Origin of the sequence: Pseudomonas frigoris (assembly GCF_047758635.1) — a bacterium.
Lineage (GTDB): Bacteria > Pseudomonadota > Gammaproteobacteria > Pseudomonadales > Pseudomonadaceae > Aquipseudomonas > Aquipseudomonas frigoris.
Genome location: NZ_CP180479.1, coordinates 1,550,337 through 1,608,007, shown reverse-complemented (window position 1 = coordinate 1,608,007; position 57,671 = coordinate 1,550,337). Strand labels below are relative to the sequence as shown.

47 protein-coding genes and 3 pseudogenes (2 of these 50 cut by a window edge) are annotated in these 57,671 nt (G+C 59.5%); 29 read left to right on the top strand and 21 right to left on the bottom strand.

Annotated features, from left to right (window positions below; genetic code table 11):
* Positions 1-912 carry the 3' portion of an OprD family porin gene (locus ACMXYH_RS07175; protein WP_415766705.1) on the top strand. The gene continues 417 nt to the left of window position 1, outside the view, so only the last 912 of its 1,329 coding nucleotides appear in the window; its start codon lies off the left edge, out of view; it ends in the stop codon at positions 910-912.
* A gap of 142 nt (positions 913-1,054) precedes the next feature.
* Here ACMXYH_RS07175 and ACMXYH_RS07170 read toward each other — a convergent pair whose 3' ends face one another.
* Complete coding sequence (locus tag ACMXYH_RS07170; protein ID WP_415766704.1) at positions 1,055-1,897, bottom strand: mechanosensitive ion channel family protein; 843 nt, start codon at positions 1,895-1,897, stop codon at positions 1,055-1,057.
* 150 nt (positions 1,898-2,047) lie between these two features.
* Positions 2,048-2,533, bottom strand: coding sequence for a YajQ family cyclic di-GMP-binding protein (locus ACMXYH_RS07165; RefSeq protein ID WP_007906601.1), 486 nt, complete (start codon positions 2,531-2,533; stop codon positions 2,048-2,050).
* A 141-nt stretch (positions 2,534-2,674) separates the two neighbouring features.
* Between ACMXYH_RS07165 and ACMXYH_RS07160 the strand changes: the two genes are divergently transcribed.
* From ACMXYH_RS07160 to ACMXYH_RS07150, 3 genes are read left to right on the top strand one after another with little or no spacing between them, the layout of a single operon-like run.
* On the top strand, positions 2,675-3,592 hold the full coding sequence (locus tag ACMXYH_RS07160; protein ID WP_415766703.1) for a putative 2-dehydropantoate 2-reductase: 918 nt from the start codon (positions 2,675-2,677) through the stop codon (positions 3,590-3,592).
* 45 nt (positions 3,593-3,637) lie between these two features.
* On the top strand, positions 3,638-5,674 hold the full coding sequence (locus tag ACMXYH_RS07155; protein WP_415766702.1) for a sensor histidine kinase: 2,037 nt from the start codon (positions 3,638-3,640) through the stop codon (positions 5,672-5,674).
* 2 nt (positions 5,675-5,676) lie between these two features.
* Entirely contained in the window at positions 5,677-6,255 is a 579-nt protein-coding gene (locus tag ACMXYH_RS07150) for a cob(I)yrinic acid a,c-diamide adenosyltransferase (RefSeq protein WP_149628441.1), read from the top strand.
* Positions 6,256-6,377: 122 nt separating this feature from the next.
* Here ACMXYH_RS07150 and ACMXYH_RS07145 read toward each other — a convergent pair whose 3' ends face one another.
* The 4 genes from ACMXYH_RS07145 to secA form a co-directional block, all read right to left on the bottom strand.
* Positions 6,378-7,328: a Nudix family hydrolase gene (locus ACMXYH_RS07145; RefSeq protein ID WP_415766701.1), complete on the bottom strand. Its 951-nt coding sequence runs from the start codon at positions 7,326-7,328 to the stop codon at positions 6,378-6,380.
* Positions 7,325-7,957, bottom strand: coding sequence for a glutathione S-transferase family protein (locus ACMXYH_RS07140; RefSeq protein WP_415766700.1), 633 nt, complete (start codon positions 7,955-7,957; stop codon positions 7,325-7,327). Before ACMXYH_RS07140 ends, ACMXYH_RS07145 begins: the two co-directional genes overlap by 4 nt.
* Positions 7,958-8,114: 157 nt before the next feature.
* Positions 8,115-9,332 carry a bifunctional glutamate N-acetyltransferase/amino-acid acetyltransferase ArgJ gene (gene argJ, locus ACMXYH_RS07135; protein ID WP_129437867.1) on the bottom strand — a complete coding sequence of 406 codons (1,218 nt, stop codon included), beginning with the start codon at positions 9,330-9,332 and terminating at the stop codon, positions 8,115-8,117.
* Between the two features lie 122 nt (positions 9,333-9,454).
* Positions 9,455-12,190 (bottom strand): preprotein translocase subunit SecA, encoded by a 2,736-nt coding sequence (gene secA, locus ACMXYH_RS07130; RefSeq protein WP_134417532.1) that lies wholly within the window; start codon positions 12,188-12,190, stop codon positions 9,455-9,457.
* A gap of 307 nt (positions 12,191-12,497) precedes the next feature.
* Here secA and ACMXYH_RS07125 point away from each other — a divergent pair, with 307 nt between their 5' ends.
* Positions 12,498-12,953, top strand: coding sequence for a DUF721 domain-containing protein (locus ACMXYH_RS07125; RefSeq protein ID WP_090187471.1), 456 nt, complete (start codon positions 12,498-12,500; stop codon positions 12,951-12,953).
* Between the two features lie 92 nt (positions 12,954-13,045).
* On the opposite strand, the gene ACMXYH_RS07120 is transcribed toward ACMXYH_RS07125, so the two are convergent.
* Entirely contained in the window at positions 13,046-14,533 is a 1,488-nt protein-coding gene (locus tag ACMXYH_RS07120) for a helicase HerA-like domain-containing protein (RefSeq protein WP_415766699.1), read from the bottom strand.
* 189 nt (positions 14,534-14,722) lie between these two features.
* Here ACMXYH_RS07120 and ACMXYH_RS31475 point away from each other — a divergent pair.
* The 5 genes and pseudogenes from ACMXYH_RS31475 to ACMXYH_RS07100 form a co-directional block, all read left to right on the top strand.
* Positions 14,723-15,754 (top strand): annotated as a pseudogene (locus ACMXYH_RS31475) (HAMP domain-containing protein); the annotation flags it as partial.
* A gap of 93 nt (positions 15,755-15,847) precedes the next feature.
* Entirely contained in the window at positions 15,848-16,612 is a 765-nt protein-coding gene (locus ACMXYH_RS31470; protein ID WP_428608872.1) for a methyl-accepting chemotaxis protein, read from the top strand.
* A 182-nt stretch (positions 16,613-16,794) separates the two neighbouring features.
* Complete coding sequence (locus ACMXYH_RS07110; RefSeq protein WP_415766698.1) at positions 16,795-17,916, top strand: glycosyltransferase family 4 protein; 1,122 nt, start codon at positions 16,795-16,797, stop codon at positions 17,914-17,916.
* Complete coding sequence (locus ACMXYH_RS07105; RefSeq protein WP_415766697.1) at positions 17,909-18,685, top strand: DUF2334 domain-containing protein; 777 nt, start codon at positions 17,909-17,911, stop codon at positions 18,683-18,685. Before ACMXYH_RS07110 ends, ACMXYH_RS07105 begins: the two co-directional genes overlap by 8 nt.
* Positions 18,682-19,677 carry a lysylphosphatidylglycerol synthase transmembrane domain-containing protein gene (locus ACMXYH_RS07100; protein ID WP_134417522.1) on the top strand — a complete coding sequence of 332 codons (996 nt, stop codon included), beginning with the start codon at positions 18,682-18,684 and terminating at the stop codon, positions 19,675-19,677. Before ACMXYH_RS07105 ends, ACMXYH_RS07100 begins: the two co-directional genes overlap by 4 nt.
* A gap of 72 nt (positions 19,678-19,749) precedes the next feature.
* On the opposite strand, the gene ACMXYH_RS07095 is transcribed toward ACMXYH_RS07100, so the two are convergent.
* Together ACMXYH_RS07095 and purU are read right to left on the bottom strand one after the other, a co-directional pair.
* Positions 19,750-19,926 carry a hypothetical protein gene (locus ACMXYH_RS07095; RefSeq protein WP_165353233.1) on the bottom strand — a complete coding sequence of 59 codons (177 nt, stop codon included), beginning with the start codon at positions 19,924-19,926 and terminating at the stop codon, positions 19,750-19,752.
* An 85-nt stretch (positions 19,927-20,011) separates the two neighbouring features.
* Positions 20,012-20,860, bottom strand: coding sequence for a formyltetrahydrofolate deformylase (gene purU / locus ACMXYH_RS07090; RefSeq protein WP_008147434.1), 849 nt, complete (start codon positions 20,858-20,860; stop codon positions 20,012-20,014).
* A gap of 340 nt (positions 20,861-21,200) precedes the next feature.
* Here purU and mvaT point away from each other — a divergent pair, with 340 nt between their 5' ends.
* Positions 21,201-21,578, top strand: a complete 378-nt coding sequence (mvaT, locus tag ACMXYH_RS07085) for a histone-like nucleoid-structuring protein MvaT (protein ID WP_007933316.1) — start codon at positions 21,201-21,203, stop codon at positions 21,576-21,578.
* A 99-nt stretch (positions 21,579-21,677) separates the two neighbouring features.
* Here the strand turns inward: mvaT and sbcB are convergent, their stop codons facing one another.
* Entirely contained in the window at positions 21,678-23,108 is a 1,431-nt protein-coding gene (gene sbcB / locus ACMXYH_RS07080) for an exodeoxyribonuclease I (protein ID WP_415766696.1), read from the bottom strand.
* Between the two features lie 183 nt (positions 23,109-23,291).
* On the opposite strand from sbcB, the gene ACMXYH_RS07075 reads away from it, so the two are divergent.
* The 8 genes from ACMXYH_RS07075 to ACMXYH_RS07040 all read left to right on the top strand — a co-directional run bounded on the left by ACMXYH_RS07075 (position 23,292) and on the right by ACMXYH_RS07040 (position 31,172).
* The gene (locus ACMXYH_RS07075) at positions 23,292-24,017 is read left to right on the top strand and encodes an RDD family protein (protein WP_134417518.1); all 726 of its coding nucleotides are present in this window, start codon (positions 23,292-23,294) and stop codon (positions 24,015-24,017) included.
* Positions 24,014-24,991 carry a stage II sporulation protein M gene (locus ACMXYH_RS07070; RefSeq protein WP_415766695.1) on the top strand — a complete coding sequence of 326 codons (978 nt, stop codon included), beginning with the start codon at positions 24,014-24,016 and terminating at the stop codon, positions 24,989-24,991. Before ACMXYH_RS07075 ends, ACMXYH_RS07070 begins: the two co-directional genes overlap by 4 nt.
* A complete protein-coding gene (locus tag ACMXYH_RS07065; protein ID WP_415766694.1) occupies positions 24,978-26,522 on the top strand; it encodes a DUF4129 domain-containing protein in 1,545 nt (514 codons plus the stop codon). The genes ACMXYH_RS07070 and ACMXYH_RS07065 overlap by 14 nt, the downstream gene beginning before the upstream one ends.
* Positions 26,519-27,682: a DUF4350 domain-containing protein gene (locus ACMXYH_RS07060; RefSeq protein ID WP_415766693.1), complete on the top strand. Its 1,164-nt coding sequence runs from the start codon at positions 26,519-26,521 to the stop codon at positions 27,680-27,682. The genes ACMXYH_RS07065 and ACMXYH_RS07060 overlap by 4 nt, the downstream gene beginning before the upstream one ends.
* Positions 27,679-28,680, top strand: coding sequence for an AAA family ATPase (locus tag ACMXYH_RS07055; RefSeq protein ID WP_129437893.1), 1,002 nt, complete (start codon positions 27,679-27,681; stop codon positions 28,678-28,680). Before ACMXYH_RS07060 ends, ACMXYH_RS07055 begins: the two co-directional genes overlap by 4 nt.
* Positions 28,681-28,810: 130 nt before the next feature.
* On the top strand, positions 28,811-30,142 hold the full coding sequence (locus ACMXYH_RS07050) for a DUF58 domain-containing protein (protein ID WP_415766692.1): 1,332 nt from the start codon (positions 28,811-28,813) through the stop codon (positions 30,140-30,142).
* A gap of 155 nt (positions 30,143-30,297) precedes the next feature.
* Positions 30,298-30,549: a hypothetical protein gene (locus ACMXYH_RS07045; protein ID WP_134417509.1), complete on the top strand. Its 252-nt coding sequence runs from the start codon at positions 30,298-30,300 to the stop codon at positions 30,547-30,549.
* Positions 30,550-30,812: 263 nt separating this feature from the next.
* Positions 30,813-31,172: a DUF6124 family protein gene (locus ACMXYH_RS07040; RefSeq protein ID WP_415766691.1), complete on the top strand. Its 360-nt coding sequence runs from the start codon at positions 30,813-30,815 to the stop codon at positions 31,170-31,172.
* A 158-nt stretch (positions 31,173-31,330) separates the two neighbouring features.
* On the opposite strand, the gene ACMXYH_RS07035 is transcribed toward ACMXYH_RS07040, so the two are convergent.
* Together ACMXYH_RS07035 and ACMXYH_RS07030 are read right to left on the bottom strand one after the other, a co-directional pair.
* The gene (locus ACMXYH_RS07035; protein ID WP_415766690.1) at positions 31,331-31,690 is read right to left on the bottom strand and encodes a PilZ domain-containing protein; all 360 of its coding nucleotides are present in this window, start codon (positions 31,688-31,690) and stop codon (positions 31,331-31,333) included.
* 249 nt (positions 31,691-31,939) lie between these two features.
* Positions 31,940-32,326 (bottom strand): tetratricopeptide repeat protein, encoded by a 387-nt coding sequence (locus ACMXYH_RS07030; protein WP_046049689.1) that lies wholly within the window; start codon positions 32,324-32,326, stop codon positions 31,940-31,942.
* A gap of 157 nt (positions 32,327-32,483) precedes the next feature.
* Here ACMXYH_RS07030 and pyk point away from each other — a divergent pair, with 157 nt between their 5' ends.
* Positions 32,484-33,935, top strand: coding sequence for a pyruvate kinase (gene pyk, locus ACMXYH_RS07025; protein WP_056741367.1), 1,452 nt, complete (start codon positions 32,484-32,486; stop codon positions 33,933-33,935).
* Between the two features lie 207 nt (positions 33,936-34,142).
* Here pyk and ACMXYH_RS07020 read toward each other — a convergent pair whose 3' ends face one another.
* Genes ACMXYH_RS07020 through ACMXYH_RS07010 form a run of 3 tightly spaced genes read right to left on the bottom strand, consistent with a single transcriptional unit; the run spans position 34,143 to position 36,955 of the window.
* On the bottom strand, positions 34,143-34,892 hold the full coding sequence (locus ACMXYH_RS07020; RefSeq protein ID WP_415766689.1) for an enoyl-CoA hydratase-related protein: 750 nt from the start codon (positions 34,890-34,892) through the stop codon (positions 34,143-34,145).
* Positions 34,893-34,920: 28 nt separating this feature from the next.
* Positions 34,921-35,856 carry an iron-sulfur-binding ferredoxin reductase gene (locus ACMXYH_RS07015; RefSeq protein WP_415766688.1) on the bottom strand — a complete coding sequence of 312 codons (936 nt, stop codon included), beginning with the start codon at positions 35,854-35,856 and terminating at the stop codon, positions 34,921-34,923.
* Positions 35,849-36,955 (bottom strand): GGDEF domain-containing protein, encoded by a 1,107-nt coding sequence (locus tag ACMXYH_RS07010; RefSeq protein WP_415766687.1) that lies wholly within the window; start codon positions 36,953-36,955, stop codon positions 35,849-35,851. Before ACMXYH_RS07010 ends, ACMXYH_RS07015 begins: the two co-directional genes overlap by 8 nt.
* 473 nt (positions 36,956-37,428) lie before the next feature.
* Between ACMXYH_RS07010 and ACMXYH_RS07005 the strand changes: the two genes are divergently transcribed.
* The 8 genes and pseudogenes from ACMXYH_RS07005 (at position 37,429) to ACMXYH_RS06970 (ending at position 52,561) form a co-directional block, all read left to right on the top strand.
* A complete protein-coding gene (locus ACMXYH_RS07005) occupies positions 37,429-38,952 on the top strand; it encodes a fumarate hydratase (protein WP_129437918.1) in 1,524 nt (507 codons plus the stop codon).
* Positions 38,953-39,161: 209 nt separating this feature from the next.
* Positions 39,162-43,781, top strand: a pseudogene (locus ACMXYH_RS07000) (SpvB/TcaC N-terminal domain-containing protein).
* Entirely contained in the window at positions 43,778-46,591 is a 2,814-nt protein-coding gene (locus ACMXYH_RS06995; protein WP_415766686.1) for an RHS repeat domain-containing protein, read from the top strand. The pseudogene ACMXYH_RS07000 and the gene ACMXYH_RS06995 overlap by 4 nt, the downstream one beginning before the upstream one ends.
* Before the next feature lie 116 nt (positions 46,592-46,707).
* The gene (locus ACMXYH_RS06990; protein WP_415766685.1) at positions 46,708-48,474 is read left to right on the top strand and encodes a sensor histidine kinase; all 1,767 of its coding nucleotides are present in this window, start codon (positions 46,708-46,710) and stop codon (positions 48,472-48,474) included.
* A complete protein-coding gene (locus tag ACMXYH_RS06985) occupies positions 48,468-49,802 on the top strand; it encodes a sigma-54-dependent transcriptional regulator (RefSeq protein WP_129437926.1) in 1,335 nt (444 codons plus the stop codon). The genes ACMXYH_RS06990 and ACMXYH_RS06985 overlap by 7 nt, the downstream gene beginning before the upstream one ends.
* A gap of 320 nt (positions 49,803-50,122) precedes the next feature.
* Positions 50,123-51,442, top strand: a complete 1,320-nt coding sequence (locus ACMXYH_RS06980; protein ID WP_415766684.1) for an MFS transporter — start codon at positions 50,123-50,125, stop codon at positions 51,440-51,442.
* A gap of 208 nt (positions 51,443-51,650) precedes the next feature.
* Positions 51,651-51,845: pseudogene (locus ACMXYH_RS06975) on the top strand (hypothetical protein); the annotation flags it as partial.
* Between the two features lie 86 nt (positions 51,846-51,931).
* On the top strand, positions 51,932-52,561 hold the full coding sequence (locus tag ACMXYH_RS06970; RefSeq protein ID WP_415766683.1) for a flavin reductase family protein: 630 nt from the start codon (positions 51,932-51,934) through the stop codon (positions 52,559-52,561).
* On the opposite strand, the gene ACMXYH_RS06965 is transcribed toward ACMXYH_RS06970, so the two are convergent.
* Entirely contained in the window at positions 52,562-52,792 is a 231-nt protein-coding gene (locus tag ACMXYH_RS06965) for a hypothetical protein (RefSeq protein ID WP_056741355.1), read from the bottom strand.
* Positions 52,793-52,833: 41 nt separating this feature from the next.
* Complete coding sequence (locus ACMXYH_RS06960) at positions 52,834-53,187, bottom strand: putative quinol monooxygenase (protein WP_134417483.1); 354 nt, start codon at positions 53,185-53,187, stop codon at positions 52,834-52,836.
* Between the two features lie 335 nt (positions 53,188-53,522).
* On the opposite strand from ACMXYH_RS06960, the gene ACMXYH_RS06955 reads away from it, so the two are divergent.
* Positions 53,523-54,452 (top strand): AraC family transcriptional regulator, encoded by a 930-nt coding sequence (locus ACMXYH_RS06955; RefSeq protein WP_129437935.1) that lies wholly within the window; start codon positions 53,523-53,525, stop codon positions 54,450-54,452.
* Positions 54,453-54,583: 131 nt separating this feature from the next.
* Here ACMXYH_RS06955 and ACMXYH_RS06950 read toward each other — a convergent pair whose 3' ends face one another.
* The 4 genes from ACMXYH_RS06950 to ACMXYH_RS06935 all read right to left on the bottom strand — a co-directional run.
* Positions 54,584-55,639 (bottom strand): ABC transporter ATP-binding protein, encoded by a 1,056-nt coding sequence (locus ACMXYH_RS06950; RefSeq protein ID WP_415766682.1) that lies wholly within the window; start codon positions 55,637-55,639, stop codon positions 54,584-54,586.
* A 15-nt stretch (positions 55,640-55,654) separates the two neighbouring features.
* Positions 55,655-56,503: an ABC transporter permease gene (locus tag ACMXYH_RS06945; protein WP_129437940.1), complete on the bottom strand. Its 849-nt coding sequence runs from the start codon at positions 56,501-56,503 to the stop codon at positions 55,655-55,657.
* Positions 56,500-57,408, bottom strand: coding sequence for an ABC transporter permease (locus tag ACMXYH_RS06940; RefSeq protein ID WP_415766681.1), 909 nt, complete (start codon positions 57,406-57,408; stop codon positions 56,500-56,502). Before ACMXYH_RS06940 ends, ACMXYH_RS06945 begins: the two co-directional genes overlap by 4 nt.
* Positions 57,409-57,550: 142 nt before the next feature.
* Positions 57,551-57,671: the 3' end of an extracellular solute-binding protein gene (locus ACMXYH_RS06935; RefSeq protein ID WP_129437944.1), read on the bottom strand. Its footprint extends 983 nt past the window's final position; 121 of the gene's 1,104 nt are visible here — the last part of the coding sequence; the start codon falls outside the window, past its right edge — the gene reads right to left on this strand; its stop codon occupies positions 57,551-57,553.

Below are 57,671 nucleotides of genomic sequence, written 5' to 3'. Positions count from 1 at the left end.
GGCGACATGCAGCCAAGCACCTCTCCAGTGTTCGCTGTTGGCGGTTCCCGTATCCTTCACCAAACTGCCAGCGGTATCCAACTGCAGAGCAGCGAAGTCAAAGACCTTGACCTCGAAGCCGGTCACTTCTACTCGGCGACCAGCCAGGACAGAAACGCCCGTGACGGAGATCTGTGGGCTACTTACGCTGGCGTGAAAGCCAACTCCATCGACTACTTCGGCGGCAAATATGGCGTTACCGACAACCTGAGCTTCTCGCTCTACGGTGCCAAGCTCGAAGACGTCTGGAACCAGTACTACGCGAACGCGAACTACACCCTCCCACTGGGTGGCGATCAGTCGCTGAACTTCGACGGTAACTACTACAACACCAAGGACACCGGTAACGCTAAAGCAGGCGAAATCAGCAACAACGCCTACTCCCTGGCTGCTGCTTTCTCGTTCCTGAAAGCGCATACCCTGACCCTGGGCTTCCAGAAAGTGAACGGCGATACCCCGTTCGACTACATCGGTGTGGGTAAAAACAACCGCGGTGGCGACTCGATCTTCCTCGCCAACTCCATCCAGTACTCTGACTTCAACGCCCCTGGCGAGAAGTCGGTACAAGCCCGTTACGACCTGAAAATGGCCGAATACGGCGTACCTGGTCTGAGCTTCATGACCCGTTACGTGAAAGGTTGGGACATCGACGGCACCAACACTCCAGCAGGCAGCCCTTACGCTGGTCTGTACGGTGCAGACGGCAAACACCACGAAACCAACGTGGAAGTTAAATACGTAGTTCAATCCGGCCCAGCTAAAGATCTGTCGTTCCGCATCCGTCAAGCATGGCACTCCGCCAATGCTGACGAAGGCGAAGGCGATATCTCTGAGTTCCGCCTGATCACCGACTACCCGCTGAACATTCTGTAATTGCAGAAAGTTAGTTCGCGGTAATCAAAAAAAGGCCCATCTTCGGATGGGCCTTTTTTCGTTGGCTACAAACAATGCGTTAAAACGATCAAATCCGTGAGGATCATGCCTGACCAAAGAGTCAGGCATGATCAAAAAACAATCACTGCACCGCAGATTCCTGAACCACTCGAATCATCCGCTGTGGCAACGGAACATCAACACCGGCAGTTTTCAAACGATCACGGGACTGTTCGTTGAACATGAACATCACGTCCCAATAATCCGCAGTCTTTACCCAGACCCGAAGCGAAAGCGTGATTGAACTGTCACCCAGAGTAGAAACCACCGCTTGAGGTGCCGGATCTGCCAATACGCGTGGATCTTTGGCCAGTTCCAACAACACTTCACGGGCCTTCTGCAAGTCCGCCTCGTAATCCACACCCACATCAAACACAACTTTGCGCGTCGATTGACGGTTAGTGTTGGTGATGATGCCGTTCGACAGATTACCGTTAGGCACGATGATGGTTTTGTTATCGCCAGTACGCAGCACGGTGTGGAAGATCTGGATGCTGTCGACCGTGCCGGCAACACCTTGGGCTTCGATCCAGTCACCAATGCGGAACGGGCGGAACAACAGAATCAGCACGCCGCCGGCGAAGTTCGCCAGGCTGCCCTGCAAGGCCAGACCGATGGCCAGACCTGCCGCACCGATGGCCGCGACGAACGAAGTGGTTTCCACCCCGATCATCGATGCCACGCTGACGATCAACAGAACCTTGAGAATAATGTTCGCCAGGCTACTGATAAACCCTTGCAGCGCCAGGTCGGCGTTACGCAGCGCCAGCAACCCGCCAAGCTTTTGCGCCACCTTGTTGATCAGCCACCAGCCGATGGCCAGCGTGATGACCGCCAGCAGCACGCGGCTGCCGTATTCCATGATCATCGGAATCCAGGCTTGAGACGCCTTGACCAGGTTGTCCACTTCAGTATTCAAATCCATCTACATTCTCCTGGGTTAAGCACAATCCGGGTGGGAGCGACGGTGCGACGATTCGGCTTGCTCGCGAAAGCGGTGTGTCATTCAACAGTGATGTCGACTGATACGCCCTCATCGCGAGCAAGCTCGCTCCCACAGGTCCCGCCTGAAAGGTCAGTCGCGGAAGTTGTTGAACTGCAGCGGCATATCGAAAGTCTTGGCGCGCAGGGCCGCGATGGCTTCCTGCAAATCGTCACGCTTCTTGCCGGTAATGCGCACCTGCTCACCCTGAATGGCAGCCTGAACCTTGAGCTTGGCGTCTTTGACATGAGCGACGATTTTCTTCGCCAGCTCTTTGTCGATGCCTTCCTTGAGGACCGCTTCCTGCTTCATCAGTTTGCCCGACGCATAGGCATCCTTGACTTCAAGGCACTGCACGTCGATTTTGCGCTTGACCAGGGCCAGCTTGAGGATCTCAATCATCGCTTCGAGCTGGAAATCGGCTTCAGCGGTCAGGTTGACGGTCAGGTCCTTTTCCTTGAACTCGAAGGTGCCTTTGCCTTTCAGGTCATAACGACGATCGAGTTCCTTGACGGCGTTCTCGACCGCGTTGGTGACTTCGTGTTTGTCCAGTTCGGATACCACGTCGAACGACGGCATGTAATCTCTCCAATAAAAGGGCATGCTCGATCACGATGGAGCATGCCTGGCTTGCGGTTAAAATCCGCGCTGATTATAACGGGTCTTTCCCATCATTCACTGCGAGCCTCCCATGCGCGCGACAAACAGAGCAAAAAGCTGATGTCCACCACCTGGCATGTTCTGGGCGCCGGCAGCCTTGGCACCTTATGGGCCACTCGACTGGCGCGGGCCAGCGTGCCGGTCAAGCTGATCGTGCGGGACGCTGCACGCTTGCAGGCGTATGAGGCGGCGGGTGGGTTGACGCTGGTCGAACACGGTAAAGCGCAGTGCTATCCGGTGCCCGCCGAGACACCCGACAACGATGAACCGATCAATCGACTGCTGGTGGCCTGTAAAGCCTACGATGCCGAGAAAGCCGTGGCCCAACTGGCACCGCGCCTGGCCCGCGACGCCGAGCTGATCCTGTTGCAGAACGGTCTTGGCAGCCAGGACGCCGTCGCCACGCAGGTACCGCAGGCTCGCTGCATTTGTGCGTCGAGCACCGAAGGTGCCTTTCGCGATGGCGACTGGCGCGTGGTGTTCGCTGGCCACGGTTACACCTGGCTGGGGGATGCCGGGCATCCCGTGGCGCCGATCTGGCTGGATGACGTGAGCGCCGCCGGGATTCCCCACGAGTGGAGCACCGACATTCTGACCCGGCTGTGGCGAAAACTGGCGCTCAACTGCGCGATCAATCCGCTGACCGTGCTACACGACTGCCGTAATGGCGGTTTACAGGAACACCACTGCGAAGTCGCCACCCTTTGCGGCGAATTGACCGAGTTGCTTGAGCGCTGCGGTCAACCGGCAGCGGCCGAGGACCTTCAACAGGAAGTCGAACGGGTGATTCACGCGACCGCCGCCAACTACTCTTCGATGTACCAGGACGTCGCGAACCAGCGCCGGACCGAGATCAGCTATCTATTGGGTCATGCCTGCAAAGTCGCCGCGAGGCATCAACTCAACCTGCCGCACCTCAATCAACTTGAACAAAGGTTGATCACCCATCTGCACAGCCTTGGATTGCCCAGCGACTGAGCAGCGGCTACGCTGGCCACTTGTTCCTTTTCAGCGATGAACCTGATGCCATTGCGCCAGCGCCTTGAAAACCTTCCGGTCGGCCAGAAATTGCTGGCCGCCCTGCTGGTGCTGTTGACCACCGTCCTGCTGGTCGCCAACCTGACCTTTATCAGCGCCGCGTACTACATCTCCCAGGAAAGCATGGCCCCTCAGGCCTTGCAGACCATCGGCCGCCTGGTGTCCAACCCCAGCCTGGTGTCCGAAGCCTTGCAGTCACCGCAAAGCGCCGAACGCCTGCTCAATGAGCTCAACAGCTATTCACCGTTGCGCGCGGCGGCCCTTTATGACGGCAAGGGCGAGCGTCTGGCGCAGTTGCAGCATGGCGACAATCTGAGCCTGCCAACGCGTTACCGGCACATTGAATCCTGGCAAGCCACGGAGTTTCGCAGCAATCAAATCATCACCCTGCCCCGCCCCGGCACCGCGCCTGGCCACCTGTTACTGGTCGCTAGCAGCGAACTGCCGATGGCTTTCTACACCGGCACTCTCACCGCCAGTCTCGGGATTCTGATCTTCAGTGTGCTGTTGTGGCTGGTGATTGCCCGGCAGATCAAACGCCTGATTACCCGGCCGATCCATCAGCTCGAAGAACTGTCCCGGCAAGTGACCCGGGAAGAGAACTACGCCTTGCGCGCCTCCCGCGGTAACCATGACGAAATCGGCAGCCTCGCCGAGGCATTCAACACCATGCTGTCGCGGATCGAGGCCCGTGAGCAGCAACTCAAGCGGGCCCGGGACGATTCCCAGGCCGCTTATGACCAGGCCCAGGGCCTGGCCGAAGAGACCCGCCATACCAATCGCAAGCTGGAACTGGAAGTTCAGGTGCGCAGCAAGATCGAGAAGAAGCTCACCGGTTTCCAGAACTACCTCAACAGCATTATCGATTCCATGCCCTCGGCGCTGATCGCCCTTGATGAACAGCTCTACGTGACGCAGTGGAATCAGGAGGCCAGCGCCCTCTCCGGCACGCGCCTCGACGAAGCCTTGAACCAGCCGATCTTCCTTGCCTTCGAACCACTCAAGCCGTTTCTGCCGCAACTCAAGCAAACCGTCGAGCAGCACACGGTGGCCAAGATTGAACGGGTGACGTGGTTCAATGACGAAGAACCCAAGCACTACGCCCTGACCTTTTACCCGCTGATGGGCGGTGCCGGGCGTGGTGTGGTGATCCGGATCGACGACATCACTCAGCGTCTGTCGCTGGAAGAAATGATGGTGCAGTCGGAAAAAATGCTCTCGGTCGGTGGCCTTGCCGCGGGTATGGCCCACGAGATCAACAACCCGTTAGGCGCGATCCTGCACAACGTGCAAAACATCCGCCGACGCCTTTCGCCTGATCTGCCGAAGAATCTCGAACAAGCCGAGCAAACCGGGATCGCGCTGGAAACGGTCAACAAATACCTGCAAGCGCGCGAAGTGCCGCAGTTGCTCGATGGCATTCAACAGGCTGGCGCCCGGGCGGCGAAGATTGTCACGCACATGCTCAGCTTCAGTCGCCGCAGTACCCGGCAAATGGCCCCGTGCGACCTGCCGGCGCTGATCGATCAGGCGGTGGAAATCGCCGGCAACGACTTCGACCTGGCGATCGGTTTCGACTTCAAGGGCCAGGCGATCATTCGCCAGTTCGATCCAGCGTTGGGCCCGGTGCCCGGGACCGCGAACGAACTGGAGCAAGTGCTACTCAATCTGCTGAAAAACGCCGCTCAGGCGATTCACCAACGTGAAGACGACCGCGAGCCGGGACGGATCATTCTGCGCACCAAACTGAATCCGCCGTGGGCGGAAATCCAGGTTGAAGACAACGGCATCGGCATGAGCGAGAGCGTGCGCAAACGCACCTTCGAGCCGTTCTTCACCACCAAGGAAATTGGTCAGGGCACTGGCCTTGGCCTGTCGGTCTCGTATTTCATCATTACCAACAACCACAAGGGTCAGATGGAAGTGCAATCGACCCTGGGCCAAGGCACGTGTTTCACCTTGCGCCTGCCCTTGGCGGGCACCCCGCTCGTCTCTCAAGAACTCAATCAGCTATCGAGGTAACCATGGGCTTTCGCTTGTCGAAGATTTACACCCGCACCGGCGACAAAGGCGAAACCGGGCTGGGCGACGGCCGCCGCGTGCCCAAGGATCATCCACGGATCGAAGCCATTGGCGAAGTCGATACGCTGAACAGTCAGGTGGGTGTGCTATTGGCCGGGTTGGCGGCGGAAAGTGGCGAGTATCCGGGCTTGAACGAAGTGATCGATGTTTTGGCGCCTTGCCAGCACCGGTTGTTCGACTTGGGTGGTGAACTGGCGATGCCGGTGTATCAGGCACTGAACATGGCAGAAGTGGAACGTCTGGAAACTGCAATCGATGTGTGGAATGAAGAGCTGGGGCCGCTGCAGAATTTCATTCTGCCGGGTGGTTCGGCGTTGATTGCTCAGGCCCATGTGTGCAGAAGCCTGGCGCGCAGTGCCGAGCGGCGGTGTCAGCATTTGAATGCTGTCGAACCGTTGGCTGGGGTTGGGTTGGCGTATATCAATCGGTTGTCGGACTTGTTGTTTGTGGTGGCGCGGTTGATTGCCAAGCGGCAGGGGATTGCCGAAATATTGTGGCAACCGGCGGCAAAACCCGAATAAATTATCGTCTGCCAGGCCCTCATCGCGAGCAAGCTCGCTCCCACAGGGATCAATGTCGTACACAAATCTGTGTCCGCCACGAACCACTGTGGGAGCGGGCTTGCTCGCGAAGGGGCCGGTGGCTAAACCAAAGAATCAGGCCAAAATGCCCGAATCCCCGCCGCACCCTGCGCGCCCGCCTCCCAGGCTTTCTGAAGATCCGCCGGGCCAACACCACCGAGCAAGAACACCGGCTTGCTGAAACCTTCGATCAACGCGCAAGCCTGTTCCCAGCCCAGCGGCTGAGCCCCCGGATGAGTCAGGGTCGGTTGCACCGGTGACAGGGTCACAAAATCCACCCCCATCTGCTCGGCCAACGCCAGCTCTTCAGCGTTATGGCAGGACGCCGCCAGCCAGCGCGACGCCGGTAACGGGCGGCCAGCCGCTGCGTATTTGCGCAGTTGCGCGGAGGTGATGTGCCAACCGGCGGACGGGAAATCTCCCAGCCACTCGAACGGCCCCTTGATCATCAACTGCGCCTTGCCGGCACACAGCCCCGCCGCGTCCACCGCCAGATCGCGGTACTTCGGATCGTAGCCGTTGGGTGCCCGCAACTGGATCAGCTTGATGCCGCCGGCAATGGCTTTCTGAATACCGCGCAGCAAGGCCGGGGTTTCCAGATCTTCCGGGGTAATCAAATACTGCGCGGGTAACCGTGCAGCCGCGACAATCGGCTGGTTGGCCGCCGGGAACTCGTAGTTCAGCAGATCGCGGGGCGCGACCCATTCCAACGGCTGGCCTTCGGCGCCGTGCGGTTCGCCGGTAAAGGCCGACACTTCCCAAACGTCCAGCAACACTTGCTTGTCCGGGTAATCGTGCCGGACCTTGATCAGCGGGCGAGCCGCGTTGACCACAATGCCCAACTCTTCATGGAGTTCGCGAGCCAGGGCGGTTTCGACGGATTCGTCGGCCTCGACCTTGCCACCGGGGAATTCCCACAGGCCACCCTGATGCTGAGTGTCGGCACGGCGGGCAATGAGGATCTTGCCACTGCCATCGCGGATGACAGCGGCGGCTACGTGTACTCGCTTCACTGCCCGACCTCCTCCAGACCCGCCTTCTGCCACGCCTTGAAGGCGGGCCATTGGTAGATGGTTTCGACGTAGGCCGCGTCCGCTGCGGGCAGCCTCACCTGATAGGTGCGCAGGCGCACGGCGATCGGTGCGAAGAAGGCATCCGCCAGGGTCGCGCCGCCGAACAGGAACGGAGCGGTTTCGGTGGCGGCGGCGCGGCACTCGGCCCACAACGCCAACATACGCTCAATGTCGACCTGGACGTCAGCCGGTGTCGGCGACAGCGCAGCGTCGTGGCTCAGGTCGAATGGCATGTTGCCGCGCATAGCGAAGAAACCGCTGTGCATCTGCGCGCAGGCCGAACGGGCCTGGGCGCGGGCGGCGGTGTCATTGGGCCAGAGGCCGGCGTCGGGGAACTGCTCTGCCAGATACTCGGCAATCGCCAGGGAATCGGCGATGGTGCCGTGTTCGGTTTTCAGCAGCGGGACTTTCCCGGTCGGCGAGTGCTTGAGCAGACGCTCACGCGTATCCGGCTGGTTCAACTTGATCAGTTCTTCGGTGTAAGGGGCGCCAGCCAGGTCGAGGGCCAACGCGCCGCGCAGGGACCAGGAGGAAATCAGTTTGTCGCCGATGATCAGGTGAAGGCTCATGTTCGGGACCTTTTGATGGAGGAAACAGGCCAGTCTATTTAGTGACTGAGAGACCGCTTTCGCGAGCAAGCCCGCTCCCACATTAGATTTGTGTACACCTCAAACCAATGTGGGAGCGGGCTTGCTCGCGAAGGGAGCGACTCGGTCCTGACTTTGGTTACGTGCGGTATTCGGCGTTGATTTTCACGTATTCGTGGGACAGGTCGGTGGTCCAGATGGTTTCGCTGCAATCACCGCGACCCAGCTCGATACGGATCGTGATTTCTTCCTGCTGCATCACGGCCGCGCCCTGGGCTTCGGTGTAGGTCGATGCACGAGCGCCACGGCTGGCGATACAGACATCACCGAGGAACACGTCGATCTTGCTCACGTCCAGGTTCGGTACGCCGGCACGGCCGACGGCGGCCAGAATACGGCCCCAGTTCGGGTCGGAGGCGAACAGTGCGGTCTTGATCAGCGGCGAGTGAGCCACGGTGTAACCGACGTCCAGGCATTCCTGGTGATTGCCGCCGCCGTTCACTTCAACGGTCACAAACTTGGTCGCGCCTTCGCCGTCACGAACGATGGCCTGAGCCACGTCCATGCACACTTCGAACACGGCCTGTTTCAGCTTGGCGAACAACTCGCCTTCGGCGCGGGTGATTTCCGGCAGTGCAGCCTGACCGGTGGCGATCAGCATGCAGCAGTCGTTGGTCGAGGTGTCGCCGTCGATGGTGATGCGGTTGAACGATTTGTTGGCACCGTCCAGCAGCAGGTTTTGCAGCACGTCGCGGGAGACTTTGGCGTCGGTGGCGATGTAGCCGAGCATGGTCGCCATGTTCGGGCGGATCATGCCCGCGCCTTTGCTGATACCGGTGACTGTGATGGTCACGCCGTCATGCTGGAACTGGCGGCTGGCACCTTTTGGCAGGGTGTCGGTGGTCATGATGCCGGTGGCGGCAGCTTCCCAGTTGTTGACCGACAGGTCGTCGAGGGCGGCTTGCAGTGCCCCTTCGATTTTCTCGACCGGCAGCGGCTCGCCGATCACACCGGTGGAGTACGGCAGCACCAGGCTGGCGTCGACGCCGGTCAGCTCAGCCAGTTTGGCGCACGTGCGCTCGGCGGCGGCAAGGCCTGGTTCGCCAGTGCCGGCGTTGGCATTGCCGGTATTGGTCAACAGGTAACGCACCGGACCTTGCACACGCTGCTTGGCCAGGATCACGGGAGCCGCGCAAAAAGCGTTCAGGGTGAACACGCCAGCGACCGTAGAACCTTCGGCACAGCGCATGACCACAACATCCTTGCGCCCTGGGCGCTTGATGCCAGCCGAGGCGATACCGAGTTCAAAACCGGCAACCGGGTGCAACGTTGGCAAAGGACCAAGACCAACAGCCATGAATGCGCTCCTTAATAAATGATGTCAGCACCGCTTTCAGGAAGAACGGTGGTTTAAATGGCAAAACGCCGCGACGGCATAAGCCGGTCGCGGCGCGGGTATTTCAGCGTATGAAACGGGTTTTACTGGATCTGCCCGTGGCAATGCTTGAACTTCTTGCCCGAACCGCAGTAGCAAAGTTCGTTACGGCCCAGCTTCTGTTCATTGCGTACCGGAGCGATGGCAAGGGCGACATCGACCTCTTCACCCAGCAGTTCCGGTTGCTCAAGCCCCGGTGCTTCGTCGTGCTGGAACTGCATGCGCGCAGCCAGCGCTTCGGCTTCCTGACGCAGGCGTTGTTCTTCTTCGATCGGATCTTCGCGGCGAACCTGAACGTGGGACAGCACACGGATCGAGTCGCGCTTGATCGAATCCAGCAGCTCGGAGAACAGCGTGTAGGACTCGCGCTTGTACTCTTGCTTCGGGTTCTTCTGCGCATAACCACGCAAGTGGATGCCGTGACGCAGGTGATCCATGGTCGACAGGTGATCTTTCCACAGGTCGTCGAGCACACGCAGGACGATTTGCTTCTCGAAGGTGCGCAGCGCCTCGGCGCTCGCCTGCTCTTCTTTCTCGTTGTACGCGGCCAGCAGCTCGGTCATGAGCTTCTCGCGCAGGGTTTCTTCGTACAGGTGGTCGTCTTCGTCGAGCCATTTCTGGATCGGCAGCGCCACACCGAAGTCGCTCTGCAACGCCGCTTCCAGACCGGCCACGTCCCACTGCTCAGGCAGCGATTGCGGTGGAATGTGTGCGCTGACCGTTGCGTTGAGCACGTCCTGACGGAAGTCGGCGATGGTTTCACCGATGTTGTCGGCGGCCAACAAACTGTTACGCATGTGATAGATCACTTTACGTTGTTCGTTGTTGACGTCGTCGAACTCGAGCAGTTGCTTACGAATGTCGAAGTTGCGGCCTTCAACCTTGCGCTGAGCCTTCTCGATGGCGTTGGTCACCATGCGGTGCTCGATCGCCTCGCCAGGCTGCATGCCCAGGGCCTTCATGAAGTTCTTCACCCGATCAGAGGCGAAGATGCGCATCAGGCTGTCTTCCAGCGACAGGTAGAAACGGCTGGAACCAGCGTCACCCTGACGACCGGCACGACCACGCAGCTGGTTGTCGATACGGCGCGATTCGTGACGCTCGGAAGCAATCACCTGCAAACCGCCCGACTCGAGCACTTGCTGGTGACGTTTCTGCCAGTCGGCCTTGATCTGGGCAATCTGCTCAGGGGTCGGGTCTTCCAGGGTTGCCACTTCCACTTCCCAGTTACCGCCCAACAGGATGTCGGTACCACGACCGGCCATGTTGGTGGCGATGGTCAGTGCGCCTGGGCGACCGGCCTGGGCAATGATCTCGGCTTCTTTTTCGTGGAACTTGGCGTTCAGAACCTTGTGTTCGATGCCTTCCTTCTGCAGCAGCGCAGACATGTGCTCGGAAGTTTCGATGGTTGCAGTACCCACCAGCACCGGACGGCCCTGGGTCATGCATTCCTTGATGTCATTGATGATCGCCGCGTATTTCTCTTCGGCAGTCAGGAACACCAGGTCGTTGTAGTCTTTACGCGCCAGCGGTTTGTTCGGCGGGATAACCATCACCGACAGACCGTAGATCTGGTGGAATTCGAACGCTTCGGTGTCAGCGGTACCGGTCATGCCGGACAGCTTGTTGTACAGACGGAAGTAGTTCTGGAACGTGGTCGAGGCCAGGGTCTGGCTTTCGGCCTGAATGTTCAGGTTTTCCTTGGCTTCGATGGCCTGGTGCAGGCCTTCGGACAGACGGCGACCCGGCATGGTGCGACCGGTGTGTTCGTCGACCAGAACGACCTGGCCATCCTGCACGATGTATTCGATGTTGCGATTGAACAGTTTATGAGCGCGCAGACCGGCATAAACGTGGGTCAGCAGACCAAGGTTGTGCGCCGAGTACAGGCTTTCGCCTTCAGCCAGCAGACCAACGCGGGTCAGCATGTCTTCGATGAACTGGTGACCGGCTTCGTTGAGCTCAACCTGACGGGTCTTCTCGTCGACGGTGTAGTGGCCGGCCTTGGTGACTTCGCCTTCCACTTCTTCGATGTGCAACTCAAGCTGCGGGATCAATTTGTTGATCTCGATGTACAGCTTGGAGCTGTCCTCGGCCTGACCGGAAATGATCAGCGGGGTACGGGCTTCGTCGATGAGGATGGAGTCGACTTCGTCGATCACGGCAAAATTGAGTTCGCGCTGGAATTTTTCTTCCATGCTGAACGCCATGTTGTCGCGCAGGTAGTCGAAACCGAATTCGTTGTTGGTGCCGTAGGTAATGTCGGCAGCGTAAGCCAGACGTTTCTCTTCCGGCGGCTGGAACGGCGTGACAACACCGACCGACATTCCGAGGAATTCGTAGAGCGGACGCATCCAGTTGGCGTCACGACGGGCCAGGTAGTCGTTCACCGTCACAACGTGCACGCCCTTGCCGGACAGCGCGTTGAGGTAAACGCCCAGTGTTGCCACCAGGGTCTTGCCTTCACCGGTACGCATTTCCGCGATCTGGCCTTCATGCAAGGTCATGCCGCCGATCAGCTGGACGTCGAAGTGGCGCATACCCATGACGCGCTTGCCGGCTTCGCGGGCGACCGCAAAGGCTTCGGGCAGCAGCTTGTCGAGGGTTTCCCCTTTGGCGATGCGGGCCTTGAACTCATCTGTCTTGGCACGCAATTGATCGTCCGAAAGGGCCACCATTTGCTCTTCGAAGGCATTGACGAGTTGCACCGTCTTGAGCATGCGTTTGACTTCACGCTCGTTCTTGCTTCCAAAAAGTTTCTTTAACAAAGGCGCAAACATATCGGCAGGATCTTCCACACTAAAGGGATGGAGGGCGGCCCCGTGAGTCGCCCGAGCAGCCCTCATGGCCGCATGCGAACGAGCATTCTACCCGGAAACGATGGTGAGGAAAGTGGCGTTATTCCACGATACTGGCACAGCGCTTTGACGGGGCTCACTTAAAATAAGGGCTTTTTGCTCAACTTCAAGCCATTCAGGGCAGAAGTTACTTGTTGATTTAATGGGTAAAGCGCTCGCAAAGCAATGGCTCGGGTGCATCCGGTGCTTTCTGCTACCATGGCGGCTCTGTTACTTCAGGTGTCTGATCATGGCATTTCGCCCTCTTACGGCCAGAGCACCCGCCGTCCTGCTTCGCGAAGCCAAACCGCTGAAAGCCATCTTCGGCCACGCTCAACGCCTGGGTCATTTACAACGTCTGCTGGAAAGCCAATTGCAGCCCGCCGCCCGCGAGCATTGCCATGTGGCGTCGTGGCGCGAAGGCAGTTTGTTGCTGATAGTGACCGACGGTCATTGGGCAACCCGCCTGCGTTATCAGCAAAAGCGTCTGCAACGGCAACTACAGATGTTCGACGAATTCGCCAGCCTGACGCGGATTCTGTTCAAGGTCCAGCCGCCCACGGTTCAGCAAGGGGCGGCTGGCCATACCATCAGCTTGTCGACCGATGCAGGCGCGACCATTCAGGCCACAGCCGACGGGATCAGCGATCCGAATCTGCGGGCAGCGCTGGAACGCCTTGCGGCTCACGCCAAACCCAAGGATTAAAAGCAAGATCAAAAGATCGCAGCCTTCGGCAGCTCCTACATTGGGATGGTGTACACCCTGTAGGAGCTGCCGAAGGCTGCGATCTTTTGCTTTTAGCGGCGTTTGTTGCCGCCGAGTAGCGAGCCCATCAAGCCGCGTACCAACTGTCGGCCCAATTGATTAGCCGCTTGGCGCATCGCCGATTTCAGTGCCTGCCCCGCCGCGGTGCCGAGGAATTCCCCGGCCTTGTCGGTGAAGCTTGGCTCTTCGGCTGCCGGTTTGCCCGGAACAGCGTCAGGCTCTGGCGCCAACCCTTTGCGCCCCATCAACACTTCATAAGCCGATTCGCGATCAACGGGTTTGTCATACCGGCCCTTGAATGGCGACTCCGAGATCAGCACTGTGCGTTCACTCTCGCTCAACGGCCCGATCCGCGATTGCGGCGGTGCCACCAAAACCCGCTGGACCATCTCCGGCGTGCCCTTGTCCTGCAACGTACCGACCAGCGCCTCGCCAATCCCAAGCTCGGTCAGCACCGACAAGGCATCGAACGCCGGGTTCGGCCGGAAGCCTTCGGCCACCGCTCGCAGGGATTTCTGCTCCTTGGCGGTGAACGCGCGCAAGCCATGCTGAATGCGCAAACCGAGCTGAGCCAGCACGTCATCCGGCAAGTCGCCCGGCGATTGGGTGACGAAATACACGCCAACGCCTTTCGAGCGAATCAACCGCACCACTTGCTCAAGACGATCCTGCAAAGCCTTGGGCGTACCGGCGAACAATAAATGCGCTTCGTCGAAAAACAACGCCAGCAGCGGTTTGTCCGAATCGCCGCGCTCTGGCAATTGCTCGAACAGTTCGGCCAGCAGCCACAACAGGAACGTTGCATAGACCTTCGGCGCTTCGTGCACCAGACGGCTGGCATCAAGCAAGTGAATGCGCCCGCGGCCCTCGGCGGTCGGCCGCAGAATGTCTTCGAGTTGCAGCGCCGGCTCACCGAACAGCGCTTCGGCGCCCTGCTGTTCCAGGGTCGCCAGACGCCGCAACAGCGCCTGACTGGAACCGGTGGTCATCAGCGCGGCGTCGTCACCGAGCAATTCGGGGTTGTCACGCAGGTGATTGAGCAGTGCCTTCAGGTCCTTGAGGTCCAGCAGCAACAGCCCTTCACGGTCCGCCACCTTGAACGCGGCGTACAGCGCCGACTGTTGACTGTCGGTCAGCTCCAGCAGGCTGCCAATCAATAACGGCCCCATTTCGCTCAAGGTTGTGCGCAACGGATGACCGGACTGACCGTGAATGTCCCACAGGGTCACCGGATACGCTTGAGGCGTGTGGTTCAGCCAAGGCATCCCGGCAATCCGCTCGGCGATTTTGCCTTGAGGGTTGCCGGCGGCGCCCAGCCCACACAGGTCACCCTTGATATCCGCGGCAAACACCGCCACGCCGGCATCGCTGAATGCTTCGGCCATCCGTTGCAAGGTGACGGTTTTGCCCGTCCCGGTAGCGCCCGCGACCAAACCATGACGGTTCGCCAGGCGCATGGCCTGGGCAATGGGCTGCCCGGCGAGATCGGCACCGATAACGAGTTGTAATGAGTCAGGCATTTTGTCACCCATGGTTAATCTTTGATCCTTCACGGCCGATAGGAATAAGCGAGAGACCCAATTGAAAGCAAGGTCCGACATTCCCCTATGGAGAGCAGGAATTACCGACTCGCTCCGTTGCGCACTCATTTTGCGCGCATTAACAGCAACGCGCCCCGAACAATAAGACCTTAGCGGACCCTCCGAGCCATGAACAAAAACCTGAGCTTCAGCCATAAAATTTTGCTTGCCGCCGCCCTCATCGTTATTGCCGCTTTCGCCTCGTTCACGCTGTACAACGATTATTTGCAGCGAACTGCCATCCGCGACGACCTGAACAGCTATTTCAACGAGATGGGCGATGTCACCGCCAACGACATCCAGACCTGGCTGACCGGCCGTGTCCTGCTGATCGATAACCTCGCCCAGAACATCGCGATCAATCCGGAACCTGCCACCGTCGCCAGCCTGCTTGAGCAGAAAGCTCTGACGTCGACCTTCATGGCGTCCTACCTGGGCGATGCCACCGGCAGCTTTACTATTCGCCCGGATGCGAAAATGCCCGCCGGCTTCGATCCGCGCGTGCGCCCTTGGTACAAAGGCGCCGAAAGCAGCAGCACAGCGACCCTGACTGAACCTTACATCGATGCGGCTACTGGCCAGACCATCATCTCTATCGCCACCGCCTCGAAAAAGGCCGGGCAGAGCATTGGCGTAGTGGGCGGTGATCTTAGCCTGCAAACCCTGATCGACAACCTGAGTGGCCGCGACTTTGGCGGCATGGGTTATGCGTTTCTGGTGAGCGCCGACGGCAAGATCCTGGTTCACCCGGACAAAACGCTGGTGATGAAGTCCCTGAGTGAGGCGTACCCGCAAAACACGCCGCGCATCAGCAGGGACTTCAGCGAAGTGGAGGTCAACGGCAAGACCCGCATCTTCAATTTCACCCCGATCAAAGGCCTGCCCTCGGTCAATTGGTACATCGGTCTGTCGGTCGATAAAGAAAAAGCCTTCGCGATGCTCAGCGAATTCCGCACCTCGGCAGTGATTGCAACGGTGATTGCCGTGGCGGTCATCATTGCCTTGTTGGGCATGTTGATCCGCGTGCTGATCCAGCCGCTGCACGTCATGACCCGCGCCATGGCAGACATCGCCGACGGCGAAGGCGACCTGACCAAACGCCTGACCATCGTGAACAACGATGAATTCGGTGTCCTCGGTACCGCGTTCAACCGCTTCGTGGAACGCATTCACGGTTCGATCCGCGAAGTGTCGTCGGCCACCGGGCAAGTCAACGAAGTGGCTCTGCGTGTAGTGGCCGCCTCGAACTCCTCGATGTTCAACTCCGACCAACAGGCTTCGCGCACCAGCAGCGTGGCCGCGGCGATCAACCAGCTCGGCGCCGCCGCTCAGGAAATCGCCCGCAACGCAGCACAAGCATCGAGTCAGGCCAGCGATGCCCGCAGCCTGGCCGAAGATGGTCAGCAAGTGGTGGATCGCAGCATTGTCGCGATGAATCAACTGTCGAGCATGCTCAGCGCCTCGAGCACCAACATCGAATCGCTGAACAGCAAAACCGTGAACATCGGGCAGATTCTCGAAGTGATCACCAGCATCTCCCAGCAAACCAACCTGCTGGCGCTGAACGCGGCCATCGAAGCAGCACGTGCAGGTGAAGCCGGACGTGGTTTTGCCGTGGTGGCCGATGAAGTGCGCAACCTGGCGCACCGCACTCAGGAATCGGCGCAACAGGTGCAGACCATGATAGAGGAGCTGCAAGTCGGCGCCCGCGAATCCGTCAGCACCATGAGCGACAGCCAGCGCCACAGCCAGGACAGCGTCGAAATCGCCAACCTGGCCGGCGAGCGTTTGAACAGCGTGACGTTGCGTATTGGCGAGATTGACGGGATGAACCAGTCGGTGGCCACGGCGACCGAGGAACAGACGGCGGTGGTGGAGTCGATCAACGTCGACATTACCGAGATCAACACACTGAATCAGGAGGGTGTGGAAAACCTGCAGTCGACGTTGCGGGCGTGCTCGGATCTTGAGCAGCAGGCGGCGCGGCTTAAACAGTTGGTGGGCAGTTTCCGTATTTAGCGTCCGGACGGGCCCCTTCGCGAGCAAGCCCGCTCCCACAGGTTCAACGCCAGACCTTGTGGGAGCGGGCTTGCTCGCGAAGGCGACCCTCCAGACACCGCAAACCTCACTGCCCCGCAAAACCCCAACCGAACATCTATCCTTCATAAAGGTCAACCAAGGGAGCCCAACGGACCGGAGGGATGTTCATCGTGCATATCGCTGACATAACCATGTTCTACGCCCCTGCCAGCGGTGGCGTGCGCACTTATCTGGATGCAAAACACCGTCGCCTGAGCATCAAGCCGGGCATTCGCCACAGCCTGCTGATCCCTGGGGCTTACTTGAGTGAACAGGATGGCGTTTACACGGTTCCGGCCCCCGCCCTGCCCTTCGGCAAGGGTTATCGTTTCCCCCTCCGTCTCGCGCCCTGGCGCAATGTTCTGCACGATTTACAGCCCGACCTGATCGAGGTCGGCGACCCCTACCTCACCGCATGGGCGGCACTCGACGCTCGGCGGCAACTCGATGTCCCGGTGGTCGGCTTTTATCACTCGGACCTGCCGCTGCTGGTCAGCAATCGCATGGGCAACTGGGTCACCACCAACGTCGAAGCCTATGTCAGCAAGCTCTATGGCAACTTCGATCGGGTTCTGGCGCCAAGCCAGGTCATGGCCGACAAACTGATCGGGCTCGGGGTGAAGAACGTTTTCGTGCAACCGCTGGGCGTCGACTTGCACACCTTCCATCCCAATGCCCGGGACCCGGGCCTGCGGGCCGAATTGGGTATCGATGAAAACACTCATTTGCTGATCTTCGCCGGGCGCGGCGCCAAGGAAAAAAATCTGCCGGTGCTGCTCGATTGCATGAAACGCCTGGGCCGACGCTATCACCTGCTGCTGGTAGGTTCGTCGATGCCGGCCGTGGTGCCGGACAACGTGACCGTGATCGGTGAGTTCTGTACGGCGGCACACGTGGCGCGATTGATGGCCAGCGCCGATGCGCTGCTGCACGCAGGCGATCAGGAAACATTCGGCCTGGTGGTTCTTGAAGCCATGGCCAGTGGCATTCCGGTGGTGGCCGTGGCGGCCGGGGCCTTTCAGGAAATCATCACCGATCAATGCGGCCTGCTCTGCCCGCCGAATAATCCATTGGCGATGGCCGACGCCGTTCGCGAACTGTTCAGCTCGGGCAGCGTCGTGTTGGGCAAACAGGCCCGCAGCCATGTCGAGCGGCATTACTCTTGGGACATGGTGGTCAACAGCCTGCTGGGGCATTATCGCGCCGTACTTGGCAGCCACTTGCCGCTGACCGCCAATGGTTGAGCCCATGAATCCGCCCAGCCTGATACTCGTCCTGCACGACGTCGCACCGCAAACCTGGGCCGATTACCAACCCTTTGTCGAAGCTGTCGACGCTCTGGGCGAGGTGCCGATGACCTGGCTGGTGGTGCCCAATTTCCACAAGCACAACGATCTGGAAGAGCATCCGGGATTTCGACGCTTGCTCACCCGTCGTCTCGCCCGAGGTGACGAACTGGCATTGCACGGTTACTTTCATTGCGATGAAGCGTCCACTCCCACTACGCCACAAGACTGGTTCATGCGCAGGATCTACACCCACGAAGGCGAGTTTTACAGCCTGTCTCAAGAAGCCGCCCTCGCCCGCCTGCGCGCCGGCATCGAAATATTCCACCGTTATCACTGGCCGCTGGAGGGCTTCGTCGCCCCGGCCTGGTTGATGAGCGAAGGGACGCGCCAGGCCTTGCGCCAGCTACCTCTGAGTTACACCAGCGATCCTCAGCATCTGTATCGTCTGCCGGACTTCACAGCAATTGATGCGCCAGGCCTGGTCTGGAGTGCGCGCAGTGCCTGGCGCCGGGGGTTGTCGAAGCTCGTCAGCGATCAACGCGAACAACGCTGGCGGCAAGCACCGGTGATTCGTCTGGGCTTGCACCCGGTCGATATGCGCCACGAGTACTCGCGCAATTACTGGCTGCAAACCCTCAAGCGCTTGCTCGACGAGGGACGAGTGCCGATGACCAAGGCACGCTGGCTGGCGCTGCAAAGCGACCGTATGGGTCGCGCCGCATGAGTCGCGGGATTCTGCTGCTCGTCGCGCTGCTCGCTGCGGTGCTGATTCCGTCGCTGCTGGGCGGTAACGAAACCTGGTATCGACTGCGAAGCTTTCCGCTGACATGGTTACTGATCATGTTCGGCATGATCCTGCTGTGCTGGGTGCTGAACACGATGCGCTTGCGCCTGTTGCTAGGGGATCAGCGCGACAAGGTGGGCCCGCTAAAAAGTCTCGGTGTGGTGATGGCCGCCGAGTTCGCTTATTGCGCCACACCGGGTGGCAGCGGCGGTCCGCTGACGATCATGGCGCTGCTGGCGCGCAATGGCGTGCGTCCGGCCAGGGGCAGCGCCGTGTTTGCCATGGATCAGCTGAGCGATTTGCTGTTTTTTCTTTGTGCGCTGAGCGGAATCCTGATTTATGCGTTGTTCCAGCACCTCAGCCAACGCATGGAATGGCTGCTGACCGTCAGCGCCATTTCGATGTTCGGCGGGTTGTTGAGTTGCGTGGTGGTCGCCCGCTACCATCGAATGCTGATTCGTCTGAGCGGTCGGTTGCTCGCTCGCTTGAATGTCAAAACCACCACGCGCCTGCGCTGGGCGCGAAAACTCCTGCACTTTCTGGCGGCGTTCACGGACACATTGAAGCTGCCCTTTCAGACGCTCATTACAGTGTTTGCCCTGACTTGCCTGCATTGGATCTTGCGCTATAGCGTGCTGTATCTGGCATTGCGTGGGCTTGGGGCGGATTTGCAGTGGGCCTGGAGCTTTCTGATCCAGATGCTTTCGCTGAGCGCGGGGCAATTCAGCCTGTTGCCGGGCGGTGCCGGGGCGGCGGAGTTGACGTCGGCGGCGCTGCTGGCGCCGATGGTGGGGAAATCCACCGCGGCGGCGGCGATTCTGATCTGGCGGGCGGTGACTTATTACTTTTATCTGGTAGTCGGCGGGCCGGTATTTTTACTGATGCTTGGGCGGCCGCTGCTGAAGAAGTTGATGAAATTCAAACAGGCCTAAAAGATCGCAGCCTGCGGCAGCTCCTACATGGATCGCGTACCCCTGTAGGAGCTGCCGCAGGCTGCGATCTTTTTAGGCCTCCCCGATTTCTTCGTCGGACTCCGGATTCAACTGCTCCCACAACTCGGCCGCACCGGGAAACTCCGTCCCGTCTTCTGGGCTCATGTCATCCGGGTCGTAACGACTCAAACACCCTTCGCCCAACGTGGCGGGAGCCTTGGATGTAGCTTTGTCGAGTGGATCGGCCATGTCATGTCCTCAGTGCAGAAACGGCGAAGGGCCTGAAGCGATTGAACGCCCAGGCCCTTCGAATTTCAACTGTGTTGTATGGCTGTCAGAACACGACGGTTTTGTTGCCGTGCACCAGCACCCGATCTTCCAGATGATAACGCAGACCACGGGCCAGTACCATCTTCTCGACGTCCCGACCGAAACGCACCATGTCGTCAATGCTGTCACTGTGGCTGACGCGAACGACGTCCTGTTCGATGATCGGACCGGCATCCAGCTCTTCGGTCACATAGTGGCAAGTAGCGCCGATTAACTTCACGCCACGCATCGATGCCTGGTGATACGGCTTGGCACCGACGAACGACGGCAGGAAGCTGTGGTGAATGTTGATGACCTTGTGAGCATATTCGCGGCACAACTCGGGCGGCAGGATTTGCATGTAGCGGGCAAGTACGACCACTTCGGCATCGTGCTGTTTGACCAGGCGCGAGACTTCGGCGAATGCCGGCTCTTTATCCTGCGGATTGACCGGTACGTGGTAATACGGAATCCCGTGCCACTCGACCATGCTGCGCAAGTCGTCATGGTTGGAGATCACGCAGGAAATTTCGCAATCCAGCTCATCACTGTGCCAGCGGTGCAACAAGTCGGCGAGGCAATGAGACTCGCGACTGGCCATCAGAACCACGCGCTTTTTCTGCTCGGTATCAGTGATGCGCCAGTTCATCGAGAACTCTTCGGCAATCGGTGCAAACGCTTCGCGAAAGGCATCGATACCGAAGGGCAGCGAATCGGCACGAATTTCGTGACGCATGAAGAACCAGCCACTGAGATTGTCCGAGTGATGGCTCGCTTCAGTGATCCAGCCGTTATGTGACGCCAGAAAGTTACTGACTTTAGCAACGATGCCGACGCGGTCCGGGCAAGCAATCACCAGCCGAAAAGTGCGCATGAGGGTCAAACTCCAGAACTTCGCAAAGGCGGCCATTCTAGCGATTGCGCAGCAAAACTGCAGTATTGATGACGTTTTGCCCGACACAAAGGTAAGCGGCACAGGTTCTGGCAGCACCTGCAACCCGCGCGATGGTGTTCCTGTTGCCAATCTTCAAGTGCCCAATTGTGAATATTCGTGATGACTGCATCACACTATTTAACTACACCGGCAATTTATGCCCTATTCACCGTAACTAATTTAAATAAAACTCCGGTTATATGTTTACTTGGTGAAACACCCTGACTATTATTGCCGCACTGTCACCTGCCATCCAGCGCCCCAACATAAGGTAGTCCTCATGTCCTTGATCAACGAATACCGCGCCACCGAAGAAGCTATCAAAGAGCTGCAAGCCCGTTTGAAGAACCTGTCCCAAGACGACAAACTGCAAACCGAGCTGGAATTCGAAGGCAAACTGCGCACCCTGATGGGCGAGTACTCCAAGTCTCTGCGTGACATCATTGCGCTATTGGATCCAGAGTCCAAAACCAAAGCACCACGCGGCGGCGCAGTAAAAACTACTGGCACCAAGCGTGCTCGCAAAGTTAAACAATACAAAAACCCGCACAACGGCGAAGTCATCGAAACCAAAGGTGGCAACCACAAAACTCTGAAAGAGTGGAAAGCCAAGTGGGGCGGTGACGTGGTTGAAGGCTGGGCTACCCTGCTGGGCTAAGCCGTAGCGCTTGTCGCAGACTCATCCGCGACAAAAAAGAACGCCAGCATCTGCTGGCGTTTTTTATGCCCGGGATTCAGCACCCGAACATTTTCGATTTCAAAGATTCAAACGTTTGCGTAATCCTTCGACATAATTCTGCCATTCATTCAGCACCTCTCGCTGAAACGATGTAGCCGTAATACTCCATTGGGCGGCGGCCTCTACAAAAGTTTCCAGCGTATTTGGCGCCCCCCACTCGGGTGCTGACAAACGTTGCTGACAGAATATTCTCCAGCGTTCTTGCTCTTCGAAACTCAACGTATCGGGGAAGTTGCGTGCGCGATATCGAAACAATAATTCAGGCAATCGTTCATCATCGAAAGGCCATTGTTGTTGCGCTAATTGAGCAGGGTCGGCAGACCTGACTTGCTCACATAGACGCCGATCCCGATCACCGATAAAACCATCGTATAACTGTTGCTCAGGGTCTTGGCTCGAGGTGAAATCTTCGCTGGCGTAAATCGCCTGAACTTTATCTCGCCAAACTGTTTGTGCGTCACTTAGCCGCAGCGCACGCTCTTGGTAGAGCGACATATCCAGCCCCAAACGTTGCTGATCTTCAGAGCGAAGTACCGACAACGGCGCCACCACCGGACATTTATTGATGTGGATAAGTTTGAGCGGCACCGGCAACTCGCCCTCGGCCAAGTCATCGCGGCGGGTATACAGCCGTTGGCGCAAGGTGTCGGCATCAAGATCGAGCAAGCCCTGAGGGTCCAGGTGCAGGTCACAGACAATCAAGGCGTTCTTGTTGCGCGGGTGCCAGGCCAGGGGCAGCACCACACCGACATAATTGCGCGCCGCTGAAAAGCGCCCGGAGATGTGCACCATTGGCTGCAACAGCCGAATCTGATCCATCACCTTTTGTTTACCGCGCAACTGAAACAACCAGTCATACAACTTCGGCTGTTTTTCCCGGATCAGACGCGCCAGGGCGATGGTGGCGCGAACGTCCGATAGCGCTTCGTGAGCGTTTCCGTGATCGATGCCATTGGCGGCGGTCAGGCGTTCGAGCTTGAGCGTTATCCGTCCCTCGTCGTCCGTCGGCCAAACGATGCCGTCAGGGCGCAAGGCATAGGCTGCACGCACCACATCGATCAGGTCCCAGCGGCTATTACCGCCCTGCCACTCGCGCGCATAAGGGTCGAAAAAGTTTCGGTAAAGACTGTAACGGGTCATCTCGTCGTCGAAACGCAGCGTGTTGTACCCCGCCCCACACGTGCCGGGCGCAGCGAGTTGAGCATGCACCCGCGTCATGAAGTCGGCTTCGCTCAAGCCTTGCTCGGCCAGTCGGCCGGGCGTAATACCCGTGATCGCACAGGCCGCCGGATGGGGCAGGATGTCTTCACTGGGCTGGCAGTAAAGGTTGACCGGCTCGTCTATTTCATTGAGATCGAAGTCAGTGCGAATCCCCGCCATTTGCAGCGGACGGTCGCAACGGGGGTTGATGCCAGTGGTTTCATAGTCGTACCAGAAGATAGAGGTCACGGGCTATTCCTGAACTGAAGATCGGCGAAGTCTAGGCGTTCACATCCCGCCCCGGCCAGTAATCTCGTCATTCAATCACCTCTGGCCACGTGCCGTGCAATACATAGTTATGTCGTTTTCCCCCGAGAGGCTGCTAGCATCGGACGGACATCGAATCCCGAACAGGCCACATCAAGGTTGCCCATGCTCGAGACCACAGCACTGCCAGGGAAAGCGACGCTGTCCGCGCCACTGGATACGCGGTATCAAGTCGAAACGCCGGAAGGCATCGACCTGCCACTGCGCCCGGCCGGGTTGATGGTTCGTGCGCTGGCGTTCTCCATCGATCTCGGGCTGCGCGGGTTGATCGTTGGCCTGCTATTCATTGTCCTGGCGTTCCTCGGGAAACTCGGTGCAGGGCTCGGCTCGATTCTGTTGTTCGTGGTGAGCTGGTGGTACATGGTGCTGTTCGAAGTGCTCAATCAGGGGCGTTCGCCCGGCAAGCAGTGGATGGGCCTGCGAGTGGTACAGGACGATGGCACGCCGATCGGCTGGTCTGCTTCGCTGCTGCGCAACCTGCTGCGATTTGTCGACATGCTGCCGTTCGGCTATTTCCTCGGGGCCATCAGTTGCCTGCAACATCCTACCTTCAAGCGCCTCGGCGATCTGGCTGCCGGCACGCTGGTGATCTACCGCGAACAACCGCTTGCCCGACCGCAACTGCCTGACATCCAGCCCCGGCGCCCGGCCTTTGCGCTGACGCTGACCGAACAACGCGCCATCCTCGGGTTTGCCGAGCGTCAGGGTGAACTCTCTGAAGCACGGGTCAAAGAGCTGGCGGCCATACTCGCGCAACCGTTGCAGGTGTCGGCGCCAGGGGCCGTGGACGAACTCAATGGCATCGCCCGCGGCTTGTTGGGCCCGACATGAAGCAAAGCCTTTTCGAAACTCGCCACAAGGCCGAATGGGAGCAATTTACCCTCGTGCTTGAACAGCTGGAGCAAGGCAAGGAAGCCGAACGAGTCGCCCGTTTTCCAAGCGATTATCGTCGTCTCTGCCAACACCTGGCGCTGGCCCAGGAACGTGGTTACAGCAGTTTTCTGATCGACTCATTGCAGCAACAGGTCCTGCGCGGACATCAACAGTTTTATCGCCACCGCAGTCGATTGGGTGCCAACGTGCTGAGCTTCATCCTGGCTGACTTCCCGCGACTGGTGCGCGAACAGTGGCGCTTCGTACTCGCCGCCGGCCTGATGTTTTTTGGCAGCCTGATCGGCATCGCACTGCTGGTGTATCTGTTCCCCGACCTGGTCTACAACCTGATCCCGGCCGAGCAGGTCAGCGAGATGCAAGGCATGTACGACCCCGTCGCCGGTCATTTGGGCCGCTCTGCCGAACGGGCAGCCAGTGAAGACTGGGTGATGTTCGGTTACTACATCATGCACAACATCGGCATCGCCTTTCAGACCTTCGCCAGCGGTTTGCTGTTTGGCCTGGGCAGCGCGTTTTTCCTGTTCTTCAACGGTTTGATGATCGGCGCGGTGGCCGGGCACCTGACGCACATCGGCTACGGGCAAACCTTCTGGTCATTCGTGGTTGGCCACGGCGCCTTCGAACTGAGTGCTATCGCCCTGGCCGGTGCCGCCGGCCTGCAACTGGGTTGGGCATTGATCGCGCCGGGGCGCCTGCCCCGCTCCGAAGCCCTGCGATTGGCGGCGCGAAAGAGCGTGCTGCTGATTTGCGGGGTCATGCTGTTTCTGCTGATTGCGGCGTTTATCGAAGCTTACTGGTCGTCCACGGTCGGCGTCGCGCCAATGACCAAATACCTGGTCGGTGCAGCCCTCTGGTTGTTGGTGGCGGTTTATCTGCTGTTTGCCGGACGGACCCGCCATGCGCCTGAGTGACGCCACGGTTGTCATCCGCCCGCGCACCACCTGGGAAGCCATGGACCTGGGCGTCCTGCTGAGCCAGCGACACCGGCGTCTGCTGATGACCAGTTGGGCCATCGTGACCTTGCCGATTTTCGCCCTGCTCAGTTGGGTGCTGTGGGATTCGCCCTCCCTCGCCGTGTTCATTTTCTGGTGGCTGAAACCGGCGTTCGACCGCCTGCCGCTGTACATACTGTCCAAAGCCATGTTCGGCGAAACGCCCACGCTGAAGCAGGCGCTGCGCCAATTTCCGCGGCTGCTCCAACCGCAACTGCTGGTGAGTCTGACCTGGCGGCGCCTGAGCCTGAGTCGCAGTTTCCTGATGCCGGTGGTGCAACTCGAAGGGCTGAGTGGGCAAGCGCGACAACAGCGCTTGCAGGTGCTATTGCAGCGCAACGCCGGTGCTGCGCGGTGGCTGACCATCATCGGCGTACACCTGGAAAGCGCGTTATGGATCGGCCTGATGGTGCTGTTCTATATGTTCTTGCCGAAACAGGTCGAACTCGACTGGAGCTGGCAGACCTTGATCACCGCCGCCACACAGGACTGGCGTTGGCTGGAACACCTGACCAATGCCTTTTACGCACTGGTGCTCATTGTCTGGGAACCGGTTTATGTCGCCTGCGGCTTCAGCCTTTATCTGAATCGGCGCACGGTGCTGGAGGCCTGGGATATCGAGCTGGTGTTCCGCCGCATGCGCCAACGCTTGAGCAGCGCCGCCGTCACCCTGCTGCTGGCGGCGTTCCTGTTGATGCCGACAGCACAAACCGTATGGGCCGCCGAGCCAGTCATTTCACCCGACAGCCCACGCCTGCTGGACCAGCCACTGACCAGTCAGGCATCCCGGGACAGCATCAAGGCGATCCTCGATCAGCCTCCATTCAGGAACAAGGAATCGGTCACGCGCTATCGGTTTGGCGAGGACAAACCAGCCGCCGACACGGCGGACGACGACAACGCCCCCGAATGGCTGGAGGCGCTGCTCAAGCTTCTGGACAACCAACGCTTCGGCGCAGCAGCCACGCTGATTGAAATTGTGTTGTGGGGTGTCGTGATCGGTGCCATTGGTTTATTGATCTGGCATTACCGTGACTGGCTGCAAGCCTTCGTCAGCCGTCGACCGGCCTTGAACAGCAAGGTCACGCGGCCGTTACCGCAACAGGCTTTCGGCCTGGACCTCAACCGCGAAACCCTGCCCGCCGACATCGCCGCCAGCGCCGAACGCCTCTGGCAAACCCACCCTCGCGAGGCCCTCGGGTTGCTCTATCGCGGGCTGCTCAGCCACTTGCTGCACGACTTCAACATGGCGCTGAAACCCGCCGACACCGAAGGCCAGGTCCTGGAGCGCATTGAACAATTGCAACAACCTGCCTTGCTGGCCTTCAGTAAAAACCTGACCGGGCACTGGCAGAACATGGCCTACGGGCATCGCCTGCCTCCCGCGCATTTGCAACAGGAACTCTGTGACGGCTGGCGAGCCCTGTTCGGCCCGGGAGCGTTGCGTTGAACCGGCAACGCTGGCTGGCGGTCGGCGTGTTCATTGCCGTGCTAGTGATCGCGCTGAGTGTTTATCTATACGTCAAGGCGACGCCCTATCAAGCAGACATCGATCACGGCCCCTCGCCCGAAGCCCAGGCCAACCCCTATCTCGCCGCCGAGCATTTCCTGCGCAAACAGGGCCTGTCGGTGAGCCACGCCGACAGCCTCGACATTCTGCCCACCCTGGAGCCGCATCAGCACAGTCTGTTGTTACTCGGGGACCGGTACAACATGACCCCGCGCCAGATCGATCAGCTGTTGAACTGGACCCGGGCCGGCGGGCGTCTTTTGTTTGTTGCCCAGTCGCTGTGGGATGAAAAGACTGGCCAAAGCAATGACCTGTTGCTCGACCGGGTGCAGCTGCACCAGTCGCTGAGCAAAGACCTCAAGGACCCGCCGCCCGCTATCGACGACGATCCTTACCCCAAGCTGACCAAGCTGTATCTGGAAGACGAAAACGCGCCGGCCTACGCAGGTTTTGATACCGCATTCCATCTCGAAGACCCGAAAAACCTCGCCCAGGCCTGGGCCAACAGCGGCAAGGCCACGCACATGATGCAGCTCAATCACGGGCTCGGTTCGATCACCGTGGTCACCGACGCCGACCTGTGGAAAACCCCGGCCATCGACCAGTACGACAACGCCTGGCTGCTCTGGTACCTGACCGCGGACACGAACGTGACCCTGCTGTTCAACACCGATCACGACAGCCTGCTGACCTTGCTTCTGCGCTATTTCCCTCAAGCATTGGTCGCCCTTTTTGCCCTGATCGGTCTTGGCGTCTGGCACGTCGGCGTGCGCCAGGGTCCGCTGCTGGAACCGGCCCCAAGGGCCCGCCGCCAACTTCAGGAACACCTGCGCGCCAGCGCCGATTTCATGCTGCGCAGAAACGGTCAGCAGCACCTGGTGCAAGCCTTGCAGCACGACATCTTGCGTCGTGTGCGGCGCCGTCATCCCGGTTTTGAACAACTCGGCGTTGCCGAACAATGGCTGGTGCTCGCACGCCTGACCGGCCAACCCACACGCGCTATCAGCCAGGCCATGAGCCCGCGACCGAAGCAGCGGCTGTCCAGCGCTGAATTCAGTCGCCAAGTCGCCCACCTGCAAACCTTGAGGAACGCCTTATGAGTGAACAGATCGAGCCCGGCGCACTGAGCCACGCCGCGCAGCAACGCCAGCGCGCCAGCCAGTTGGCCCAGGCCGTGCGAACCGAATTGCAGAAAGCCGTGATCGGCCAGAACACCGTGATCGACGATGTGCTCACCGCCCTGATCGCCGGTGGCCACGTACTGCTCGAAGGCGTGCCGGGGCTGGGCAAGACGTTGCTGGTGCGCGCCCTCGCCCGCTGCTTCGGCGGCGAATTCGCGCGCATCCAGTTCACCCCGGACCTGATGCCCAGCGACGTCACCGGGCACGCCGTTTACGACCTGCAGACCGAGCAGTTCAAACTGCGCAAAGGTCCGTTGTTCACCAACCTTTTACTGGCCGACGAGATCAACCGTGCCCCGGCGAAAACCCAGGCCGCGCTACTCGAAGCCATGCAAGAACGACAAGTCACCCTCGAAGGCCGCGCCCTGCCCATCGTGCAACCGTTCATGGTGCTCGCCACGCAAAACCCTATCGAACAGGAAGGCACTTACCCACTGCCAGAAGCCGAGCTCGATCGCTTCATGCTCAAGGTGCGCATGGACTACCCCGACGCCGAGCAAGAATTGAACATGGTCCGCCAGGTCAGCCGCTCGACCCGGGCCGACATGCTCGATGTGCAACCCCTGCGCACGGTGCTGCAAGCCAAGGACGTGCTGGCCTTGCAGCGCATTGCCAGCGATCTGCCGCTGGACGATCAGGTGCTCGACTATGCTGTGCGCCTGGCCCGTACCACCCGCAACTGGCCGGGCCTGATCCTCGGTGCCGGGCCACGGGCCTCCATTGCCCTGGTGCGTTGCGCTCGGGCGCGAGCCTTGTTGCGTGGTGGCGAGTTCGTGATTCCGGATGACATCAAAGGCTGCGCCCTCGCGGTGTTGCGTCACCGTGTGCGGATTGCGCCGGAGCTGGACATCGAAGGGCTGGACGTCGATCAAGTGCTCAAGCAACTGCTCGATCAAGTGCCGGCGCCAAGAGTGTGAACGCCGTGCTCGATATTCGCGTCGACACCAGAAAAGATCGCAGCCTTCGGCAGCTCCTACGGGGGCCAGCGTTCGACGTAGGAGCTGCCGAAGGCTGCGATCTTTTCAACAGACCACACGGTGTCACGCCATGAAACCGTCCCGGCTTCTGCTGATCTGGCTCGCCTTGCTGCTGGCCATCGGCATCGTGCTGGGCGCAATGCGGGCGCTGGACATCCCGATTCCATCCAGCCTGCAAGCGATCAACTGGGGATTGCTGCTGGCGCTGCTGGCCTTGGCAGTACTCGACGGTGTCCGTCTCAAGCGCCTGCCCTCACCCCGCCTCCAGCGACAAATGCCCGGTAGCCTTGCACTCGCTCGATGGGGCGAAGTGCGACTGGAGATCGAGCATGATTTTGAACAACCACTGACCGTACAGATTTTCGACCATGTGCCGGAAGGCCTGAGCTTCGAAAACCTGCCACTGTCGGTCGACCTGCAACCCGGCCAGCACAGCCAGATCGGTTATCGATTGCGCCCGCTCAAGCGCGGCCACTTCACCTTCGAACACTGCGAAATCAACCTGCCCAGCCCATTGGGCCTGTGGTCTGACAAACGCTTGCTCAACGTGGCCGACAACACCCGCGTCTACCCGGACTTCGCCCGCCTTTACGGCGGCCAATTACTGGCAGTGGACAACTGGCTGAGCCAACTCGGCGTCCGCCAGCGCCAGCGTCGCGGGTTGGGCCTTGAATTCCATCAATTAAGGGAATTCCGCGAAGGTGACAGCCTGCGCCAGATCGACTGGAAAGCCACCGCCCGCCAACGCACCCCCATCGCCCGTGAGTATCAGGACGAGCGCGACCAGCAGATCATCTTCATGCTCGATTGCGGCCGACGGATGCGCAGCCAGGATGGAGAACTCGCGCATTTCGATCACGCACTCAACGCCTGCCTGTTGCTCAGCTACATCGCCCTGCGCCAAGGCGATGCGGTAGGCCTGAGCACCTTCGCCAGCGACCGGCCGCATTACCTCGCTCCGGTAAAAGGCACTGAACAACTCAAGGTCCTGCTCAACGCTGTCTATGACCTCAATAGCACCCAACGCCCAGCCGATTATCAGGCCGCCGCCAACCAGTTACTGGCCCGACAAAAACGCCGGGCGCTGGTGGTGCTGGTGACTAACTTGCGGGATGAAGACGATGAAGAACTGCTGACCGCCGTCAAACGCCTGAACAAACAACATCGGGTGCTGGTGGCGAGCCTGCGCGAAGACTTGCTCGACACGCTGCGGCACACGCCGGTGCAAACCTTTTCGGAAGCGCTGGCCTATTGCGGGACGGTGGATTATTTGAATGAACGGGCGGAGCTCCATGAGCGGTTGAGTGCACATGGAGTACCAGTGGTGGATGCTCGACCCTCAGAGTTGGGGGCCGAGCTGGTGACGCGGTATCTGGGTTGGAAAAAAGCCGGAATGATGTAACGGTACCCAGCGTAGAAAATAGTGCTTCACGACCTCGATAGGAAGTGATAATGGAACTACTTAAGGACGCGATGCAGTGGTCAATTCTTTCCCATAACAGTTTTGAGCATCGGTCATAACCAACAGGCGTTTAGCTCTACATCGAGGAATAAATCATGGATGAGAAAAATCTATTCACTGCAGTGCTAACCCAGATCTCTCAGAACCAGCTGGCAATGGGTGCGGCAATAGAAGAACTAACCAATTGGGTGGAGAAGCAAGGGGCTACTGAAGTCGCAAATAACATCCGAGGGGCGCTCCAAACGCTAGATCGAAACCAAAAATTTATCTCTCTGGCGCTTATCTCTGTATCCACCGACTTTAAAGAAGTACAGCCCCCGAAAAAACCACACTCTGATGAGGGATAAAAACTTTCAACTCTCGAAATATCACTCAACAGTTCCTCAAAATTGTAGGGCGCTCGGTGATGAAGGAATAGCTTGGTGGCATGACAAATGTTCATCATTGGACAGCTCTTTTCCTACTCGAATATTCGAGCAAACGACAACGACTACAAAACCAAGCGCCTCTGCCTACAACTAGCAGCGGCCCTGGCTGACTATTGAAGATGGCCATTCAACCTTAAGGTTCTCCTGTCTCTACCCATTAGCGATCCAAAGGAGTTAACCCGATGTTCAAACCTCCACCCGAGAAATGCGAACTCCCCTACGCCACCCTTGACCCTAAAAAGCTCCACGCCGCCGCCGACAAGGCGCTGGACCACTACCTCAAATCCGACATCACCTCCCTTCGCTCTTCCAAGGACCGCGCCATGAAAATGTTCACCGTTGTGTCCGATGCCAACCCCGAAGCCTTGACCATCGAGACCTACGAGACCTTTTCGACGGTCAGCATTCTGCTGCTCGACCTGGCTGAAAGCCTGGACGACAGACCGCGTCACCTGGCGATGGCGATTTATCGGATGAGTGAGTTGGGGTTGATGCTGGTGGAGAGGTCGCTGGCGAACGAGATGGCGATCAAGACGACGTAGCATTTCAGCCGTTGGTTCTTTGTTGTTTGCGCTGACGTCATCGCGAGCAAGCTCGCTCCCACAGGAGATCGTTGCTGGGCACAAATCTTGTGGATCAACACCGAGCCCCTGTGGGAGCGAGCTTGCTCGCGATGGCTATCGCCAAGATTGCGTAGATTTCAGGCAGAGGCAGGCAACGGCTGAAAGCTGAAGTATCGCTTCAAGGCGCTGATCAGTTGCCCATACTCCGGCGGGGCCCGTTGCAGGCTGAAACCGGCGTCATAGTGGTGAGGGGTCGTGTCTTCATGACACCACAGGCAAAACGCCTGAAGATCAATGACCTGCATGCAGCCATCGCTGGCAGGGATTTTCAGGCGCAAATCGAAATCGGCGCCGATCATCATCGGCAACTGACTGATCAGCATCAGCCCGTCTTCGGACACGTTGCCCAGAAAGCCGATGGGTTTGTCGGTGACGCTGTTGAACACTCTTAGAAAATACGGCAGTTGATGCCGCTCGATCCGGCGGTCAGTAAACATGCGCAAATGGCCCAGCAAGGCTCTTAAGCAGAGCCGCACTAATGCTTCGGAACGGGCCTGGTTCTATTTCTTATATAGGCATAGACATAGGCGCGCTCTCCCCGATCCCGGTGCGACAGTCCACAAAGCCGCTGCCGCTTACTCCTGCCGATCACAGGTGTTGCGTCGATTAGAGGCAAGGCTCTAAACCGATCTATTCGACTATAGCTCACCACCGCCGGTGAGCCAGTCTTTGAACGACTACGGCAATCAGAACTGCGTCGGGCGCACGACCGCAGCCGCACTGCGCAGCGGGTAGTGGCCCAGCGACTGCAAGGTTTCCAGGCGGGCGCGGGCGCGGTAGGCGTATTCACTTTGCGGGTACGAGGCCATGATGAACTGGTAGGTTTGCGCCGCATCGACAAACAGCTTCTGGCGCTCCAGACACAGTCCGCGCAGCATCGACACTTCCGGCCACACGTAAGGCCGCGCGCGGCTGGCGCGTTCGACTTTGGACAGTTCGAGCGTTACTTGCTCGCAATTGCCACGGTCATAGGCGCTGTAGGCGTTATTCAAATGATGGTTCATCGACCAACGGGTGCAGCCCGTGACGCTGAGGGCACTGATGGCAAGGGCGGCAATGAGCACGAATCGCATGGGGGTTCTCCTGTCTTGAGCTCTGTATCGACCCGTTGGCGGAAATCTTCAAGATTGTTCGTTTAAAGATATAAACGAATAAGTAGTGCAAACGAACAATGACTACAACTTCGGACCATAGTAGCCTCACTCAGCGCTTGAACTCAGGAGTCTATGCATGTCCGTCCGTCGCACCAAAATCGTCGCTACCCTTGGCCCGGCCAGTAACTCGCCGGAAGTTCTCGAACAGCTGATTCTGGCTGGCCTGGACGTCGCCCGCCTGAACTTCTCCCACGGCACCCCCGACGAGCACAAGGCTCGCGCGAAGCTGGTGCGTGACCTCGCTGCCAAGCACGGCCGCTTCGTCGCCCTGCTGGGTGACCTGCAAGGCCCGAAAATCCGTATCGCCAAATTCGCCAACAAGAAGATCGAGCTGAAGATCGGTGATCAATTCACCTTCTCCACCAGCCATCCTCTGACCGAAGGCACCCAGACCATCGTCGGCATCGACTACCCGGATCTGGTCAAGGACTGCGGCGTGGGCGACGAGCTACTGCTCGACGACGGCCGCGTGGTGATGCGCGTTGATACCGCCAATGCCACCGAGCTCAACTGCACCGTACTGATCGGCGGTCCGCTGTCCGACCATAAAGGCATCAACCGTCGCGGTGGCGGCCTGACCGCACCGGCCCTGACTGAAAAAGACAAGGCCGACATCAAGCTCGCCGCCGAGATGGAAGTCGACTACCTCGCCGTGTCCTTCCCGCGTGACGCTGCCGACATGGAATACGCCCGTCAACTGCGCGACGAGGCCGGCGGTACTGCCTGGCTGGTGGCGAAGATCGAACGCGCCGAAGCCGTGGCCGACGACGAAACCCTCGACGCGCTGATCAATGCATCCGACGCCGTCATGGTGGCTCGTGGTGACCTGGGCGTGGAAATCGGCGACGCCGAGCTGGTGGGCATTCAGAAGAAAATCATTCTGCACGCACGCCGCCACAACAAGGCTGTGATCGTGGCGACCCAGATGATGGAGTCGATGATCCAGAACCCGATGCCGACCCGCGCCGAAGTGTCCGACGTAGCCAACGCGGTACTCGACTACACCGACGCCGTGATGCTCTCGGCGGAAAGTGCTGCCGGCCTGTACCCGCTGGAAGCGGTGCAAGCCATGGCGCGCATCTGCATCGGTGCTGAAAAACACCCGACCAGCAAGACTTCCAGCCACCGCATCGGCAAGGTCTTCGAAAGCTGCGACCAGAGCATCGCCCTGGCGGCCATGTACACCGCCAACCACTTCCCGGGCGTGAAGGCGATCATTGCCTTGACCGAAAGTGGCTACACGCCGTTGATCATGTCGCGCATCCGTTCCTCGATACCGATCTACGCGTTCTCCCCGCACCGCGAAACCCAGGCCCGCGCGGCCATGTTCCGTGGCGTCTACACCGTACCGTTCGACCCGGCATCGCTGCCGCCTGAGCAAGTCAGCCAGGCCGCGATCGACGAGTTGCTCAAGCGCGGCGTAGTGGAAAAAGGCGACTGGGTCATCCTGACCAAGGGCGACAGCTACCACACCATCGGCGGCACCAACGGGATGAAAATCCTGCACGTTGGCGACAAGATGGTCTGATTGACCGGTTGCTGAAAAACAAAAGCCCCGCCATGTGAATGGCGGGGCTTTTTGCTTTCTGATCCGAACATTGTGTTGTCTGATCGGGCCTCTTCGCGGGCAAGCCCGCTCCCACAGTAATGGGTGGTGATCACAAATCCGGAGTACAACACAAAACCCTGTGGGAGCGGGCTTGCCCGCGAAGGGGCCGGCTCAGTCAGCGGAGATTCAATGCCGGTTGATAAACGCTGACAACGCCGCAATCGCTTCCGGCGAGCGCAGCCGTTGAGTGAACAACGCGCTCTCTTCTTCTATTGCCTTGCGCAGTTGTTCGCGGTCCGGGGCTTCCATCAATTGCTTGCTGATGCGCACCGCTTCCGGTGGCAGCGACTCGAAACGCAACGCCATCTCCCGCGCCTTGGCCAACGCCGCTTCGCCACTGCCCAAGGCTTCGGTTGCAATGCCCCACCGCGCGGCTTGTTCACCACTGAAACCTTCGCCCAGCAGCAACAACTCGGCGGCTTTGGCCTGCCCGAGCAACCGCGGCAGAAGCAGGCTGGAGCCGAACTCCGGGCATAACCCAAGATTAACGAACGGCATGCGAAGGCGCGCATCGCGACTGACATACACCAGATCGCAATGCAGCAGCATCGTCGTGCCAATGCCCACCGCCGCGCCGGCCACGGCAGCGATCACCGGTTTGCGGCATTCGAGCAGGGTGAGCATGAACTGAAACACCGGGCTGTCGAGGTTGCTCGGTGGTTGCTGGATGAAATCGGCGATGTCGTTGCCAGCGGTGAAGCACTCGGTAGAACCGGTGATCAACACGGCGTTGATTTCCGGGTCGGAATCCGCCAGTTTCAGCGCTTCGGCCAAGTGGCTGTACATGGCGCGGGTCAGGGCGTTTTTCTTGTCGGGGCGGTTGAGGCGCAGGATCAGCAGGCCGCGCTCACGTTCAAATTGGATGGCATCGCTCATGGTGGTCTCGGTGTCTGAAAATCAGCGCTCAACCACGGAGAACAAAGACATCCGCCAGCAGTTGATTGCGCGGCAATCCCGCCAGGTACAAGCGCCGGGCAAAGGCGTCGACGCTGTCAGGGGCCCCGCAGAGTAAGGCCAGGGTATGCCGGGAGACAAGCCGCAGTTGTGCCAAAGCCTCTGGCGACTCGGCCGCTGTCCACAGCTCAATGCTCAGGTTCGGGTGGCTGGCTGCCATGGCTTGCAGGGGTTTGGCCAGGTAATGTTCCTCGGCATCATGGGCCAGGTGAATGACACGAATGGCACCTTGGTGATCTTGCCGTAGCGCTTCACGCAAGATACCGAACAACGGCCCCAAACCCGTGCCGGCGGCCATCAGCCAAAGCGGTCGGGTGTTCCAGTCCAGGTCGTAATGCAAGGCCCCACCGCGCAACTCGCCGAGGCGGATCGAATCGCCGATTTTCAGCTGGCGGGCCGCGTCGCTGAATTCCCCCGACTGGCGACAATCGAGATGGAACTCCAGAAAGCGGTCTTCTTCCGGCAGGCTGGCCAATGAATACGGGCGCGCCACGTTGCCCGCCCACAACACCAGATGCTGCCCGGCGCTGTAGCGCAAAGGGCTTTGAGGGGTCAGGCGCAAACGCAACACGCTGGCGCTTAACCAATCGACAGCCGCCACCTCGGCCGGGCGGCCATCCTGCTGAGGATCGAAGGTGTGCACCTGCAAGTCCTCGACCACCTGACACTGACACGCCAGGCGCCAGCCTTGCTGACGCTGGTCTGCGCTCAGGGCGTCGGGGCGGCTGTCACTCGGCAGCCCTTGGACACATTGCACCAGACAGGCATGGCAACTGCCGGCGCGACAGCTGTAGGGCACCGACACGCCGTTCTGATTCAACGCATCGAGCAGGTTGCTGCCCGCCGCCACCGACCATTGGCGTTCGCCGACACGTAACTCAGGCATCGACGTTCTCCCACGCGGCCGCGCAACGATTGCGGCCGTCACGCTTGGCGCGATAAAGCGCTTGATCAGCGCGCTGCAAGGCTTCATCGAGATCGTCGCCCAGTTCGAGCAATGTCATGCCCGCCGACAAGCTGAGATGGGCGACGTTGAGTCCGATCAGTTCTACATCGGTGAACGCAATGCGCAGCCGCTCGCAACAGGAGGTCAAGCGCTCGGCGTTGCAATCGGGCAACAGCACGACGAATTCTTCGCCACCGTAACGGGCCAGCACATCGCCATCGCGCAAGCAGGCGGTGGCCACGGCGGCAAAGGCTTGCAGCACCTGATCACCGGCGGCATGGCCGTGCACATCGTTGATCCGTTTGAAATGGTCGAGGTCGATCAGCGCCAGGCCATGCATGACACCGGCGTCCATGGCCTTCAGCTCACGGGAGGCCAGGCGCAGGAAATGCCGGCGATTAAACAGCCCGGTCAGTTCGTCAGTGGCCACCAGGTCTTCGAGCTGGCGCATCATCCCGCGCAGGGTGTCCTGATGCGCCTGCAAGGCAAATCGGCGCTGACGCATGCGTTGACGGGAGGCCTGGACGTGACGGGCATAAAGTTCCAGCCAGACCAACACGATGAGTAGCACGCACACCTGCAACGCGGCCAGCGCCGGGTCGGGTAACTGGAAGTGGTAGCCCTCCCACAGCGTGATCGCGCTGAAACTGAAAAACACCAACAGCGCGCACCGCAAAAAGGCCATGCGCGAAAGATGGAACAACCCGAACAGCAGAATCAGCACGTAGAACACCAGGAACGCGCCGCGTGCTTCATCCAAATTGGCGATCAGCCAGGTTTGCCAACCCAGCCCCAGCAACACTTGCGCTTCAGTCAGGCTGGGGTCGGAAAAACGCAGGTTGCAGCCACTGTAAAACACCGCAAACAACGCGGCCTGGCTGATGACCACCAGCGCACTGCCGATGGCCACGTTGGACAGGGATTCATCGTAATGACCGGTGAAAAACGCCAGCCACAACAGCAACAAAGCCAGGGCGTAGGTGCCGGCTGCGAGGGCAAAGCGTTTGAGCAACAAGCGTTGGATGGCGTTATGGGTCAATCGTTGACTCACCGTGCGAAGGGAGGCTGCTTGAGTGTCCTACTCTACAGACCGAATGCCACTTTAGTAGCGTGCCTGATAAATGACCATTCAATTTTAAGGGCGGAAAACTGGCGTCAGAACGCTGACTGACTTCCCCTTGTAAACGCTGTGTAGGAGCTGTCGAGTGAAACGAGGCTGCGATCTTTTGACTTTGCTTTTTAAAGACAAGATCAAAAGATCGCAGCCTCGTTTCACTCGACAGCTCCTACACAGCTCCTACAGGGATCGGGTTCACACGACCGACTTGCGTATGCGACCAACGATTGACTACCGCCGGGTGTGCCCGGAACCGAGGCGCGTTATACTGCCGCGCCTTTTTAGCGTCGCGCCAGCAGCCCCGGCGTGCCTTGTAAAGGTGCTTGCAACCGACCGATGCACCCAAGCTGCAAGCACCTTATTGAATGTTCCCGTCTTTTAGAGGAGCGCGACTCATGACCGTGATCAAGCAAGACGACCTGATTCAGAGCGTTGCCGACGCCCTGCAGTTCATTTCCTATTACCACCCCGTTGACTTCATCCAGGCGATGCACGAAGCCTACCTGCGCGAAGAATCGCCAGCAGCCCGTGACTCCATGGCGCAAATCCTGATCAACTCGCGGATGTGCGCCACAGGCCACCGCCCGATCTGCCAGGACACCGGCATCGTTACCGTGTTCGTTCGCGTGGGCATGGACGTACGTTGGGATGGCGCCACCATGGGCCTGGACGACATGATCAACGAAGGCGTGCGCCGGGCTTACAACCTACCGGAAAACGTCCTGCGTGCCTCGATCCTCGCCGACCCGGCGGGCGCTCGTAAAAACACCAAGGACAACACCCCGGCCGTTATCCACTACTCCATCGTTCCGGGTAACACCGTGGAAGTGGACGTGGCGGCCAAGGGCGGCGGTTCCGAGAACAAGTCGAAAATGGCCATGCTCAATCCGTCTGATTCGATCGTCGACTGGGTGTTGAAGACCGTTCCGGAAATGGGCGCCGGCTGGTGCCCACCGGGCATGCTGGGTATCGGTATCGGCGGCACCGCCGAGAAAGCCGCCGTCATGGCCAAGGAAGTGTTGATGGAATCCATCGACATTCACGAACTGAAAGCGCGTGGCCCACAGAACCGTATCGAAGAGATGCGTCTGGAGCTGTTCGAGAAGGTCAACCAACTGGGCATCGGCGCCCAGGGCCTCGGTGGCCTGACCACCGTGCTCGACGTGAAGATCATGGATTACCCGACCCACGCCGCTTCGTTGCCGGTGTGCATGATCCCGAACTGCGCCGCCACCCGTCACGCGCATTTCGTGCTCGACGGTTCCGGCCCGGCCTCGCTGGAAGCGCCACCGCTGGACGCCTACCCGGAAATCGTCTGGGAAGCCGGCCCGTCGGCCCGTCGCGTGAACCTCGACACCCTGACCCCGGAAGACGTGCAGAGCTGGAAGCCGGGCGAAACCGTGCTGCTCAACGGCAAGATGCTCACCGGTCGCGACGCTGCGCACAAGCGCATGGTCGAGATGCTGAACAAGGGTGAAACCCTGCCGGTTGACCTCAAAGGTCGCTTCATTTACTACGTCGGCCCGGTTGATCCGGTGCGCGAAGAAGTGGTTGGCCCTGCCGGTCCGACCACCGCGACGCGGATGGACAAGTTCACCCGTCAGATCCTCGAGCAAACCGGCCTGTTGGGCATGATCGGCAAATCCGAGCGCGGCCCGACCGCGATCGAAGCGATCAAGGACCACAAAGCCGTTTACCTGATGGCAGTCGGCGGCGCGGCTTACCTGGTGGCACAAGCCATCAAGAAATCCCGCGTGGTGGCTTTCGCCGAACTGGGCATGGAAGCGATCTACGAGTTCGACGTCAAAGACATGCCCGTGACGGTTGCAGTCGACAGCAAGGGTGAGTCGGTACACATCACCGGTCCTGCCATCTGGCAGAAAAAGATCAGTGAAAGCCTGGCGGTGGAAGTGCAGTAAGCACGACCTTACGCAGCGAAAAACCGGCCTGTTGGCAACAACAGGCCGGTTTTTTTATGCCTGACAAAAAGTAATCAAAAGTGTTCAAAAGCGTATCAATTTGGTCTAACGAAATACCATCGACCTGTCAGATCTGACAGGTCACAGCAACAGTCTCGCCTGATAAGTTGCAAGCACTCGTTGCACTCTCTGTCATGGCGGATACCTGGATGGCCACGGAACAACAAGGCACGCTCGAAATCAATGCACCGTCCCTGCCCAAAGGGGGCGGCGCGATCCAAAGCATCGGCAAGGGCTGGGGCGCGGTGGGCACCAGCGGGGCGGCGTCGCTGGAACTGCCGCTGCCAATCAGCAACGCGCCCATCCGCGGCATGGCGCCCGCCCTGGGTCTTGGCTACAGCAGCGATGTGGGCAACAGCCCGTTCGGTATCGGCTGGCGAATGACCACCAATGCCATCACCCTGCGCACTACCAGCGGTGTGCCCAGGTATGACGGCAGTGACCAGGTGGTGGGGCCCAGCGGTGATGTGTGGATGCCCGAGAGGGCTGACAATGGCGAGATTCTCTTCAGAGAGGTGTCCGAATACAACGACGTTAAAAATCTGGGTAACCATCGTGTCGTGCGTTATTGGCCACGGGTCGAAGGCTCCTTTGATTTGATCGAGCACTGGACCAACATCGACAATCCCGACAACCCGGCGGGGTTCTGGTTGATCCACGGTGCCGACGGCAGCCTGCACTGCTATGGCAGAACCGAAGCCTCGCGCCGGGCCGATCCGAACGACAAAACCCATGTCGGCGTCTGGATGATCGATGAAAGCCTCAACCTACGCGGCGAGCATGTGGTGTATGAGTACCAGGCTGAAGTCGAAGCGCCGCAAGGCCCACAATTTCGCGACTACCGCGCGCAGCGTTACCTGAATCGGGTCTTGTATGGCAACGCCGAGGCGTCCATCGATCTGTATTCATGGGCTGTCGATGGCTGGAAGGAGGTGCAATGGCATTTCCATCTGCTATTCGACTACGGCGAACGCAGCGCCGACCTGATGCAAGTCCCAACGTATCTGCCGGTCAACGACTGGCAAGTACGCAGCGATCCCTTCTGGAACTACGCCTACGGTTTCGAGCTGGGCACCCGCCGCCTGTGCCGGCAGGTGCTGATGTTTCATCAGTTTGTCGATGAGCTGGGCGCCGAGCCGGTGCTGGTCCAGCGCCTGCTGCTCGAACACCGCCAGAGTCCCCTCGGTTACAACCATCTGACCGCCGCTCACCTCCAGGCTTATGACAACCAGGGCCAGATGGAAAGTCGCCCGCCCATGGAGTTTGTCTACAACCCCTTCGAGCTCGATCCGGCGCGCGAGGGTTATACCGAGTTTCCAGACGTGCCCGGCCTCGATGACGGGCAACGTTATCAGCTGGTGGATTTGTATGGCGAAGGGATGCCCGGAGTGCTGTTTCGCGGTGACCAGGCCTGGTATTACCGCGAGCCCCTGCGCGACCAGACCGGCGGTGACGTTGTGCGTTACGGCAATTGGTCGCAATTGCCTCACGTTCCGGTAGCCGATAGCAGCAAACCGATTCGCCAGTCCCTCAGCGACCTGAGCGGCGATGGCAAGCTCGACTGGGTGATCGCCCGTCCCGGCTTGTCCGGTTTCTTTACTCTCAATCCCGACCGCGCCTGGTCGAACTTCGTGGCCTACGCGGCATTTCCCACGGAGTTTTTTCATCCCATGGCGCAATTGGCAGATCTGGTGGGCGACGGCTTGACCGACCTGACCCTGATCGGCCCTCGCAGCGTGCGCCTGTATGCCAGCCGTCGAGAGGTCGGGTTCGCCAACGGCACCGATGTGCCCCACGATGACGATTCACTGCCGTTACTGAGCAATGCCGAGACCGAATTGGTGGCTTTCAGCGATGTGCTGGGCAGCGGTCAGCAACACTTGATCCGCATCCGTCACAACGAGGTCAAATGCTGGCCGAACCTGGGTCATGGGCGGTTCGGCAAAGGCTTCGTGCTGTGCGCGCTGCCCTTCGACTACGACCAGTTCGACGCCTCGCGGGTGCAACTGGCGGACCTCGACGGCTCGGGCGCCGCTGACCTCATCTATCTGGAGTCCGACTATTTCCGGGTGTTCATGAACAACAGCGGCAACGGCTTCGATCTGACATCGGTCGACATACCTTGGCCCACTGAAGTGCGTTACGACCGACTCTGCCAGGTCAGCATCGCCGACTTGCAGGGGCTGGGTTGTTCCAGCCTGATCCTGACCGTGCCACACATGACCCCCAGGCACTGGCGCTACGATTTCGTCAACGCCAAGCCTTATTTGGTGAATGCCAGCTACAACAACATGGGCACCACCACCTGCGTGACCTATCGCAGCTCGGCCCAGGAATGGCTGGATGAAAAGGCCGAGTCGATCGCGGCTGGCAAAGCCCCGGTATCGCACCTGCCGTTCGCCATGCATCTGGTCAGTCAGCAGACCCAGCTCGATGAAATCACCGGCAATCGACTGACCCAGTGCTTCACCTATCGCAAAGGCTTTTACGACGGTTTCGAGCGTGAGTTCCGCGGCTTCGGCCTGCTGCTGCAAACCGACACCGAAGCCTCGGCCGCCGAACGCGCAAGTGAGGGTTTCACCGCGCCGATCCTCAGCAAAACCTGGTTCCACACCGGCAAAGCCGTGGACATGCGTGAGGACGATTACTACGCTCGTGACCCGCTGGCCGTGCCATTGGGCGACACCCTGCTGCACGAATACCACCTCAATGACGCGGCCGGTCGGTCTATTGTCCCCAATGAATCACTGGCCCGCGAAATGGCGCGTGCCCTCAGCGGTTCAGTGTTGCGAACCGAGCTCTTTGCCGCCGACGATGATCCCGCAACCGCCGTGCCTTATAGCGTGGCGGAGAATCGTTTTCTGATCCGCGAACTCAGGCCCAAGGGTAACCACCAACCTTATGCCGTCCTGCAACCCTTAGCACTGGAAAGCATCGCCTATCAATATGAACCGGCGCTCGCCGACGACCCGTTGGTCCAGCACACAATCAATCTGACGTGGGACAAGTTCGGCAGCCTGACCCACGGTTTTACCGTGCATTACGCCAGGCGCAAAACCGTTGACGACACACCACCCTTTACTGTCTGCGAACCCGGTGATGAGCGCGATGAGTGTTATGAAAACACCTGGTGGACGGACGCTCACGATCCGGCCCAGCAGAACTGGTATTTGACTCAGGCCAAGGCCGAGTACCGTCACCTTGAGCACCTCCAGAGTTGGCGGCTGGGTCTGCCTTATCGTCAGCGCAGTAACGCGCTGGTCCTGGAAAAGGCTGACCTTGAGCCTGCCGACATCAACTATGAAAACTTCCTTGAGCGCAGCCAGGAGGGTGGGCAATGGGCAGCTCAAGCAGTGCTGACCGGTTTGTCCCTGCAGCAGTATCAGAACCCGGCCACCGGCGATTTACTGGACCCGGACAAGTTGATTTTCGAAGCCCTGCCCGACTATCAGGAAACCGCCGAACTGGATGTCACCGCCCTGAATGCCTACGACAAGCTCAAGGACGAAGCCGGCAACATGCCGTTCAACCTCAAGGAAAAGCTCGAATCGCCTGAAGTGGGTTACCACATCATGGAGTGGTTCTTGCCTGATTCCGAAGCGGACGAGCCGGACGACCCGACTGACGCCAAAAACTACTTGTGGTCGGTACGCAAAGGATTCCCCACTTACCACAAGCTGGCGGGGTTTTATAACGTTGAAAAATTCCAGCAGACCAAGAGCCACGGCATCACCACCGTCAATTACGACAAGCACTGGTGCCTGAGCACCGCCGTTACATTGCCGGACGGTTGCACCACGAAAATCCTCGACACCGACTACCGCACGTTCCTGCCCGCAGGCATTGAAGATCCCAACCGCAATATCCAGGAAGCCCGTTACAACGCGTTTGGTGAGGTGTTGGTGACCAGTTTTCATGGCACCGAATTGGGCGTCGAGGTGGGTTTCGAGCCGCTTGCCGAGTACCAGCCACCGGCTGACCGAAGCCCGGACACTGCCATCGCCGCGCCCAAGGACGCTATCGGCGACTACGCGACGGCGACTTTCTCCGCCCCTTTCAGCTGGATGGGCCAAGTTCCAAAAACTGCTTTGGAACCTTGACTGGCCTGGGCTCGCACTGAAGGCTTTGTGCTGCCCAACGGCCACATTCGCACCCGCGCCCGTTTGCACCTCGAAGACCTGGAAACGCCTTCGCCGGACGAGCTACTGCTACAAAAATACATCGACGAGGCCCATCGAGAACCGGTGCATGTCGCGACCTTGCAGGCCGACCGTTACCCCGGTGACCCCAAACTGCAAATCCGTGCGGCCATCGCCTGTTGGGATGGTTTCGGCCGATCCCTGCAAGCCAAACAGGAGGTCGAGCCGGGCATGGCCTGGGTGGCGAGCGACAAGGGCGAGCTGGAACTCGACGAAGCAGGACGCCCCAAGGAAGCACATGCGACGCGGCGCTGGCGGGTCAGCGAACGGGTCGAGTACAACAACAAGGGAGAAACGGTGCGGATTTATCGACCGTACTTCGCGAACGTGTACCGCTACATCAACGACGAGGCGATCCGCGAATCCGGTTTCCACGATCAACAGTTCTACGACGCCGCCGGCCGGCCGACGCACACCGTGCTGGCGAAAAAAATGCCGCAAGGTGAACACTCGGAACTAAAACCGTTGCGCCGGGAACAGCGCTACCGCTGCTGGTACACCATCGCCTTCGATGAAAACGACTTGTTTGATCCGCCACCCACGCAGCGGAAAAAACGGACCGCGGGATGAACAGTGTCCATCACCATACCCCAACCCTGAGCGTCAGCGACAGCCGCGGCCTGCCCGTGCGCCAAGTGAGCTATCTGCGCCGAGTGGTCATCGATGCCCCCATCGCGCACATCACCCGCCAGCAACACGACGCAGCAGGAAGGCAGGTGGCGCAACGCGACCCACGCTTGAAGGTGCCCAACCTGGTGACCCTTCACAGCCTGTCCGGGGCGGCATTGTGCACCGACAGCGTGGACGCCGGATGGCGCCTGGGTTTGCCGGGCGAGGCACAGCAAGCCGTGGAAAGTTGGGATGGCCGAGGCAGTCATTGGCGCATTGAGTACGACAAGCAACGGCGACCTGTGGCCGTTCATGAAGAGACCAACGGGCAACCTTCGCAGACCCTGGAACGCCTGAGTTACGCCAACGATGCCGCCGAGTTCGCCGCCCGCAACCAGTGTGGCCAACTGCTGCGCCATGACGATGCGGCCGGGGTGTTGCTGCTCGATCAACACGCCCTGACCGGTGAGGTGATCAGCCAGACCCGGCGTTTTCTGCCCGATGCGCAAATGGCCGACTGGCCCCTGGATGAGGCTGCACGAGACACCTTGCTGGAGCCCGACAAACGTTACATCACCCGCCAGCGTTACAGCCCGCTGGGCGAGTTGATTCGCCAGACCGACGCCGGTGACCATCAGCAACGCTGGAGCTTCAACCGCGCCGGCCAACTCCACGCTATTGAGTTGACCGTGCAAGACAAGGACGCCCAGCAATTGCTCACGGCCACGGACTACAACGCGGCAGGCCAGCTACTCAGCCAGACTGCCGGCAACCGTGTCACCACCCTCGCCACCTTCGAACCCGACAGCGGCCGACTGTCACACCTGAGCGCGGCAGCCCCGGGCAAAGCCCCGCTGCAGAACCTGAGCTACAGCTACGACCCAGTGGGCAACATCTCCCTGCTGATGGACCACCTTCAGACCGTGGGGTATTTCGACAATCAGCGGGTAGCGCCCGAAACCACCTACACCTACGACAGCCTTTACCAACTCACCAGCGCCAGTGGCCGTGAAGCCGTTGGTGCGAGCGTTCGCCCGGGCCTGCCCGACCTGATCAGCCCTATCGATCCGAGCCTGCTGCTCAACTACACCCAGGAATACGAATACGACGAGGGTGGCAATCTCACCGTGCTGCGCCACCAGCGCTCAGGCAACCACTACACCCGGACGATGCGCGTCGCCGACGACAGCAACCGCGCCGTGCCCTGGCAGGAAGGTGACCCGGTTCCGGACTTCAAGACCCGCTTCGACCGTAACGGCAACCTGCAAACCCTGATGCCCGGCACGCAGCCCATAACCTGGGATGGGCGCAATCAGTTACAGGAACTGATCACCGTCTACCGCGACAATGCCGCCAACGACGGTGAGTACTACCGCTACGACAGCCAGGGCGCGCGAGTGCGCAAAGTCCACCTCGCGCAGGCCAAAACCGTGGCCCATCGCCGGGAAGCGCGTTACTTGCCCAACGTGGAAATCCGCACCTTGGACGACAGCGAAGAACTCCACGTCATCAGCGTGCCCCTCGGCTACGGCAACGTACGTTGCCTGCACTGGGTCAAGGGCAAACCCGATCTTATCGAGGCCGATCAACTGCGCTACAGCCTTAACGATCATTTGGGTTCCAGTACCCTGGAGCTGGACAAAAACGCCGCCATCATCAGCCACGAAGGGTATTACCCTTATGGCGGGACGGCCTGGTGGGCGGCTCGTTCAACAGTGGAGGCCGACTATAAAACCATTCGGTATTCGGGTAAGGAAATGGATATCAGTGGGCTTTACTACTACGGGCGGCGCTATTTCGCGCCGTGGCTACAACGCTGGATCAGCGCCGATCCGGCGGGCGATGTGGATGGGCTCAATCTGTATGCATTTGTGGGGAATAACCCGCTGCTTTACGTGGACAGCAACGGAACACAAAAAGAAAAACACGAAATCCACAGTTATGCGCTTTTCATTTCGAGCCTCGCCTCAAACGTCATTCCAACCCACAGGCAAATCGAAAACATCGCCGGTAGAAGCGGTATTGCAAAGAGTCTGCTGAGAAATACACTGGGCGAAGGCCTAAGCGCTACGGCCGCGTTCTTTGGTGGCTTCTTCGGCAGCGAGGCAGTCGGCAGCCTATTACCTGGAGCCGACATCAACCTTGATCCCTTTGCCGTCGGTTTTATCGGAGGAAACGCCGGTGGCGATCTGGGCGGCGAATCAGAGGTAACGATCCGTGCGCCTTTCAAGCTGGTGCGTCCACTCTTACCGCAAACATCAACAATGACCATCGCCGAGATTGATCGCCAGGCGGGGCTCGATGTGAGCAGCGACGACGACAGTGTCCTCGACCAGGGAATGCTCGTGTTCTTTGGTCGATTCATTGGTTCGGTGGTCCCTGGTGTCAACGCACTAATGGCCTTGGGTTCTCGGGCTCAGGAGGCGGAGGACATCAAGAACGGACTCACTCTTCCAAAAATCGAAAAAATCGAAAAAATCGAAAAAATGCTCGGTGACTGGAAAACCACCACCGAACAACGCTGGGCTAAAGCTAAAGCCAACTTTGAACAGTTGGGCACCAACGTCATTTACCCCGCCGACATAATACCCAACGTGAATAACATGACGCCTAAAAGTATGCTCCAGCCCATTCATCTCGCCGGTCTGGAGAAACTAACCAAGGTCACCCTAGCCAAGATAGAGCGGAGCCAGAAACGTATGCACCTCTACAAAGAGGCTGGCACCACGGATAACAGGTTTCTGGAAAGGAACCGAAGAAGAGCAACCTAGCCCCGCTACACCTATCGACTGGCGTCCAATCAAGGTGCGGTGGAGGGTCGTGCATCGGCAACAAGCTCGGACGGCATGCTATCGTGCGCGCCCGTATTCCCAGTGTTTTTTACAGCATGATTCCAACTGCTCGTGCCATGCGTTTGTCGTTGTATACCCTGTTGATCCTCGCCGGCGCGGCCCTCGCGGCCGGTTTGGCCATTCGTCACGCAGAACGTCAGGCTCTGGTGGAACACGCTGCCCGTGCCAATCAGCAACTGGCGTTGTACGCGACGTCCCTGCACACCCTGATCGATCGCTACCGCGCCCTGCCCGCCGTACTGGCGCTCGATCCGCAGTTGCGTTCGGCGCTGGCCGGCCCTGTCGACGCCGAACAGCAAGCGGCGCTCAATCTGAAACTGGAAAAAATCAACGGCGCAGCCGAATCCTCCACCCTGGAACTGCTCGATCACACCGGCCTTGCCGTCGCCGCCAGCAACTGGCGTTTGCCCAGCAGTTACGTCGGCCACAACTACGGTTTTCGCCCCTACTTCAGCCAGACCCGCACTCAGGGCACCGGGCGCTTTTACGCGGTGGGCGTGACCAGCGGGATTCCCGGTTACTTCCTGTCCAGCGCGGTCACCGATGACAACGGTCAGTTCCTCGGCGCGATGGTGGTCAAACTCGAGTTTCCGGAGCTGGAACGCGAATGGCGTCAGGGCAGCGACACGCTGCTGGTCAGCGATGCACGCGGGATCATCTTCATCGCCAATCAGCCGGGCTGGCGCTATCGGCTGTTGAAACCGCTGAGTGACAGCGATCACGCCGAACTCAAGGCCACCCGCCAATACGACAAACAACCGCTGACACCGCTCGAGTATCAATCGGTGCGGCGCTTCGACGACAACAGTGATCTGACGCGGGTCGTGGGTCCTGACGGGACGGCGAATTACCTGTGGGAATCGCTGCCGCTGAGCACTGAAGGCTGGACGTTGCACCTGCTGCGCCGCCCGCAAGTCGCGTTCGAAGACAGCCGCAACGCCGGGCTCGCCGCCGCCGGGTTGTGGCTGGCCGTGGTGTTTTTGTTGCTGTTCCTCAATCAGCGTTGGCGTCTGGCCAAGCTGCGCCAGCGCAGTCGCGAAGAGCTCGAACAACTGGTGGAAGAACGCACTCGCGACCTGCGCACCGCTCAGGACGGTCTGGTGCAATCGGCCAAACTCGCCGCCCTCGGTCAGATGTCTGCCGCGCTGGCCCATGAAATCAACCAGCCGCTGACCGCCCAGCGCATGCAGCTTGCTACTCTGAGGCTGTTGCTCGATCACGGCCGAGTCGACGACGCCTACAAAGCACTCAGACCGGTGGATGAGATGCTGACGCGCATGGCCGCCCTCACCGGTCACCTGAAAACCTTCGCCCGCAAAAGCCCCAGCGGCCTGCGCGAACGTCTGGACCTGGCGGCGGTGGTCGACCAGTCGTTGCAGCTGCTCGACGCGCGTTTGCGTGACGAACAGGTCAGCACCGTGCTGCACCTGACACGTCCGGCCTGGGTGCGTGGCGATGCGATTCGCCTGGAACAGGTGCTGATCAATTTGCTGCGCAATGCCCTGGACGCCATGCAGGACAAACCCTGCAAACGCCTGGAAATCCGTCTCGAAGCCGACGAACAACTCTGGCGCCTGACCGTCACCGACAACGGGGGCGGCATTGCCGAAGAGCACTTGGCCAACGTGTTTGATCCGTTCTTCACCACTAAACCGGTGGGTGATGGCCTGGGCCTCGGGCTGGCCGTATCCTTTGCCATCGTTCACGAATCGGGCGGACGCCTGAGCGCCGACAATCATGCAAACGGCGCGGTGTTCACCGTGACCTTGCCCATCGACCTGGAGGCCCCTGGCTCATGCTGAATTCAGTGATGGTGGTCGACGACGAAAGCAGTATTCGCAGCGCCGTCGAACAATGGCTGAGCCTGTCGGGGTTCGAGGTGCAATTGTTCAGCCGCGCCGATGAATGCCTGGCGCAGCTGCCGAAGCATTTCCCCGGGGTGATCCTCAGCGACGTGCGCATGCCGGGCATGACCGGCCTGGAACTGCTGGCCGAGGTTCAGCGGCGCGACGCCGACTTGCCGGTGATTCTGCTGACCGGTCATGGCGATGTGCCGATGGCGGTCGAAGCGATGCGCGATGGCGCCTACGACTTCCTTGAAAAACCCTTCAGCCCCGAAACCCTGCTCGGCAGTCTGCGCCGTGCGCTGGACAAGCGGCGGCTGGTGCTGGAGAACCGCGCCCTGCACGAGCAGGCGGACAACCGCGCCAAACTCGATGCGACGCTGCTGGGCGTGTCCCGTGGTTTGCAGACGCTGCGTCGGCAAGTGCTGGACCTGGCGACGCTGCCGGTCAATGTGTTGATCCGCGGTGAAACCGGCAGCGGCAAGGAGTTGGTTGCCCGTTGCCTGCACGACTTTGGTCCGCGTGCCGACAAACCGTTTGTGGCATTGAACTGCGCGGCGATTCCCGAGCAGTTGTTCGAGGCCGAGTTGTTCGGTCACGAGAGCGGCGCGTTCACCGGCGCCTCGGGCAAACGCATCGGCAAGCTCGAATACGCCGATGGCGGCACGCTGTTTCTCGATGAAATCGAAAGCATGCCGCTGGCCCAGCAGGTGAAATTGCTGCGGGTGTTGCAGGAGCAGAAGCTGGAGCGGTTGGGCTCCAATCAGAGCATCCGCGTGGATTTGCGGATCATTGCAGCGACCAAACCCGATTTGCTCGACGAAGCCCGGGCCGGACGCTTTCGCGAAGACCTCGCCTATCGGTTGAACGTGGCCGAGTTGCGGCTGCCGCCGTTGCGCGAGCGGCGTGAAGACATTCCATTGTTGTTCGAGTCGTTTGCGCACAATGCCGCCGAGCGTTTGGGGCGGACTTTTCCACCGCTGAGCGGCCCGCAGTTGAGCCACCTGCTGAGCCACGACTGGCCAGGCAATGTGCGCGAACTGGCGAACGTTGCTGAGCGGCAAGTGTTGGGACTGGGCGAGCCGGAACCGGTGGGGATCGATCCTGGGCAATCGCTGGCGGCGCAGCAGGAAACCTTTGAAGCGCATTGTCTGCGCGCGGCGTTGACCCGGCATAAGGGCGATGTGAAAGCGGTGCTTGAAGAGCTGCAACTGCCGCGCCGGACCTTTAATGAAAAGATGCAGCGGCATGGCCTGACCCGCGAGATGTTTTTGCAAGACAGCTGATTTTTGTGGTGCCTGAACTGGCCTCTTCGCGAGCAAGCCCGCTCCCACAGTTGATTCGAGGTGTAGGCAAATTCTGTGTTCACCGTAGATCCAATGTGGGAGCGGACTTGCTCGCGAAGGGGCCAGCACTGACGAAGCAATCCCACGCCTGAATAAGCGGTTTTCCGCTCGCACCCGATCCTGAATAAGCGGATTTCCGCTCAATAAAACTCGCTACCCCCTCTAAACCGGCCCTCCTCCCTTTGGCACATCTCCTGCTATAGCCCAAGCAGGCTGCGTTTCAACGCGCTCCACAAAAACAATTAAATGAAGGATCCGTCATGGATAACTCACAATCCCTGCCTCTTGGGTCGGCAGCTTCGCCTGCCAAAGAAAGAACCACTGCCAGTCGCATCAAATCGATCTTCAGCGGCTCTGTCGGCAACATGGTCGAGTGGTACGACTGGTACGTCTACGCCGCCTTCTCCCTGTACTTCGCCAAGGCCTTTTTCCCCAAAGGCGACACCACCGCACAACTGCTGAACACCGCCGCGATCTTCGCCGTGGGCTTCCTGATGCGCCCGATCGGTGGCTGGTTGATGGGCCTCTACGCCGACAAGGCTGGTCGCAAGAAAGCACTGATGGCTTCGGTGTACCTGATGTGTTTCGGCTCGCTGCTGATCGCCCTGAGCCCAGGTTATGAAACCATTGGCATCGGCGCACCGATCCTGCTGATTTTCGCCCGTTTGCTGCAAGGCCTGTCGGTCGGTGGCGAGTACGGCACCTCGGCGACTTACCTCAGCGAGATGGCGACCAAGGAACGTCGCGGCTTCTACTCCAGCTTCCAGTACGTGACCCTGATCTCCGGCCAGCTCATCGCTTTGGCAGTGCTGATCGTGCTGCAACAGACCCTGACCACTGAAGAGCTGTACGCCTGGGGCTGGCGCATCCCGTTCGCCATCGGCGCGCTGTGTGCCGTGGTTGCGCTGTACCTGCGTCGTGGCATGGAAGAAACCGAGTCGTTCGCCAAGAAAGAGAAGGCCAAGGAAAGCGCGATGCGCACCTTGATGCGCCATCCGAAGGAACTGATGACCGTGGTCGGCCTGACCATGGGCGGCACCCTGGCGTTCTACACCTACACCACGTACATGCAGAAATACCTGGTGAACACCGTCGGCATGAGCATCTCCGACTCCACCACCATTTCCGCCGCCACGCTGTTCCTGTTCATGTGCCTGCAACCGATCATTGGCGGGCTCTCGGATAAAGTCGGTCGCCGTCCGATCCTGATTGCCTTCGGTGTTCTCGGGACGCTGTTCACCGTGCCGATCCTGACCACCCTGCACACCGTTCAGACCTGGTGGGGCGCGTTCTTCCTGATCATGGCGGCGCTGATCATTGTCAGCGGCTACACCTCGATCAACGCGGTGGTCAAAGCCGAACTGTTCCCGACCGAAATCCGTGCGCTGGGCGTCGGCCTGCCGTACGCGCTGACCGTGTCGATCTTCGGCGGCACCGCTGAATACATCGCACTGTGGTTCAAGAGCATCGGCATGGAAACCGGTTACTACTGGTATGTCACCGCGTGTATTGCCGTGTCGTTGCTGGTCTACGTGACCATGAAAGACACCCGCAAGCATTCGCGGATCGAGACGGACTGAGTCCGTAAGCGACACAAAAAAAGGGGCAGACCTGGCAAAGGTCTGCCCCTTTTTCATTGACGCTGAAAAGAGTGCGGTCAAGACAAATAAGTGCGCCATGAACAATTTGTCACATAAGCAAAAGAGCGAATTAATCAGCGGTTAATGCCCTCCACAGACTCTCCTCGCCGATTCATTGCATCGTGCAAGCGAACCTGGAGTACACACCATGAAAACCCAACTGATCCTCGCCCTGACCCTCTCTGTACTGGCCGCCAGTACCTTCGCCGCTGACGGTTACGATCGCACCGGCTCTGCCGCTTTCACCTCCGGAAGTGGCGCTGCAGTCGCCTCCGCTGGAAACGATCGCACTGACTCGGCGAAGGTCGCTTCCGACAGCGCCGATCACACCGACGCAGCCCGTACCAACTGATCTCACGCTGGAAATTACCCGTCAGCCCTTGCACTATGGCCGTCTTCGCTACGAACCGAATTCAGGAACCCCATGCCATGGCTGACGACATCCATTTCTACGAACCCGCCAACGGCCACGGCCTGCCGCATGACCCGTTCAATGCCATCGTCGGCCCGCGTCCCATTGGCTGGATTTCCTCCCAGGATGCCGATGGTCGCTTGAACCTGGCGCCCTACAGCTTCTTCAACGCGTTCAACTACATTCCGCCGATCATTGGTTTTTCCAGTGTCGGGCGCAAAGACAGCCTGAATAACATCGAGCGAACCGGCGAATTCGCCTGGAACCTGGCGACCCGTCCGCTGGCCGAGCAGATGAACCAGTGCTCTGCCATGGTCGGACCTGAGGTCAACGAGTTCGAGCTGTCCGGGCTAACCCCGGCAGCGTCGAAAATCATTCAGGTGCCACGCATCGCCGAAAGCCCGGTGTCCTTCGAATGCAAGGTCACGCAGATCATTCAGTTGCAGCGGGCCGATGGCAACGTGGTGCCGAGCTGGCTGATTCTCGGCGAAGTGGTCGCCGTGCATATCGCCAAGTGGCTGTTGAAGGATGGGGTGTACGACACCGCCGCGGCAGAACCGATTCTGCGCGGCGGCGGGCCAGCGGACTATTTCCAGCTGGGGCCTGAGGCGTTGTTCAAGATGTATCGCCCGGGGGCGGTCAAGTAATTACCAGATCAGGTCGCCGTCTTCGCTGACGTCTTTGAGGTGTGTCAACTGCAACGCGGCGGCTTCATCGGCCTCGCGGGCAGTTTTGAAGGTCTGTTCTTCGAGCAGCTTGTGAAAGCGCGGTGCACCCGAACCACCGATGGCCTTGGTGGCGATTGCGGCGTGATAGCCGCCTTCACGGGGTACTACGGCAGATACCGCTTCGAAGGTTTCAAAGGCTTTGCGTGCCATGTCGCGGATCCTGGCTGATTGAGAGTTGAGCCATTAAACCCTCAACCCGCCATTTTGTGTACCCACGACTGGGACTGTCCCAGCGCCTGGGCAGCAGACACGTCCTTGAAGGTATGAAAATCCAGGCTGTTGACCACCAGGTCTTGCACCAACTCGGCAAAAATCTGCATGGCCGGGGTGCTGAAGTAAGCGGTCATGGCCTGCTGATTGGTCCAGAAACCGGACACCAGCCACAACTCGGGATCGCATTGCGAATGTTGCAGGGCAAAATTCAGGCAACCCGGTGCGCTGCGGGACGGCTCGATCAAGGCGCTGAGGCGCGCACCGAGTTCCGCCGAACGCCCGGCGCGGGCGCGGACAAAGGCCATATGACTGACGGGGATCTGCGTAGACATGTTCAACCCTCCCAGGTACTCAAGTGGCAACCGTGGGACGGGCTGCGACAGGATCCAAGGTTAAGCGCGCCCCTTCCATCGCGGTTAGTCGATTCCTGCCGGCTTGTTGCACAATCCTGCGCGGCTTCTCGAAAAACCTGGAACAACCTGTGAAAGCTTTCGTACCGATGAAACACAGTTTTCAAGCAAGTTTTCCTTGGGTTGCCCTGTCATAGAGGTGCCGTTAATTCACTCCGTGCAGAATCAGGCAAGGTTGAGGCAGGATGTATCTACCGCTTCGTCTTGCACAAACTTAAGCTCGCCTCATTACTGACGCCCCACCGAGGATGCCTTGCATGTCGTCGCTCGATCATTTTCAAGCCCCGCTGGACGCCGACATGGAGAAACAGCGAGCGGAACTGGCCGCTATCATTCGCCACAACACGGCGGAGGATGGCACTTATGCGACTGCCGTCGGCTCGCTCTTCATGTCTCGCCACAGTAAGTCCCATGAGTTTGCCCCGGTACTGGCGCAACCCGCGCTGTGCATCATGGCGCAGGGCCGTAAAGAGGTCAGGCTGGCCGATGAATACTTCAATTACGATCCGCTGAATTACCTGGTGGTGTCGGTTTCGATGCCACTGAGCGGGCGCGTGGTGAACGTCACGTCTGAAGAACCGATCCTCGCGGTGCGGCTGGATATCGACCCGGCGGAAATCACTGCGCTGATTGCCGATGCCGGTCCTCTCGGGGTGCCCACCCGGCCGACGGGGCGCGGCTTGTATGTCGAACGGATCGACACCGCGATGCTTGACGCGGTGTTGCGTCTGGCACGTTTGCTGGATGCGCCAAAAGACATCGCCATGCTCGCACCGCTGATTCGCCGGGAAATTCTGTATCGGCTATTGCGCAGCCAGCAGGGCCATCGGCTGTACGAAATCGCTATCGCCAACAGCCAGAGCCATCGCATCAGCCAGGCGATCAAATGGCTCAACGGCAACTATGAACAGCCGCTGCGCATCGATGATCTGGCGAAGGAAGTGAACCTGAGCGTGTCGACGTTGCATCACCGGTTCAAGGCGATGACGGCGATGAGTCCGTTGCAGTATCAGAAGCAACTGCGCCTGCAAGAAGCGCGGCGGTTGATGCTGGCGGAAGGGCTGGAGGCTTCGGCAGCGGGGTATCGGGTGGGGTATGAAAGCCCCTCGCAATTCAGCCGGGAGTACAGCCGGTTGTTTGGGGCTCCGCCGTTAAGGGATTTGGCGCGGTTGCGGTTGATGGTCTAGCTGAATCGTGTGTTGTTTGTGCCGGCCCCTTCGCGAGCAAGCCCGCTCCCACAGGGGTCTGGTGTACACCGGTCCAATGTGGGAGCGGGTTTGCTCGCGAAGAGGCCGGTACAGTCAATCCACCTCTAATGTCAGGCACCGAGTACGCGGCACGCCTCAGCTGGAAGGGTCACCGACACCGGATTGCCAATGCTCAACCCAAACCCCTGACACGGCGTGCTCAACGCCGTAAACGACACCCCGGAACACTCCACGGTCGTCTCAATCGTCGCGCCAATATCACGCACAAACGTCACCTTACCGAGCAACCGATTCCCCGCCGTCGCCTGTGGATGCGACAGTTGCAGGTCCTCAGGGCGAATCAGCATCTTCACTTTCTCACCCACCACGATGCTGCTGCAGATCGGCACTTCCAGCGCCTCGCCACCCGGCAACCCGACCTTCCCGTTGCCCAGTGCCGTGGCCGGGAAGATATTCCCCGAGCCGATAAAGTCCGCAACAAATTCATTGGCCGGGTGACGATAGATTTCAATCGGCGTGCCCACTTGTTGCACGCGATGCTCACCCAATACCACAACGATATCCGCCATGGTCATGGCTTCACGCTGGTCGTGGGTCACCAGGATGGTGGTGATGTTCAAGCGTTGTTGCAGCTGACGGATTTCCACCTGCATCGACTCGCGCAGCTTGGCGTCGAGCGCCGACAGCGGCTCATCCAGCAGCAGGATTTTCGGCCGCGAGGCAATCGCCCGGGCAATCGCCACGCGCTGACGTTGACCGCCGGAGAGTTTGGCCACCGGGCGATCAATCATCTCGCTCAGCTGAATCAGCTCGAGCAACTCCACCACCCGCGCCTGCTGATTGGCCTTGCTGACCCCGCGCAGTTTCAGCGGATAGGCAATGTTCTCCCCCACCGTCATGTGCGGAAACAGCGCCAGCGATTGAAACACCATGCCGAAATTGCGTTGATGCGCCGGGGTGTGGCCGATGTCTTCACCGTCCAGGCGAATCTCGCCGCCGCTCAGGGTTTCGAGCCCTGCAATCATTCGCAGCAACGTGGTTTTGCCGCAGCCCGACGGGCCGAGAAAACACACCAGTTTGCCCTCAGGCAAATGCAGGTTTACATCCTTTACCGCGCAGGCCGAGCCGTAATGTTTCTCGACGTTTTCCAGAATCAGACCAGTCATGTTGCACCTCAAGAATCAGAACGAAACGCCACCTTCACCAACCAGCTTCTCCAACGCCCATATAAGGACGAAGTCGATCAGCACGATCAGCACGGCAAACGAGAAAACGGTAGGGTCGAGCGATGACACGGTGCGGCTGTACATCCAGATCGGCACGGTCATGACGTCGATGGTGTAAAGGAAGTAGGTCACGGTGAATTCGTTGAACGAGACGATGAACGCCAGCAGCATCCCCGCCAGAATCCCCGACTTCATCAGCGGCACCACCACATCGATAATCGCCCGGGTCGGTGAAGCGCCAAGCATCTGCGCGGCTTCTTCGACTTCGCTGCCAATGGAGAGCATCGCGGCGGTGCAGTTTTTCACCACGAACGGCAGCGCCAGGATCACGTGTGCAATCACCAGCCGCGAGGTGGTCATCTGGAACGGCAGGCTGTCGAACACCAGCAGCAACGCCAGGCCCAACACCACCATCGGAAACACCAGCGGCAGCGACATCAATTGCAGCGCCACGGCTTTGCCGCGGAACTCGCAACGGGTCAGGGCATAAGCGGCCGGCACCGCAATGATCGTTGCAAACACCATGGTCAGGCACGCCACCATCAGGCTGGTGGTCATGGCCTTGCCGAGGCTCAGCACATCGCTGGCATCCGGCGACACGAAGGTGTGCCAGGCAGCCTTGTACCATTGCAGGCTGTAGCTGCTCGGCGGGAAGTCGAGGTTCGACGCACCGCTGAACGACATCACGATCATGGTCAGGATCGGCAACACCGCCAGCAGCAGGATGAAGCCCGACAGGATGCCGGCAAACTTGCCGGTCTCGCCGGGCAGCAGCCCATAACGTTTCTTGATCAGGGTGCTCATTGGGAAGCCTCCAGCATGCGCCGACGACGGCCAGTGATGTATTCGGACAAGGTCATGATCGCGAGCGTGGTGACAATCAGCACCACACCGGCAGCGGAGGCGGCGGGCCAGTTCATCAGCGGGGCGATCTGGTCATGCACCATCACGGCCAGCATCGGCACGCGTCGGCCACCGAGCAGCAATGGCACCACAAAGCTGCTGGCGTTGTAGGCGAATACCAACGTCGCGCCCGTGATGATCCCCGGCATGCTCATCGGCAGCACCACCTGGCGGAACACCTGCAAACGGCTGGCACCCAGGGTTGCAGCGGCTTCTTCATAAGTGCGAGCGACGCCGCGCATGGCGCTGGCAATCGGCAGCACGGCCAACGGGAACGCGGTTTGCACCAGGCCCATCAGTACGCCGTTCTGGTTGTAGAGCAGCATGATTGGGCGCTTGATCAGGCCCAGGCCCATCAACGCCTGATTGAGCATCCCGCCAGGTCCCAGAATCACCAGCCAGCCGTAGCTTTGCAGCAGCAGGTTGACCAGCAATGGCAGCAGCACCGCGGCGAGGAAGATCCGTCGCACGAACGGTGAGGTCAGCCGCGACATGGTGTAGGCCACCGGGATCGCCAATACGACCGCAATCACTGCGCTGATCAGGGCCAGACGCAGGGTCAGCAGCAAGGATTTGAGGTAATACGGTTCCAGCAGTTGGGCGTAACTGGCCAGGCTGAACCCGGTCCATTCCGCGCCTTTGGTGCCCACGCTCATGCGCAGAACCAGCAAGCTGGCGGCGATCAATACGCCCAGAAACAGCATCGACGGCGAGAGAAAAAACCAGGCACGCGTCGTCGGCGAAACACCCCGTTTGGTGCGCACTGGAGCGACGGCGACCGGATGAGTCAGAGGTTGGTGTTCCATAGCAAGGGTCTCGTCAATGGCAGATCAGGAATATCTCGCGCCCGGCCCTGTAGGAGCTGCCGAAGGCTGCGATCTTTTGATCTTTTTCAGAGCCACCGAAGAGCAGGATCAAAAGATCGCAGCCTTCGGCAGCTCCTACGGATCAGGAAGAAAAGATTTCCGTGTAACGACGAATCCATTGGTCATGCACGGTGGCCAGGAAGGCGTTGTCGTGCATGATCGCCTTCTCGGTAATCTGCTCTGGCGTGAGGATGAACGGGCTC

What these genes read in the sequence shown, in the direction of transcription:
- ACMXYH_RS07170 (WP_415766704.1), bottom strand. Translation starts at nt 1,897, where the DNA reads ATGGATTTGAATACTGAAGTGGACAACCTGGTCAAGGCGTCTCAAGCC.
- ACMXYH_RS07165 (WP_007906601.1), bottom strand. Translation starts at nt 2,533, where the DNA reads ATGCCGTCGTTCGACGTGGTATCCGAACTGGACAAACACGAAGTCACC.
- ACMXYH_RS07160 (WP_415766703.1), top strand. Translation starts at nt 2,675, where the DNA reads ATGTCCACCACCTGGCATGTTCTGGGCGCCGGCAGCCTTGGCACCTTA.
- ACMXYH_RS07155 (WP_415766702.1), top strand. Translation starts at nt 3,638, where the DNA reads ATGCCATTGCGCCAGCGCCTTGAAAACCTTCCGGTCGGCCAGAAATTG.
- ACMXYH_RS07150 (WP_149628441.1), top strand. Translation starts at nt 5,677, where the DNA reads ATGGGCTTTCGCTTGTCGAAGATTTACACCCGCACCGGCGACAAAGGC.
- ACMXYH_RS07140 (WP_415766700.1), bottom strand. Translation starts at nt 7,957, where the DNA reads ATGAGCCTTCACCTGATCATCGGCGACAAACTGATTTCCTCCTGGTCC.
- argJ (WP_129437867.1), bottom strand. Translation starts at nt 9,332, where the DNA reads ATGGCTGTTGGTCTTGGTCCTTTGCCAACGTTGCACCCGGTTGCCGGT.
- secA (WP_134417532.1), bottom strand. Translation starts at nt 12,190, where the DNA reads ATGTTTGCGCCTTTGTTAAAGAAACTTTTTGGAAGCAAGAACGAGCGT.
- ACMXYH_RS07125 (WP_090187471.1), top strand. Translation starts at nt 12,498, where the DNA reads ATGGCATTTCGCCCTCTTACGGCCAGAGCACCCGCCGTCCTGCTTCGC.
- ACMXYH_RS07120 (WP_415766699.1), bottom strand. Translation starts at nt 14,533, where the DNA reads ATGCCTGACTCATTACAACTCGTTATCGGTGCCGATCTCGCCGGGCAG.
- ACMXYH_RS31470 (WP_428608872.1), top strand. Translation starts at nt 15,848, where the DNA reads ATGTTCAACTCCGACCAACAGGCTTCGCGCACCAGCAGCGTGGCCGCG.
- ACMXYH_RS07110 (WP_415766698.1), top strand. Translation starts at nt 16,795, where the DNA reads ATGTTCATCGTGCATATCGCTGACATAACCATGTTCTACGCCCCTGCC.
- ACMXYH_RS07105 (WP_415766697.1), top strand. Translation starts at nt 17,909, where the DNA reads ATGGTTGAGCCCATGAATCCGCCCAGCCTGATACTCGTCCTGCACGAC.
- ACMXYH_RS07100 (WP_134417522.1), top strand. Translation starts at nt 18,682, where the DNA reads ATGAGTCGCGGGATTCTGCTGCTCGTCGCGCTGCTCGCTGCGGTGCTG.
- ACMXYH_RS07095 (WP_165353233.1), bottom strand. Translation starts at nt 19,926, where the DNA reads ATGGCCGATCCACTCGACAAAGCTACATCCAAGGCTCCCGCCACGTTG.
- purU (WP_008147434.1), bottom strand. Translation starts at nt 20,860, where the DNA reads ATGCGCACTTTTCGGCTGGTGATTGCTTGCCCGGACCGCGTCGGCATC.
- mvaT (WP_007933316.1), top strand. Translation starts at nt 21,201, where the DNA reads ATGTCCTTGATCAACGAATACCGCGCCACCGAAGAAGCTATCAAAGAG.
- ACMXYH_RS07075 (WP_134417518.1), top strand. Translation starts at nt 23,292, where the DNA reads ATGCTCGAGACCACAGCACTGCCAGGGAAAGCGACGCTGTCCGCGCCA.
- ACMXYH_RS07070 (WP_415766695.1), top strand. Translation starts at nt 24,014, where the DNA reads ATGAAGCAAAGCCTTTTCGAAACTCGCCACAAGGCCGAATGGGAGCAA.
- ACMXYH_RS07065 (WP_415766694.1), top strand. Translation starts at nt 24,978, where the DNA reads ATGCGCCTGAGTGACGCCACGGTTGTCATCCGCCCGCGCACCACCTGG.
- ACMXYH_RS07055 (WP_129437893.1), top strand. Translation starts at nt 27,679, where the DNA reads ATGAGTGAACAGATCGAGCCCGGCGCACTGAGCCACGCCGCGCAGCAA.
- ACMXYH_RS07050 (WP_415766692.1), top strand. Translation starts at nt 28,811, where the DNA reads ATGAAACCGTCCCGGCTTCTGCTGATCTGGCTCGCCTTGCTGCTGGCC.
- ACMXYH_RS07045 (WP_134417509.1), top strand. Translation starts at nt 30,298, where the DNA reads ATGGATGAGAAAAATCTATTCACTGCAGTGCTAACCCAGATCTCTCAG.
- ACMXYH_RS07040 (WP_415766691.1), top strand. Translation starts at nt 30,813, where the DNA reads ATGTTCAAACCTCCACCCGAGAAATGCGAACTCCCCTACGCCACCCTT.
- ACMXYH_RS07035 (WP_415766690.1), bottom strand. Translation starts at nt 31,690, where the DNA reads ATGTTTACTGACCGCCGGATCGAGCGGCATCAACTGCCGTATTTTCTA.
- ACMXYH_RS07030 (WP_046049689.1), bottom strand. Translation starts at nt 32,326, where the DNA reads ATGCGATTCGTGCTCATTGCCGCCCTTGCCATCAGTGCCCTCAGCGTC.
- pyk (WP_056741367.1), top strand. Translation starts at nt 32,484, where the DNA reads ATGTCCGTCCGTCGCACCAAAATCGTCGCTACCCTTGGCCCGGCCAGT.
- ACMXYH_RS07020 (WP_415766689.1), bottom strand. Translation starts at nt 34,892, where the DNA reads ATGAGCGATGCCATCCAATTTGAACGTGAGCGCGGCCTGCTGATCCTG.
- ACMXYH_RS07015 (WP_415766688.1), bottom strand. Translation starts at nt 35,856, where the DNA reads ATGCCTGAGTTACGTGTCGGCGAACGCCAATGGTCGGTGGCGGCGGGC.
- ACMXYH_RS07005 (WP_129437918.1), top strand. Translation starts at nt 37,429, where the DNA reads ATGACCGTGATCAAGCAAGACGACCTGATTCAGAGCGTTGCCGACGCC.
- ACMXYH_RS06995 (WP_415766686.1), top strand. Translation starts at nt 43,778, where the DNA reads ATGAACAGTGTCCATCACCATACCCCAACCCTGAGCGTCAGCGACAGC.
- ACMXYH_RS06990 (WP_415766685.1), top strand. Translation starts at nt 46,708, where the DNA reads ATGATTCCAACTGCTCGTGCCATGCGTTTGTCGTTGTATACCCTGTTG.
- ACMXYH_RS06985 (WP_129437926.1), top strand. Translation starts at nt 48,468, where the DNA reads ATGCTGAATTCAGTGATGGTGGTCGACGACGAAAGCAGTATTCGCAGC.
- ACMXYH_RS06980 (WP_415766684.1), top strand. Translation starts at nt 50,123, where the DNA reads ATGGATAACTCACAATCCCTGCCTCTTGGGTCGGCAGCTTCGCCTGCC.
- ACMXYH_RS06970 (WP_415766683.1), top strand. Translation starts at nt 51,932, where the DNA reads ATGGCTGACGACATCCATTTCTACGAACCCGCCAACGGCCACGGCCTG.
- ACMXYH_RS06965 (WP_056741355.1), bottom strand. Translation starts at nt 52,792, where the DNA reads ATGGCACGCAAAGCCTTTGAAACCTTCGAAGCGGTATCTGCCGTAGTA.
- ACMXYH_RS06960 (WP_134417483.1), bottom strand. Translation starts at nt 53,187, where the DNA reads ATGTCTACGCAGATCCCCGTCAGTCATATGGCCTTTGTCCGCGCCCGC.
- ACMXYH_RS06955 (WP_129437935.1), top strand. Translation starts at nt 53,523, where the DNA reads ATGTCGTCGCTCGATCATTTTCAAGCCCCGCTGGACGCCGACATGGAG.
- ACMXYH_RS06950 (WP_415766682.1), bottom strand. Translation starts at nt 55,639, where the DNA reads ATGACTGGTCTGATTCTGGAAAACGTCGAGAAACATTACGGCTCGGCC.
- ACMXYH_RS06945 (WP_129437940.1), bottom strand. Translation starts at nt 56,503, where the DNA reads ATGAGCACCCTGATCAAGAAACGTTATGGGCTGCTGCCCGGCGAGACC.
- ACMXYH_RS06940 (WP_415766681.1), bottom strand. Translation starts at nt 57,408, where the DNA reads ATGGAACACCAACCTCTGACTCATCCGGTCGCCGTCGCTCCAGTGCGC.